Below are 56927 nucleotides of genomic sequence, written 5' to 3' on the forward strand. Positions count from 1 at the left end.
CCTTCTTTTCCAACTGATCGTAGACAGCCTGGGCGATCTGGGTCAGCCGCCCCCGGTCGGCGCCGGTAGACACCACCGCATAAACGACGCCGTCGTCCGCCCAGAACAGGGCGCTCTCCTTGCCTTCCGCCGCGTACCGCATCTGGGTCGCCTCGGCATCCGATTTTGCGGTGTAGATCGTGAAACGTTCGCCTGAGGCGCTCTCATACATCATGAAGGATGCCGGGCCTGCGGAACCCGGCAATAGCCGTCCGCCGACGAGTTTCAATCCGGCCCCCGCCAGTTCCGGCGCGCGGACGACCCAGCCGCAGCGCTTGGTCAGCCATTGCTGCAGATGATGGCGTTCGCTGCCCGGCACCTCGACGGGATGCCGCACTTCCACCACGTAAAGCCGGTGCGCTTCGATCGCATGCACCGTCAGATTTTGGAAAGCCGAGGGTGCAGTCGCCGCGCCGCGCGCGAACCAGCCGATGCCGCCGCCGACGATGAACGCCGCCAGCGTCGCCGCGACCGCGCCGTACACCCATCTGCGCGGCTGTCGCACCAGCCGTTCGATCTCGAGCCGTTTCGGCACCGCCTCGTCGACAACCGAATCGTACCTGGTATGCAGCGCTTCCGCCATCGTGCGCCACGACTGCACCCGCGCGGCATCGTCGGGATGCGAGGCGAGCCACGCTTCGACGTCGCCGCGGCGTTCAGCCGGCAGTTCGTCGTCGACGTAAGCATGCAGCTCGTCTTCGGTGACGGGAATGTTGCGATCGGTCATTGTCGTCTCTGTCTATTCCTGATCTGCTGCGTAACGCGTTTCATGCGCCTTCATTTCACCCGCCTGAGCGCCGCGCGTTCGCCCTCGAGCGAAGCTTTGACATGCGCGCGTGCGCGGGCAAGCCGGGACATTACGGTGCCGATCGGCACGCCCTGGATGTCGGCGACCTCGCGGTAGCTCAGCCCTTCCAGCATCACCAGGAGCAGCACCGAGCGCTGTTCTTCCACCAACGTTGCCAGCGCACGCGCAATGTCGCGGCCTTCCGCCTCGGTGCCGCTGGCGTCCGGGTTGTTGTCGAGCAGCGGCATGAATTGCGGCCGCCGCGCCAGCGACCGTCGCCGGTTCTTGTTCAAATTGGTCAGGATCGTATAGAGCCAGCTCCTGACGTCGCCGCCGAGAAACAGCCGCTCGGAACGCAACGCGCGCACCAGCGTATCCTGCACCAGGTCGTCGGCGATGTCGGCATCGCGCGCGAGTGCACGTGCATAGCGGCGGAGCGCCGGAATCATGGCTTCGACACTTTGACGAAACGCGCTCATCAGCACCAGATTGCAAGAGTTATGAGGCGCGAACGCCTTACCCAACATAACACCCAATTGACCCGTCTATTCCAGCCATTGAGCCGCACCCGAAACAGCGTTAATCCGAACGGCGGATTTGGGCTCGACCGCGCCGGAGTGCTGGTGTACCTCCAAGCCTGGATGGAAGGCCCTGGATGGAAGCGCGATTGGAAAGCAGATGTCGCAAAAATCAGGTCTGATGCAGGGCAAGCGCGGGGTGATCCTCGGCGTTGCCAACAACCGCTCGATTGCCTGGGGCATCGCCAAGGCATGCCACGACGCGGGCGCGGAAATCGCGCTCACCTGGCAGGGCGATGCGCTGAAGAAACGGGTCGAACCTCTGGCCAAGGAGCTGAACGGCCTCCTGCTGGGCCATTGCGACGTCACCGATGCCGCGACGATCGATGCAGTGTTCGATGTGCTCCGCGAAAAGTGGGGCAAGATCGATTTCGTGGTCCACGCCATCGCGTTCGCCGACAAGGACCAACTCGAAGGCCGCTATCTGGAGACGACGCAGGATAATTTCTCCAGGAGCATGCTGATCTCCTGCTATTCGCTGACTGCGATCACGCAGCGCGCCGAGAAGCTGATGACCGACGGTGGCTCGATCCTGACGCTGACCTATTACGGCGCCGAGAAATGGATGCCGCATTACAACGTCATGGGGGTTGCGAAGGCAGCCCTGGAAGCCAGCGTGCGCTATCTCGCCGCCGATCTCGGCGAGAAGAACATCCGCGTCAACGCGATTTCGGCAGGACCGATCAAGACGCTGGCGGCGTCCGGCATCGGCGATTTCCGCTACATTCTGAAGTGGAATGAATACAACGCGCCGCTGCGCCGCACCGTGAGCATCGAGGAAGTCGGCGACAGCGCGCTGTATCTGTTGTCGGACCTGTCGCGCGGCGTCACCGGCGAGGTTCATCACGTCGATTCCGGCTATCACGTCGTCGGCATGAAGCGCCCCGACGCGCCCGACATCTCGCTCTCCAATTCGGTAGCCAAGGAATAGCCGTAAAGTCCGATGCCTGCGCCCGTGATCTACTACATCCGCCATGGCGAGACGTCGTGGAACGCGGAAGGCAGGCTGCAGGGAGCGCAGGATATTCCGCTGAACGATCTCGGCCGCAAGCAGGCGGCCCACGCCGGCAATGTCCTCGCTGAGCTCCTCGCGCGCGATGGCCGCGACACGTCCTCGCTGCCGTTCGTTGCAAGCCCGCTTTCGCGCGCGCGGGCGACGATGGAATTGGTGCGCGGCGCCATGAAACTGCCGCCGGAGAGTTATGCGCTCGACGATCGTCTGCGTGAGATCGGCTATGGCGTCTGGGAGGGCTCGACGCTGGCCGAGATGCAGGCCGCCGACCCCGTGCTCTACGCCAAGCGGCTGACAGCAAAGTGGACGATGGCGCCGGAAGGCGGCGAGACCTATGCCGAGGTGCAGCACCGGATGCGCGACTGGTACGATTCCGTGCGCGCGGATACCGTTGCGGTAGCCCATGGCGGCACAGCGCGGGCGCTGATGGTGGCGCTCGGTATCGAGACGCCGGCCAGCGCCGCCGATCTCGTGATCGAGCAGGGCGCGGTCTACGTGTTCCGCGACGGCGGGCTTAAGAAGTATAGTTAATGGCGGTGCCTACCCGCGCCGTCATTCCGGGGCGGTCCGCAGGACCGAACCCGGAATCTCGAGATTCCGGGTTCGATGCTTCGCATCGCCCCGGAATGACAGTTGCTGGTTTGAGCGCCGCGCGTTACGACACGTCAGTACTGACTTATGGGCCAAGCGCAGCAAATGTCCCACAACACCTTCGGCCACCTGTTCCGGGTCACGACCTTCGGCGAAAGCCATGGGGTCGCGATCGGCTGCGTGGTCGATGGCTGCCCGCCGCTGATCCCGCTGACATCAGAGGACATCCAGCACGATCTCGACCGCCGCCGTCCGGGCCAGTCGCGCTTCACCACCCAGCGCCAGGAGCCGGATGCGGTCAAGATCCTGTCCGGCGTGATGGCGCATCCGGAAACCGGCGTGCAGGTGACGACGGGAACGCCGATCGCGCTGTTGATCGAGAACACCGACCAGCGCTCCAAGGACTATTCCGAGATCAAGGACAAGTTTCGGCCCGGCCACGCCGACTTCACCTATGAGGCCAAATACGGCCTGCGCGATTATCGCGGCGGCGGCCGCTCGTCGGCGCGCGAGACCGCGACGCGGGTCGCGGCCGGCGCCATCGCGCGCAAAATCCTGCCTGACGTGAAGGTCCGCGGCGCGCTAGTGCAGATGGGCCCGCATAGGATCGATCGCGACAAATGGGACTGGGACGAGATCGCGCGCAATCCGTTCTTTTGTCCCGACAAGGACAAGGCCGCCTTCTTCGAGCAGTATCTGGACGGCATCCGCAAGAGCGGCTCCTCGATCGGCGCGGTCATCGAAGTGGTCGCCGAAGGCGTGCCGGCCGGATGGGGCGCGCCGATCTACGCCAAGCTGGACGCCGATCTGGCGGCGGCCATGATGAGCATCAATGCGGTGAAAGGCGTCGAGATCGGCGCGGGCTTTGCTGCTGCCGAATTGTCGGGCGAGGAAAACGCCGACGAGATGCGCACCGGCAATAACGGCACGCGGTTCCTGTCCAACCATGCCGGCGGCGTGCTCGGCGGCATTTCGACCGGCCAGCCGGTGGTGGTGCGTTTTGCGGTGAAGCCGACCTCGTCGATCCTCTCGCCGCGCAAGACGGTGGATCGCGCCGGCGCCGACACCGACATCATGACAAAAGGCCGTCACGACCCCTGCGTCGGCATCCGCGCGGTGCCGGTCGGCGAGGCGATGATGGCCTGCGTGCTGGCGGACCATTTCCTGCGCCATCGCGGGCAGGTGGGCGGGTAGGAATCCCGGCCTCCCTTACTGCATCGCGTCTGCAATCTTCTCCGCCGCCATCAGCACCGGGAAATTGGTGTTGGCGCACGGCACCACCGGGAAGATCGAGGCGTCGACCACGCGCAATCCCTGCACGCCCTTGACGCGGCCTTGGGTGTCTACGACCGCCATCGGATCGTCCGTTCGGCCCATCCGGCACGAGCAGGAGGCATGCCACACGCCGATCGCCGCTTTGCGCACGAACGCTTCGAGCGCCTCGTCGTCGCTCATGACCTGCTCGAAGGTGAAACCTTCGACGATGAAGTTGTCGATCATGTAGTGGCGCAGCGCCGCCGGCCCGTCCATCAACGTCGCGGCAATGGCGGTGAGGACCTTGTTCCTGGTGTTGACCACGCCGATCTTGCGCACGCGGTCGGAATACGAGGCCGGGAACGGCTTGTCGGTGACCGCCTTGAGCGGCGCGCTCATCTGCAGCGCCGCCATCTTGCGAAAGCCGCTCATCAGGCGATCGAGATCGCGCCTGTCGGACAACAGGTTGAACTCGACAATCGGTTCTATCAGCGGGTCGCGCGAGGCGACTTTGACCTGCCCGGTCTCCGAGTAGGTCTTGTTGACGAAGGTGAGCAGCGAGGCGATCTGCTCGCCGACCGAATGCCAGGCCGACTTGCTGAGGACGGCGACGAACATGTCGCCGGCAGGTACGCCCGGAAGCCCGGAGGAGTAGCGCAGCCCCATCTGGATGTGCCGTCGGGTGTGCTCGTTCATGCGCGCGCCAGGACGGACATAGGACGACAACGCGATCGAGGGATGATCCATCAGACCCTGGCCGACGCCCGCGAGGCCCATCAAGACCGGAATGCCCATCTCCTTCAGATGCCCGACCGGTCCGATGCCGGCGCGCAAGAGATGCGCCGGCGAATGGATAGCACCGCACGAGAGGATGACCTCGCGACCGCGGAACTCCTGTTCCCGGCCATCGACCAGCGCCTTCACGCCGACGCATTGCGTGCCCTCGAACAGCAGCTCCTTGACTTGCGTGTTGGTCGATATGGTCAGGTTGGCGCGCTTGCGTGTTTCGCGATCGAGATAGCCCATCGCGGCCGAGACGCGTTGCTCGTCCTGATTGGAGTGTGTCACCGGGAAGTAGCCTTCGACGAACTCGCCGTTCTGGTCGGGCAGGAACGCAAAGCCGGCGAGCTTGCAGGCCTCGCCCACCGCTTGCGAGTGCCGCGTCCAATGCTGGTGCGGAATGCGGCGGACGGGGATACGGCCGTCCTTGCCGTGGAACGGTCCGTCGAAATCGAGGTCGCGCTCCACCTTCTTGAAATAGGGCAGCACGTCCTTCCAGTTCCAGCCCGCGGCGCCGCGGACCTCCCACTCCGCGTAGTCGGTCGGCGCGCCGCGGTTGGCCATCTGGCCGTTGATGGAGGACCCGCCACCCAACACGCGCGCCTGCTCATACTTGCGCAATGGCGGGCGGCTCTCATCCGGGTTGTTGTGACTGACGACCTGGGTGGTGACCTTGAGTTCGGTCCAGTGGAAGCGCGGATCGAAATACGCCAGCCCCGAATAGCTGTCGCGAATTTCGGGCGGCTCGTTGCCGGGCGGCGTGTCCTGGCCGGCTTCGCAGAGCAGGACCTTGTTGGCGCTCCTGGCGGAGAGCCTGTGGGCCATGACCGAGCCCGCTGATCCGCCGCCGACGATGATCAAATCGTACACTTTGACGTTTTCCCTTATTATTGCGCCGTAAAGCTAGCGCAGCTCCGTCGTCGGGTCACGCCGGCTGTCATGGAAGCGCGCTTGACCTTTCACGGAGTTGCGCGGCAAATACCGGCGTGATGAATGCCTCCGAACTGCAGAAGCTGACCGACTGGCTGATCGACGGCGGCAGATCCAGGGCCAGCCCGAAGAGTTTCATGGCGGAGACCTGCGAGCGGATGGTGGCGGCAGGCCTGCCGCTGTGGCGTGTCGGCGTGTTCGTTCGAACGCTGCATCCCGATATCTACGGCCGTAGTTTCATCTGGAGGCCGGGCGCCGAGGTCGAGGTCGGCACGGTCGAATACAAAATTCTGGAATCGCCGGATTTTCATTCGAGCCCGCTGATCATCGTGTTCCAGCAGGGCAGCGAGGTTCGGGCTCGCATCGACGATCCCGCCAGCAAGCGCTTTCCGATCATCGAGGACCTGCGTGCCGAAGGCGTCACCGATTACGTTGCGCTGCCGCTTCCTTTCGTCGACAGCACGGTCAATGCGTCGAGCTGGACCACGAAGCAGCCGGGTGGGTTCACGAACGAACAATTGGCGGCGCTACGGGCAATCGTGCGGCCGCTGGCGCGCGTCGTCGAGATCATCAGTCTGAACCGCATGGCTGCCAGCCTGCTCGATACCTATGTCGGCAACCGCGCCGGCGAGCGGATCATGGGCGGGCAAATTCGCCGCGGCCACACCGAGACGATGAATGCCGCGATCTGGCTGTCCGATCTGCGTGGCTTCACGGCGTTGTCGGACCGGCTGCCGGCCGAGGCCGTCGTGGACATTCTGAACCGCTATTTCGATTGCCAAGTCGCGGCGATCAAGAAGCACGGCGGCGACGTGCTGAAATATATGGGCGACGGGCTGCTCGCGGTGTTTCCGATCGACGAATATGTCGGCGACGAGCAGCAGGTTTGCGGCCACGTGCTCGAAGCCGCGCACGAATCTCGCGCCAGCGTCGCCGACTTGCAGTATCCGATCGGCGACGCCGTCGAACGCTTTCGCTTCGGTGTCGCCCTGCATGTCGGGCGAATTCTCTACGGCAATATCGGCGGCGGCAACCGGCTCGACTTCACCTGCATTGGACCCGCGGTAAATCTGGCGGCGCGGCTGGAAAAGATCGCCAGCCAAACTAGGCGCACCATCGTGGCGTCGGAGGGATTTGCCGGCATCTGCCGGGGAGGGTGGAGCGATCTCGGCGAGTTTCCGGTTGCCGGCTTCGCAAAGGCGGCGCGCGTCTATGGACTGGCCGACGAGACCTCGGCGGCCTAGCCGGCGCGGACGTACGACTGAATCTCCAGGTCAGGACGAGCAGCGTCATCCACAGCCGCAGCGCCGCAAATTCTCGATAGCGCCGATAGTTAAAGCTGAACGTAACCGATGCCCGGGGACACTGCTGCGCGGTTCGCGCAGTCCTATCCCGGAAACGCCGCACGGCCGGCAGCGACTTCGCCGGCAAACCACTGGTGAAACCCGCGCGATATCAGCCACTCCATTCTGTCTCCGCTCCAGAACAGCCGCTTGCGCTCGTGGGTGAGGTGCTTCAATTCCTTCAGGAACGCAGCGGTACGCTGCGCGTCGGCGACGAAGACGGGATGTGTCCGTGTCGCCCGAAACCAATTGCCGACCACGGGAAAGCGCTGGAGGTCGATGGTCAGGCCAAACGTGCGCAACGCGGCGAGATTGGCAAACCAGGCGCATTCGACGACACCAGGCTCGCCGAACGGCCACGGCTTCGGACGCGGCAGCAGCATGCGCTCGAGATGATCGAACAGCTCGTCGATATCTCTTTGGGCCGCCGCCAGCAGGCCGGCCGGTGGCTCGTCGTCGCGTTCCGCCCAGTGCCAGTACGAGCAGTCCACCACGATTGGATCGAAGCGTTGATCGGCCAGGCGCTCGAAGGCGCGTGCGACGACGCGCTCCTCGATCGCAGCGGGATAGAGCGGTCGTTCGGGATAGCGCCAGTCCAGATACTGCAGGATGTCGCTTGAGTTCACGACGACGAGATCGCCGTCGGTCAGCACGGGCACTTCCAGCCTCGGATTGAGCTTTCGCAATTCCTCGCGGCGATCCGGCGTCAACGCGTCAACGAGATCATAAGGCAGCCCTTTCAGCTCAAGACCGATCCCGACCTTGCGGGCAAAGGTGCTGATTGGACTGCCGTAGAGACAGATGGTCATGGATAGTCTCCCCGGGGAGAGAGCTTGCCGAAGTGATCCGTCTATTGCAATTTATTTCCGATAACGGAGATTATTCCGATGTTTGCATTAATCGAGCCAGCATGCCCCCTGTTTTCCCCGATCTGAGTTCGCGACAGCTCCAGGCCGTTCTCGCACTTGCCAAGTATCGAAGTTTTGTCGCCGCGGCCAGCTCGCTGAAAATATCGCAGCCAGCTCTGACGCGAACGATCAAGCTCATCGAGATCGAACTGGGTGTGCCGCTGTTTTCGCGCAGCACCCGCCGGGTCACCGTCACTGACGCAGGACAGGAATTCGCTGCGCTTGCGGAACGCTTGCTCAACGACCTCAGAATCGGCGCCGAAAATGTGCGGGAAATGGCCGCTCATCCACGCGGTCAGATCACCGTCGCGAGTGTGGTTTCGCTCGCGGGCGCCGTGCTTCCAAGCCTGATCGCGGACTACAGCCGGCGATTTCCCGGCATCGAACTTCATCTGCGCGAGGGGTTGCACCATATGGTGATGGACGAGATACGCAATGGAATGGCTGATTTCGGTATCGGCTATGTCGACGATGCGCCGCGATCGTTCGTGACCGAAGGCCTTGGCGTCGAAACGTTCCATCTCGTCATGTGCCGGGACCATGCGTTGGCGCGGCGCACGAGGATCGGGTTGCCGGCGCTGGCGGGCGTTCCGCTTGTCTCATTTCCGGCAGAGTCCCGCACCCGGCACATCGTCGACCGCGCGGCGACCGCCGCGGGCCTTTCGTTCCACTATGTGACGACGACGAACCGTTTGCCGACGCTCCACGAACTCGTCCGTAATGGGGTAGGGCTCGCCGTCGTCCCGAAGAGTGAGCGTCCGTCACCCGACGATCCGGACCTGACTTCATTGCCTCTGGTCGGGCAGGGCCTTTCGTGTCGCGTCGGGATTATGCGTTTGGGGGAGCGCGAATTGACCGCGGCGGCCGCGCAATTTCTGAACGTAGTTCGAAACTGGTGGCGAGCGTCCCGCCATGATTCCGACCGGAAAAATCCGCGCTATTCCTCCGGCTCGGTCGTGAACAATAGCGGATAGCCCTTGGCGCGGCCGGCGTCGGTGGCGCGGGTGGCCTTGGTCTCGGCAACGTCCTTGGTGAACACGGCGACGACGCAGACGCCGCGGCGGTGCGCGGTGATCATGACCTTGTGGGCCTGGTCCTCGGTCATGCGGAATTCGGCCTTCAGCACCGTGACGACGAATTCGCGCGGCGTGAAGTCGTCATTGATCAGGATGACCTTGTGCAGGCGCGGCCGTTCGACCTTGGTTTTGACCTTGGTTTTTGGCGTGACGACGGTATCTGCCATTTGTAGTCCCGAAGCGAAGGAAATCCGACGAGCCCGCCGCGTTCAGTTGGCGCGGCAGTCCGCCAGGCGCTGCGCCATGGTCTGATCGCCGCGGCTGACGGCCGTCTCGATCAGTTTACAGGCTCGGGGCCGGTCCTGAAACCGGGGGTGCCGAGGGTTTCAGCTCGATCAGGGCGACCATCGCGCCAGGCTCGGACACGGCAATCGCAGCGTGGAACCGGCCGCGCAGGCTGCTGTGGACGAAGCCTGATCCTAACCCGAATGTGAAGGACAAATGATTTCAGTGCTTTGCGTCAGCCATTTTGCATGTCACCATCACTGACGTTCGACGGGAGGGCCGCAAATGCGCTGGTATGTCTCGATCGGGGTCGTGCTTGTAGCCGGTATGCTCGCTGGCGGCGACGTGGCAGGTGTTGCCGCGCCGAACCCAACGAACCGGGCGAGCCACCAGGCGAACGCCGCTGCCCGCCAACTGGCTGACAAGGACGCCAATCCGACCGTCGACCTGGAACTCGTCCTTGCCGTCGACGTCTCCTATTCGATGGACATGGATGAACTGGCGCTGCAGCGGGAAGGCTACGCGCAGGCGATCGTCTCCAAGGAGTTTTTGCAGGCGCTCAAGAGCGGGCCGAACGGCAGGATCGCGATCACCTATTTCGAGTGGGCGGCGTCAACCGACCAGAAGATCATCATCCCCTGGCGTGTGATCGACGGACCCGAGACGGCCGATGCCGTCGCCAACGAGATCGTCAAGACCCCGATCCGCCGGGCATCGCGCACTTCGATTTCGGGTGCGATCAATTTCGCCCTGCCGCTGTTCGACGAGAGCCCGCACCGCGGTTTGCGGCGGGTGATCGATATCTCGGGCGATGGCCCGAACAACAACGGCGCGCCGGTCCTCATCGCGCGCGATGCCGCGTTGGAAAAGGGCATCGTCATCAACGGCCTGCCAATCATGGTGAAGGAGCCGTCTTATTCCACCATGGATATCGACAATCTCGATTTCTATTACGAGGACTGCGTCATCGGCGGCCCCGGCTCGTTCGTGGTGACCATCAAGGACCGCGACAAGTTCAAGGAAGCGATCCGCACCAAGCTGCTGCTCGAGATCGCCGGCCGCACGCCCGAACGCCCGGTGGTACCTGCAGCGGGCAGGGAGCCGCGAGTCAATTGCATGATAGGCGAGAAGATCTGGCAGGACCGGTGGGGGCGGTAGAGGCATCTCGCCACTGGAGATCAATTCCGGCAATCGTTGTCACGCGCATTGGCGGATTAGTTCTGTAGGGAACTTCCTGCGTTGGGACGGGCTTCGATGGTGGGAAAAATGCCGGGTGCAGTCAGCATTTCCTTGCCCCGAAGATTGTCGCAGGTCAGTTCGAGATCGGCTAAACTTCTATCGCTGGGACACCAATTCTTGTCTTCCGGGGAAATTTGGTACAGTCCTTTGAGGACGGAAAGGACGCCCTGCTTGTTTTTACTTTCGAGCGTACAAGCTATGGACAGGATGTTCGTCCGCATTTCCCTTCTGAGGCCCGGATTACATTCTGCCGATCCGGCAGATTTGCTGGCTCTTTCCAGCAGTGCTATGGCCTTGTCAAAATTGCGAAAGGATATTTCGGTCGTTGCCCACTGTACAAGAGTGTAGACAGCAGGCTGGCGATCGTTTGTGGAAACCAGATCGATCAGCCTGTTCAGCCTTTCCTCACTGATTTTCTCACTTGATGAAGGGGACCTGCCTTCGAGCGTAAATCGGCGAAGTGCCATCGCAGCCGGCAGTCGCACTGCCAGCGCGACAGTTTCGGAATCCGCGACTTGCCGCCAGTGCTCGGCCGCGAGTTCGACGTGTCCGGCGCCTGCGTAGGTGAAGCCAAGTATACTCAATACCTCAGGAGGTTGGTTGAACTTCTGTTGCTTTCCCTCCTTAAGGGCCGCTTCGATCTGTTGTATCAGCACACTCCGTCGCGCACCTTGAACGCTCCTGGCAGTTTCGGTGCCGGTGGACGCACTCTCATTATTGTAAACTTCCTTGATGAGACCGCTGATCTCCTGCTGCCATTGCGATTGAGTTTGCTGGACATGCTGTTGACGCGTATCTGCATAGTTGAAGAAAGCCCAGCCAGCCCCAGCGGCGCTGGTCAAAATTGAAAGTCCGAGAGAGATGAGCGCGATGTCGATTTTTGATCGCTTCGCAGGCGGACTTCTATTGACGACAATAATCTTCGGGCGATTCCTCATCGCGGCAATCCCCAATTTTCCCATTACGGGCGCAATCAATCTGAGAGTATATTATACTAGTAATGCAACCTTGATTGAAGCGCAATGGCAATCGCCGTTGTGATTCACACGTGCACTATCCGAGGCAGTAGCTGCGTAGATGGGTGGGCAAAGGCGTGTTAGCGCCTTGCCCGTCATCCTTGTGCAAGCAAAACGGTGGGCATGCTTGGTCTGCCCATCCTAAGGTTTCTGGCAGGATGGGTGGGGGAGGTAGGAACATTCAGGCGAGGCTAGAGGCCGACATCTCCCTGATATCATGCTCCAGCGAACGCAGTGTCTGTAGTGCCGCCTCGTGCTGTCCGGATCCGATCAATCGCCAGAGATCGGCGACCCGGCTCGTCAGGCTCTGAATCGTCACGGGAAAACTGGCGGCCGCGGTCAACGCGCTTTTCTCGTTGATGAGATATTGCCCGTTGAGGGCAAACAGAACCTGTCCCAGGCAAGCCAGGGCTCGGTAGGCGCAGCCGGCAATATGCGTGCTGTCGCCGCGCGGCAGGGCGGTCTCGGCATTCTCGATGGTGAACAAAATTTCCCATTGAAAGCGCCGGATCAGGGCATCGCGCATCGCGCGCGGGTAGGGCGACGTGCTCGCCTTCAATGCTGCGATTACTCCATCGGGATCGTGCAGCGGACGGCACTGCGCGACCTCGCCCATCCATATCGCGGAGCAAAAGCCGTGCGGATGGCCGGGCTGGTAATACATGCCGATGTCGCCGCTCCGGCACGCTTCGATCGTCTCCGCGACTTTCTCGATGCTCCGGTAGAGCAGGTCGACCTTGCGTCCGCCGATCACGAGCCACGCGCCGCCCACGATCCATGGCCCCCATTCGCCAACGGGAGTCACGCGTATGGCGTCCGGCTCGTCGACGATGGCTTTCACCACCTCGCGGAGCCGGTCGATATCCAAATCGGCGCTGTCAGCATGGTAGAGGCCGATATCATAGTCGGATGCGTCGTGCGCCGTTCCGCGCGCCCGCGATCCGCCGAGCACGATGGCGGCAATGCCGGGGACATCGGCGAGGAGGGGAGTGATGCGCGTGAGGAGCGGATCGTGTGACATGGACGAACTGCGAGGGACCGGCGCGCAGTATATCGAAGGGTGCTGCGCTCGCGATAGCCATATCGCTGGCCTCAGCGCCTGAACCGCGCCACCAATTCCACATGCGGCGTGTGGCGAAACTGGTCGACCGGTATGACGCCTTCGATTTTATAGCCGCCGTCGATCAAGATCTTCGCATCGCGCGCGAAGGTCGGGACGTTGCATGAGACGGCAACCACCGTCGGCACCTTGCTCGCCGCAAGCTGGGTCACCTGCGCTTGCGCGCCCTGCCGCGGAGGGTCAAACACCACCGTGTCGTAGTCGCGCAACTCCTGCGGCATCAGCGGGCGTCGGAACAGGTCGCGTGCCTCGGCCTTGACCGGCTTCAGCCCTGAGGTGGAGGTCGCGGCCTTCTGCAAGGCTGCTACCGAGCCGGCGTCGCTGTCGAAACCGGTGACACGCGACTTCGCCGCAAGCCGCAGTGCGAAGGGGCCGACGCCGCAGAACAGATCGGCGATATGTTTGGCGCGCTTGCAATGATCCGATACCAGCGCGGCGAGCTGCTCCTCGCCCGCCACCGTGGCCTGCAGGAACGAGCCGGGCGGTAGCGTGACCTGCGCCGCGCCAATCGAGATCACGGGCGGCGTTCGCATCAGCACCAGTTCGCCATGGCGCGTCAGCCGCGCGAGCCGGTGTTGTTCGGCGATGCGCGACAGCCGCGCGATCATGGCTGAAGATACCGGCCCGGAGCCGCGCACATCGAGGTCGAGGCCGCTATTGGTCGCGGTGATCTGGATGTCGAGCGGCTTGCCCATCGCGATCAACGGCTCGGCGATGGCCCAGGCGGCCTCGATCGCGCCACTCAATTGCGGATCGAGGATCGGGCAGCGGTCGATCGGAATGATGTCGTGCGAACCGGCCGCTGCATAGCCGACCTTGAGCACGCCATGCGTTCCGATTCGGCCGTGCAGGGTGATGCGCCGGCGGCCCGCGCCATGGGCATCGACGAGGGCTGCGACGTCGCAATCGATTCCAGCCTGCGAGAGCGTCGTCACCACCAACCCGCGCTTCCAGGCGCGATAGGGCTCGGCTTCCCAGTGCTGGATCGCGCAGCCGCCGCAGACGCCGAAATGCGGGCAGAACGGTGCGACGCGCTCGACGCTCGCTGTCTCGACCTTGAGCAATCGCCGGCGGTCAGGATGGTGGCCGGGAACCGGACCGGCCTCTATCGTTTCGCCGCCGAGTGCGTACGGCACATAGATGTTGCCGCCGCCTGATATGGCGACGCCGTCGCCGTGATGGCCGACATGGTCGATGACGAGGCGTTCGCTCTCAGCCACGGCGCGCGCCCATGAAGAACTCGATATTGCCGTCGCCGCCTTTGATCGACGACGGAAACACCTGGATATCGGTGCAGCCGAGCGAGGCGGCGAACGCCGAGATGTCGTCGCAGATCGCCTGATGCACCATCGCGTTGCGGATGATGCCGTGCTTGGAGTGCTTTCGTTCCGCCTCGAACTGCGGCTTGATCAGCGCGAGCAGATGCATCGGGGCTGCGGCCAGCGACAGCGCCACCGGCAGCACCGCCTTCAAGGAAATGAAGCTAACGTCGATAACGACGACATCGGGCCGGGCGGGCAGGCGCTTGCCCTCGAACTGGCGAATGTCGGTTTCTTCCATCGACACGACTCTGGGATGGCTCTGCAGCGAGGGATGCAACTGGCTGCGCCCGACATCGATGGCGAAGACGAGGCTCGCGCCGTTCGCCAGCAACACCTCGGTGAAGCCGCCGGTGGAGGCGCCGACGTCGAGGCAGACATGGTCCTCGATCTCGATCGGATACTGCTCCAGCGCGCCGGCAAGCTTGACGCCGCCGCGCGAAACGTAAGGGTGCGCGGGCTGGGCGGACAATTCGGCATTGGCGGCGATCGTCTCCGACGCCTTCAGCACGGGCCTGCCGTCGGCCGTCACGCCACCAGCGTCGATCGCGGCGCGTGCGCGGGCGCGGCTTTCGAACAGGCCGCGCTCGACCAGCAGCACGTCCACGCGCTTGCGGGGAGAGGTTTCGCTGTCGCTTTTGTCAGCCAAGTTTAGTCCGATTTGCCGGTGGCGCGATCCGCCGCCAGAGCGACGCAGGCCTCGAACGAGGTGAGATCGTGCCAGATATCTTGCGGCCGCTGCCGCGGCGTCACCAGTCTAGCACCATGCAGATCGAGCGTGTGGATCATCATGAGATTGTCGGGCAGGCCGAAATCTTCCACTGTCAGCCCGTCGCCGTCGATCAGTTGGCCGGTGGCGGATTTGGTCACATCGTAGTTCCGCTTTACGCGCTCAACATAGATTGCGGGGTCGTTGCTATAGGCCAGGCAGAGCTTGCCGCGACCGGCCATGTAGCCGAGTTCATAGACCGTGCCGGCGTCGGCACTGGGGCCGCGAAACGGCGTAAGATTGGCAATGATCGCGTCCGCCGCATCCATCATTGCTTCATTGCCCTTGAAGATCGAAAGCGACGCGTCGGCGGCGGCAAGGTTAACCGCGTTATCGAGTGGATAGAGGCCGGTCAGCCCATACTGGGCGCAGATCGCGGCTTTGCGGCGCCCGATCTCGATGGCGTCCGGCAGGAACACATCGGGACCTGCCAGATAGATCTTCATGGATTTACCTGCGAAAGAGCCAGACCTTCGGTTCTGATCGGGTCAGAACCGAAGGGGCGCTGTGCCTCAGGCGAGCTTGACGGTTTCCGTCTTGTAGTCCTTGCCGAGCGCGTCGAACACCTTGGCGACGATGCCCTTGGCGTCGAGGCCGGCATGGGCATACATCGCGTTCGGCGAATCGTGGTCGATGAACTCGTCGGGCAGGATCATCGCACGCATCCTTAAACCGCCGTCGAGCATGCCGTGTTCGGCCAGCGTCTGCATGACATGCGAGCCGAAGCCGCCGATCGAGCCTTCCTCGATGGTGAGCAGCACCTCGTGGTCGCGCGCCAACTTCAGCACCAGATCTACGTCGAGCGGCTTCATGAAGCGCGCGTCGGCGATGGTGGTGGACAGGCCGTGGGCGGCGAGTTCGTCGGCGGCCTTCTCGCATTCGGCCATTCGCGTACCGAACGAGAGCAGGGCGACCTTGCTGCCCTGGCGGACGATGCGGCCCTTGCCGATTTCGAGCGGAATACCGACTTCCGGCATTTCGACGCCGCGGCCTTCGCCGCGCGGATAACGCACCGCGCTCGGCCGGTCGTTGATCGCGACTTGCGTCGCGACCATGTGCACCAGTTCGGCTTCGTCGGACGCCGCCATGATGACGAAGTTCGGCAGGCAGCCGAGATAGGCATTGTCGAACGAACCGGCATGGGTGGCGCCGTCGGCGCCGACCAGGCCGGCGCGGTCGATCGCGAAGCGGACCGGCAGGCTCTGGATCGCAACGTCATGGACTACCTGGTCATAGCCGCGCTGCAGGAAGGTCGAGTAGATCGCGCAGAACGGCTTGTAGCCTTCGGTGGCAAGCCCGGCCGCAAACGTCACCGCATGCTGCTCGGCAATACCGACGTCGAAGGTGCGCTCCGGAAATGACTTGTTGAAGATGTCGACGCCGGTACCCGACGGCATCGCGGCGGTGATGGCGACGATCTTGTCGTCCTTCTCGGCTTCCTTGACCAAGCTCTGGCCGAACACGTTCTGGTAGGCCGGCGCATTCGGCTTGGCCTTGGCCTGCGCGCCGGTGGCGACGTCGAACTTGACCACGGCGTGATACTTGTCGGCGGAAGCTTCTGCGGGGGCGTAGCCCTTGCCCTTTTGCGTCACGACGTGGACCAGGATCGGGCCGGTTTCCATGTCGCGGACGTTCTTCAAAACAGGCAGCAGATGGTCGAGGTTATGGCCGTCGATCGGGCCGACGTAATAGAAGCCGAGCTCCTCGAACAGCGTGCCGCCGTCCATCATGAAGCCGCGGGAATATTCCTCGACGCGGTTGGCGCGGTTGGCGAGGATCTTGGGCAGACGCTTGTTGATCTGCTTGGCCGCCTCGCGCAGCGAGCGGTAGGTCTTGCCGGAATAGAGCCGCGACAGGTACGCGCTCATCGCGCCGACCGGCGGCGCAATCGACATGTCGTTGTCGTTGAGGATGACGATCAGGCGCGAGTTCATTGCGCCCGCATTGTTCATGGCCTCATAGGCCATGCCGGCCGACATAGCGCCGTCGCCGATCACGGCAATGACGTTATTCTTGCCGCCGGCGAGGTCGCGCGCCACGGCCATGCCGAGGCCGGCGGAGATCGAGGTCGAGGAGTGCGCGGCGCCGAACGGGTCGTAATCGCTCTCGGTGCGCTTGGTGAAGCCGGAGAGGCCGCCGCCGGTGCGCAGCGTGCGGATGCGGTCGCGGCGGCCGGTCAGGATCTTGTGCGGGTAGGCCTGGTGGCCGACGTCCCAGATCAGGCGGTCGCGCGGCGTGTCGAAGATGTAGTGGATCGCGGTGGTCAGTTCGACGACGCCGAGGCCGGCGCCGAAGTGGCCGCCGGTCACCGAAACGGCGTCGATGGTTTCCTGGCGGAGCTCGTCCGCGACCTGCCGCACCTGCTCGATCTTGAGCTTGCGAAGATCCTCGGGCGTGCGGATGGTATCGAGAAGCGGCGTTTTACTATATGTGGTCACAGCGATATTCCAATTTTGCATGTCAGGACGAAGGGCCTGACGCGAGACGGGAAGCGCGTTAACCGCGCCGTGAAAATCCAGACGCCGGGTGCCACCTCGGCAGGCCGGTACCTGATTTGAAAGCCTAGATGCACTCCGGTTTTAGCCCTGTGACATGCATCACGTTGGTCGCCTTTAACCCTTCCCGGCCAGTTTCTCTAGCTATTTGAAGTGCTTACTGCCGTCGGAAATCCGTGACAGGCCCTCTCTTTTTAGCCCATAGAACGGCAAGCTTTACACCAAAGCTACCGCCAAAGCCAACCCGGTGAGCCAGGATGGTTCCTGGGTGAGTCGCCGAAAAGTCGAGATTGTTCAACCGCGGCGGCGAGCGGAAGGTTCCATTTTGCCCAGATCGGAGGAATTTTCGGGCTCGGTCGTGGCCGCTTCGATCCTCTTCCAGGCCCGATCTCGCGCTTCGGAATCGCCGGTGGCGACATCAAGCGCAGCGTCGGGGACGGCCATGCGCGCGCTGAGCGGGACCGGTCCGCAGACGATCATGAAGAAGTCGTAGGCGTTGGGCAGTTCGTTGGCCATCACGAACTGGAAATGCACGCGGAAGAACTGCCAGCGGAATTTCTCGTAGTGCTCGGGCCGGATGATGTCACGGAAGCGAACCGGCACGATCTTCGGGTTGCGCCGGGCGGTCCCGACGTCGATGCCGTGACTGGCAATCGGATCGAACTGGTAGAAATTCATCACGTCCTTGCGGGCCTGACAGTCGATCCAGTCGACCGACGGCTCGACCGCCAGCATCCGCAGATGCTCGCGAAACTCTTTCGATACGGCGTGATAGCCGACGATCGGGAAATTGCCGCCGATCGTCAGCAGCACGATCCGCGGCCCGTGACGGCCGAGCGCGGGATCGAGCTTCAGCGCGCGCGCCAGCATTTCCGTCGACAGGAACGATCCGGAACTATGGCCGACGATGACGATCTCGTCGGCGTCGGTGCTCTTGGCGACATTGACCAGATGCTGCGCAAACCGGTCGATGCGCTGGTCCCATTCCGGGCGCTCGCGGTGCGAGAACTCCCAGGTCCAGATCGTGTCGCACAGGAGATAAAGCACGTAGGTGGAATTCTCGGTGTATTTCAGCACCGTGCCAAGCAGGGCAATGAAGATGGCGGTGGCGGCAGCGATGCTGAATGCGTCGGGAATGCCGATGGCGTTCAGGCCTTTCTCGAACACGAAGGAGACGGCCGCAGCACAAGCGGCTTGCAGCAACAGCACCAGGTGCGGATAGGTGATGAAGGTCGCGAACCGCCAGTTCGCCTTGCCGAAGCGGGCTATGGTGCCGGCGAAGACGAGGCGCCAATAGATCCAGACCGCGCTGAACACCGTGCGCCAGATCGGCGACGCCAGGTCTTGCTGGATGAAGTCCTCGAATCGCAAGAAGTCGTAGGACGTGCGTGTCTGCCAGTCGGAGGCTGTGGTATCGATGGTCCAGGACGCGATTTCGTCGTCGGACGCCACCTTTGGCCGGCTGATGGTGGCCTGGAGCTGATAAAGCCGGCCGAATTTGCGCAGCTCGGTCCGGAACATGCGGTAATATTGCGCCAGCCCGCGCGGATCGTAGCCCTGAATATAGATGATATGGCGGTGCTCGACGCGCACGTACTGTCCCCAAATGTCGGCGGACTATATCAGGCTGTGCGGGGGGCAAAGAACTAATTCGGCTGGTCCGCCTCCCACGGCCGGGAGGGCGGAATTCGCCCGATATTCCCGATTGTTGCGCGAAGCCCGAAAGGCCAGACGGCAGCGTTACTGCACGTCGAGCGGCTCGGTCCCCGTGACCTGGCCGTTCGCATCGGTCGTGATCTTGTCGACGCGGGCCTCCGCCTGCCGCAGCAATTCTTCGCAGCGGCGCTTGAGCGCCTCGCCACGTTCGTAGATCGCGACCGATTCCTCCAGCGGCACCTTGCCGTCCTCGAGCCGTTTCACGATCGATTCAAGCTCCTCGATCGCCCGCTCGAAGGAGAGTTTTTTGACGTCCATCTGGTTATTTTCGGCCATATCGAGTTCCCGAATGCGCCCCGTTCAGGCACGGAATCTATAGCGTTTCAAGCGAAGTGGGTACCGGCTACGCGCGAAGAAAACGCGTCAAAACAAAGGGCTTTGCGGATCTATTGTGGCGGAGATTTACGCGCCCATCAGCGCTGTGACATGCGCCGCCACCGACTCTTTCAGCCCCTGCAGGTCGTAGCCGCCCTCCAGCACCGAGACAACCCGTCCGCCGGCGCTTTGGTCCGCCACATCCATCAGCTTGCGGGTGACCCAGCCGAAATCGTCCGCCTTCAGGTTGAGCGAGGCCAGCGGATCGCGGTAATGCGCGTCGAAGCCGGCGGAGATGATGATCAGTTCCGGCGAGAACTTCTGCAATTGCGGCAGGATCAGGTTTTCGAACGCGGCGCGGAATTTTGCGCTGCCGTCTTCGGAAGCCAGCGGTGCATTGACGATGGTGTCATGCTCGCCGCGCTCGCCGCTGGCGCCGGTGCCCGGAAACAGCGGCATCTGGTGCGTCGAGCAATACATCACGGTCGGATCGTGCCAGAAGATGTCCTGCGTGCCATTGCCGTGATGGACGTCGAAATCGACGATCGCGGCGTGGCCAATGCCGTATTTGCGCTGGGCGTGACGTGCGGCGATGGCGACATTGTCGAAGAAGCAGAAGCCCATCGGCTTCGAGACCTCGGCATGGTGACCGGGCGGGCGCACCGCCACGAAGGCGTTCTGGTGGGTTCCGGACATCACCGCATCCGTCGCCGCCACCGCGCCGCCGACGCCGCGCATCACCGCTTCCCAGGTGCCCGGCGACATCGAGGTGTCGCCGTCGATATAGATCATCCCGCTCTGAGGGGCGATGTGGCGGAGTTCGCCGATATAATGTTCGCCATGGCACAGCGTCACGGAATCCAGATTGCCTTCCGGCGCATCGCCACGCGAGAGCGGTTTGAAACGCTCTTCCCCCAGCACCTCGGCAACCGCGCGCAGCCGGTCGGGGCGCTCGGGGTGCCCCGGAGGCGTGACATGGTCGAGACAGGCGGTATGGGTCAGAAGCAGCGTCATGCAAAAATCCTGGCGTATAAGGAACGCACCGGTAAGGATCGGCTAATCTAGGCTCTTAAGAGCCGCTCGGAAAGGCCTCCGGCCTTTCGGCTCAGTTGATCCTGGTGATGCGATCGGCAGCGGTCGGGCTGACCGGGCTGTTTGCCGCAAAATAGGCGTGTAGCGCGTCGACATCATAGATGCCGACCTGCGGCGCGGTTCCTTGCGTGAGCACGGTGAAACCGTCGCCGCCGACGAAAAGGAAATTGTTGACGGTGACGCGATAGCTCGCGGCCGGATCGACCGGTTGCCCGTTCAGCAACATCCGCTCCGGCAGCACACGCTCGCCGTCAGGCTTGGTCGCGTCCCACGCATAGGTAAATCCCTTCGACACCTGCAGGATCCGCGGGCGCTTCGGATCGAGCCATTGCTGCTCCAGCATGTCCTTGATCTGCTTGCCCGTCAGCGTCAACGTCACCAGTTGATTGCGGAACGGCTGGCTGGCGAACACGTCCCCATAGGTCACCGCGCCATCTTCCTTGCGCGTTACGTCGGCGCGCACGCCGCCGGGATTGGTGAAGGCGATGACCGCGCCGCCTTTCGTCTCGCTGCTGGTCGCGGCCAGTTGCGCATCGGCGATGATGTCGCCGAGCGGGCTTTCGCCGGCAGCATTGGGCACGCGCGACAGCGTTGCCGTCACCGAGCCCGCAGGACGGTTGGCGATCGGCGCGGCCAGCCGGTCATAGGATTCGATCAGCGCGGTCTGTTGCGCATCCTTCGCCAGCGTTGCGGTGCGGACGATGGTGTTGTCGGCCTTGGCGCTGATGACGTCGCGCGTAACAGGGTCGAGCTTGAGATCGATCGCGGTGACCAGCGTGCCGTATTTGTCGCCTGATGTAACGAGCCGTCCATCGATCTCGCAGACATAGGCGCGATGAGTATGGCCGGAGACCACGACATCCACCGCCTTGTCGAATTTTTTCACGATATCGACGATCGGCCCCGAAACGCCAGGGCATTCGTTGTAATCGCCGGTCGGCAATCCGCCTTCGTGGATCAGGACGACGATCGCCTCGGCGCCGCGCGCCTTCAGTTCCGGGATCAGCGCGTTCACCGTATCCGCCTCGTCGCGGAATTCGAGATCGGCAACGCCGACAGGTGCAACGAGGCCAGGGGTGCCCTTCAAGGTCAGGCCGATGAAGGCAACCGGGATGCCGTCGAACGCGCGGATTTCATATGGAGGAAACACGGTCTTGCCGCTGCTCTTCTCGATCGTGCTGGCGGCGAGATAGCGGAATTTCGCGCCAGTAAACGGGTGCGGCCCCTGGCATTTGTCGACCGGATGGCAGCCGCCATTCTGTATGCGCAAGAGTTCGTCCTTGCCCTCGTCGAACTCATGATTGCCGACGGAGGAAAGCGCCAGCCCCATCATCGACAGCGCTTCGATCGTCGGCTCGTCATGGAACATCGCGGACAGGAATGGGCTGGCGCCGATCAAGTCGCCGGCCGCGACGAAGATCGAGTTCTTGTGCCCGCCGCGAAGCTGGCGCACCAGCGTCGCCATATGCTCGGCGCCGCCGGCCTCGACGGTAATCTTCTTCGCCCTGTCTTCGGGATCGGTGATCGTGATCCCGCCCGGCGGCGGACGAAGGTAGCCGTGAAAATCGTTGATCGCGAGAATGCGCAGGTCGACGGGGGCGGGTGTCTGGGCGAGCGATGATGCGGCAAGCGCCAGCATGATCGCGAAGGCAAGGATGGGACGAAGGAGGGGGATCATGACACTGACATTGGTAGGTAGCTTGGTGTTTCCCCGTCATTGCGAGCGTAGCGAAGCAATCCATGGCGCCGCATAAAGAAGAATGGATTGCTTCGCTGCGCTCGCAATGACGGTGTCGGGATTTCGGGCGGCGATGCTGCCGCTGGCCAATTATTCGGCCCCATCCTACATGATCCGGCAGAAGGCCCAACTGTCCCAGGCGATTTTTCGTGACTACAAGGATAACGCAATGCAGCTAGGCGGAATTCATCACCTGACCGCGATCTCGGCGAAGCCGCGGGAGAATTTGGCGTTTTACACCGGCCTGCTCGGCATGCGGCTGGTGAAGAAGACCGTCAACCAGGACGACGTCAGCGCCTATCACCTGTTCTATGCGGACGGCAAAGCCAATCCCGGCACCGACCTCACCTTCTTCGATTTTCCCGCCGCGCCCGAGCGGCGCGGAACCAACTCGATCTCGCGCACCGGGCTGCGCGTCGCCGGCGAGAAGACCCTCGGCTACTGGCGGGATCGCCTCAAGGAGGCGGGCGCGGCGACCCGCGATATCATCGAAGTCGATGGCCGCCTGACGCTGCCGTTCGAGGACGGCGAGGGGCAGCGGCTGGTGCTGGTCGACGATGGCGGTGTGGGGCCGGCCTCGCCTTGGGAGCGCAGCCCGGTGCCATCAGAGCACCAGATCCGCGGCCTCGGTCCGATCGTGCTGACCGTGCACGAGCTGTCGCGCATCGCCTTCGTGCTGACCGAGGTCATGAACATGCGCCGCGTGCGCGAATATGCCGCCCACGGCGCGGAGATTCATGTATTCGAGATGGGCGAGGCAAAGGGAGAGAGTAGCCCCGCCGCGGAGCTGCATGTGCTCGAAGACAAGGCCTCGCCAATCGCCCGCCAGGGCGCCGGCGGTGTGCACCATGTCGCGTTCCGTACCCCCGATGAGACGCAGTACCACGCCTGGACGCAGCGGCTGAACGAGCTCCGCATCCCCAACAGCGGCGAGATCGACCGCTTCTATTTCCGCAGCCTCTATTTCCGCGAGCCCAACGGCATCCTGTTCGAGATCGCCACCGACGGCCCGGGCTTTGCGACGGATGAGCCGATGGAAGCGCTCGGCGAGAAACTGGCGCTGCCGCCATTCCTCGAGCCGCGGCGGGCGGAGATCGAGGCGGGGCTAAAGCCGATTTCGTAATTTCGTAGGATGGGTGGAGCGAAGCGATACCCATCACTGTCATACGCTGTGTTTGATGGGTATCGCTGCGCTCCACCCATTCTGCGGGCTAGCTGCCTGTATGTGTATAATATCCTCGATCCATACACATCCTGTCGAGACTGGTCATGCGCACCATATCGAAATCGACGACGCGTTGATGGCCGAAGCGCAGAAAGCCTCTGGCCAGAAAACCAAGAAGCAGACGGTAGAACAGGCGCTGCGCCTGATGATCAGGCTGCGCGGGCAGCAGGACGTCGGTGCGGCTTTTGGCAAGTACCGCTGGCGCGGCAACCTCGCCCGTAGTCGTAAGGGGCAAGGGGCTGGGTGATCGCTGCCGACGGCAGCGTCTGGATCGACTTCCTCAACGGCCGCAATGCGGCCCATGTCCGGCGATTGCGCGCAAGCTGAGTTCGGTTCAGCGCCGTAGTGATATGTTCCCCGACGCTGCAACAGACGATCCTCGTTTGCTTTATTGGAATACGTGCCTAGACTTTTTCACTGCTTGGCAGTTCTTTCGACTAGGCATTCAGGAGGATGGCACAATACGAGTTCTCGCAGATCAAGAATAAAACCTCACCGTGGAATACGCTTCGTGCGCGGCAAGTCTGTAGATTTATGAAATACGACTTTGGACTTCCGCCGTCGCCCTTTTGCCGGCTTCTCAGCGACTTGCGTGCCCTCCGGTAGCGGAAGCCTGGGAGCAACTGGTGGCAATGCCACTTTCATGACCGCTCCGCTGACAAGATGCTCGTCGTCGAGTTCAGGAACTGCCTCCGACATACCCTCCAAGAGTTTGGCGCGCTCTTCGCCCGTCAGATCCTTTTCAGCTTCCGCCGCCAGCCGCTGTATTTCTCTCAGCAGCGGTCGCGCTGTCTCCAGGGGTACTTTGGCAACTCGCAATTGCTCGACCCTTTCGACGAGTTCTTTCAACTTGCCGGACGCTTTATATCGCTTCTCAACGCGCTTCACCTGACGAGGGTTCGCCTTGGCGATGTCTGGTACAGTCTCCGCCATTGTTTTTAGGAAGCTGACGCTCGACTCGTACGTAGAAATGACCTGCTCTTTGAAGCCCTTCCAGTCGGCCATGTGGCCATAAATCAAATCGAGTGCGAGGATGGCCTGCATCACTCGAACTTTGATCTTCGCCGAGCCGGCGATAATGGTGACTTCGACCGTGACGCCGCCGCCGTAATTCTGCAGCGCCGCCCCGATCGCCATTTCATGAACGTGCTCCCCCAGCCGCTGATACTCGTCTTCCGACGCCTCATACGGGTCCAGACGAACGTACAACTCCGCTAGGCTCGCCATCCCCGCTATCCCCACCCCATTTCATTTGCCCTTCAATCGGCATGGTACAGTATTCAAGAGAAGGATAAGGCGCAGAGTTCCAGTAACTGGAGCCTTCCGCGCCTTCTCGGATCGCGTTTGGCGTCGCGTGAGCCGCTACTTCTGACCTCCACTGCTGAGCTTTTCCGTCGCAGCGACCACCTCGCTCCCGCATTGATTAAATGCGCTGGAGATCATCTGATTTTCGGTCATTCCCTCGATGTACTTCTTCTGCTCAGGCGTATTGGCCGCAATGAGAGCTCTGCGGAGATCGTCAATTCGTTCACCAATGGTGCCATGCTTATCGCCGTGGGCGACCGCGTTCCGCAGATCGTTGCCCGCTTCAACGAGATACCAGAACTTCTGATCGAGCTCCCGTATCAAGAGCTTCTGGGCTACGTCGACTTTGCCGTTGAACGTTCGTCCCCTTATGCGTCGTCGCGCCTTTTTCAGAAGACCATTTAGAAAATCCTCGAAGGCGAGGTGGCCTTTTAGAACGGTGAGCATCCGTTCGTTGTAGCTCGCGACACGGGCGAGCATTTTCTCATGTGCTTCAGCCAAGCGCGGATCATCTGTCCTCATCGGGTGCTCCCGATCATTTGGACCTGCGTCGGTTTAGATGACGGCAGGACGACTTTGCCCTGCTGCACCATGACTGAGTAGATCAGTAGGGCGGCGAAGGCGGCGAATGCCAGGAAGTAGACCGCGCCGACCAAGCAGCTATGGCCGCGGACAAACTTGAAGCGTCGCCCCTCGTTCTCTGCCTCTTCGGTCGTCAGCACACCTTTGAACGTGGACCCGTTTTCTGTAATTGCCCGAAAGTCAGTGAATAGAAGTTGGGCTTCGATGAGCCGGATGGTCCGCTCGCTCAGTCGAATAAGCTGGCGGTTTCGGCAGTCCAGCCCAAAGAAGATGATTGCTAGAATAGCACCGGCACACGAAGCAATCTGGCCCGGCATGAACCCGACCAAGTCCCGCTCTTTGAACAGGTAGAAGCACCCGCCGAACATGAACGGCGCAAGGATGATGAAGAAGTGGAATAGCTGCGTGCGCTGCTTCGCGTGAAAGTCGAAATAGCGCCACGACAGCTCGAAGCGCATCTTCTCAAATTCCATTGTCGCCCGCGCGTCCTCCGGCGGAGTGGCGCGGCCCAGTATCTCAGCCAATTGCATTTTCGACCCCCTACAATTTTTACGATATTGCACGCTTCACGGGGAAAATGAAGTGGGCAGTTCTTTTTTGCTGTCGGCGGTCCCGTGGGCATCCAACGGCACGGGCTCTATCGAGCGCTGCATTGGGCTCGCTCACGAGCTCGGCGGTCACGTAATGACGGCAGAGGAGGCGGGATTTATCTGCAACATCAAGTCACCGAATTACGCGAATTACGGTGACAGTGCACTAAACATTCCGGCCCGATTACGTGCACAGTCACCGCAATTGCGAAATCACGCCCGCGATGCTTAAGGCGGGTGTGGATACGATTTGCGAAATCTGTGGGGTTTGTGGGGCGGACATTGCGCCAGACGTTGCCCGTGACGTATTTCTCGCTATGTGCGCGCAAAAAGACCCAGAGGCGAACTGATCCAACTCCTGAGCGAGCAGCGGCAGGCTCTTGCCGCTTCATGCGAGGGCTATGACAAGGGCAACGAATGGGAGGCGGCCCGACTCGCGACCGCCGTCTTCACCCTGGTTCACGATGGTGGATCGATTGTATCGCTACTGACGCAGTTGGGATTGCGGTCTGGCCTGCGGTTCGTTTCGACCGGAAGATATCCAAGCCCTCCGAATATGGAGGTTGCGTTTTCCTCACCGCCTCTTACGGGTTTCATGGGCGGACTGGGCGGAATGAGATGCGTTCCGCGGTTTGTCGGTGGGAAAGACCCGCCGCCGACCCTCGTCCGATTTGAGACTTGGTGGACAAAGGAAGATGTCGAGCGCAGCCACTCTGCCGGAGCGCCACAGCTAACCCGAAGGCGGCTTGTATTTGCGCTCAGGCACCAAGATGGCGGAAGCCACGTTGGAGAGTTGACAGACTCTGCCTATGTCCGCCTGAAGGCAGGGGCTGGCATGTTTGGGAATTCTGCTGACGGCTCACCAAGGGCTATGATTGAAGCCGCCTCGGCAGCAATGAGGCAGATGGCTTGGGAAGTCACAGAAACGCTTGAACAGCTAGGCGAGATCAAATGACAGCCAAGGCCAAAGAAGAAATCGAATTACACCCCGAATTGCGGCACAAGCGCAAATTCGTGCAGCGGCGTGCGACAAACCGGCCCAACGGGGCAAATCACTTCTGATTTTCAGAAATCGTGTCAAGCCCCGGAAACAAAAATATTCCGCTTTCGTTCTCGCCCAAATCACCGGCATAACTCCGCTTGTCTCACGGCAGATGAGGGGCGCTTCGCGATCGTCACGAACGTGCGGTGAGATGCGGTGGACGCAGCAGCGTTAGGCGCGAGAAGTTGTTCGCAGGGCGGTTATCCGTGAGCGAACACGGCGCGCAGGACGTACGGCGCTGAAGCGTACGGCAAAACCGTGTGGTCCTGACACCCGTGGCTGGTGCCAAGCTGCCGGTGGCGAATTTGATCCAACCGGATCGATTTGGCCATCAAGCCGGCAGTGATGGAGGCAAGAGGAATTCGTCTCCAGGGAGAGCACGGCATAAGCCGTCAAACCATTGCGCAGGGAATGCCGGAGTGCTCCGGCTGTACCTGTATGCTCGTGTGCGCATCTCACTCCATCTCTTGCACACGAGACCGCGGGTGCAGCAAGCACCCGGCATTCCCTGCTCCCTCTGTTCTGAGGGAAAAGGTTCAAGCAAACCTCGGGCGCTAGCCGCGCCGCGAGAAGGTTAAGTCATGTCTCCGAACGTTGACGCAAGCAAGTTCGTTATATCAGGCAAACAACCGCGCCAGCGTGAGGCAGCCCGCGGCGCCTCAGGCTTCGTTTTTCGGAACGTACTTTCCGAGCACGCACTTGTATCGTTGCAATCGCCACTCGCGATACGGGCCCTTGGCGAGCCAGTCGGCAATTCCGATCTGCGCGTTGACCGCGCAGGCGCTCATGGTGATGCCGGACTGGTCACTGGTGGTGACGATTTTTTCGAGACAGAGCTGGCTGTTGCAGAGAACGGCGACGAGAGTAACGAGCATGGGTGACCTTCGTTGCTGAATACCCGGTTCGCTCACGCCATGCAGGGTTCGTGCCAGCAGGCTGCGCGCCCGGCCCATAAGGAAATCGGCCCGTAAAACTACGCACTGCAAAGCCGCGCCGATTTCGGCGCGGGACGATCTAGTCGAACGCTCAAGGGAAACAATTGCGGTGAAAGTAGAATCCGGGCGTGGGCGATTCGCAAAGCGTAGAACTACGGTCTCGGCGGCGGATTAGCCTGACTGTCATTATGCAGCAACACTTATGCATGGCGTCGTTCGGAACGTAGGGACGCTCAGCCGCATGGAAGATTTGGATTGTCCGACTGATTTTGTTCTCGACGACATTTCGGACTCAATCCTGACATCGCGCCATGTTCGCTTCGCGTGCAACGTGTGAAGCGGTTTCGCACGACGAGCAGGATGAGACATTCGTGCAACAACCGGCGTCCTAAATTCCGGAAGGCGAATCGTTGAGCAGCTACGGCCCGCTCGTGGGGATATAATCGCATCGACGAATCCAAGAGGAGTTTTCGATGTCGAAGTTTGCGATTGGCGAGCAAGTCGAAAACGTTGCCAACGATCACGAGTCGGGGACAGTTGTCGCCGTGTTTCCGGGGGCTCCATGACAGGCCGTGCAACCACGCGAGCGATCTCCGCAACCGAACTGACGGACGGCGATAATGATGCTGCGCGCATCAGGCATCAGCTTGATGCCTGGGCCAACGCCTCACCTCGCACCCCCAGATTGGTGGCAACACCGGCGGAAGAGTTCAGCACTGAACCGTCCGGCAAGACGCCCCCAGCAGCAAAGAAACGTGGCCGCTCCGCTTCAGCGGCGGGGCGTGCCAAGGCCGGCAGGGCGACCAAGGCCAAGGCAACGGAAGACAAGGAAACGGAAGACAAGGCAACGGAAGTTAAGGCAACGGAAGTCAAGGTTACTGAGATCAGCAGCGAGCCGGAGGTGCCCAGCGCGCCGCTTGAGCCACCGCCGGTATCCGCCGCGCCTGCTGTGCCTGAGATCGTTTCTCCCGTTCCCGCCCCACCAACGAGCGAGCGCACAAGCCGGACCTTTGCCATTGCCGCGGCTCTCGCGCTGGCAACGGTTGCGGCCTATTTTTCGGTCGCTGGCATGGCCGAAATATTTCCCGGTGATCCGGTTGCCGTGATGGTGCTTGCCGCCACGATGGAGGCCGGCAAGCTGGTGATCGCCGGATGGCTGGCGGCGCATTGGCGCCGGACCAACTGGAAAATGCGTTTCGTCATGGTCGCGCTCGTTGCCGGGCTTGCGCTGATCAACGCCGCCGGCGTATTCGGCAAGCTGGTGGAGGCGCATGTCAGCGTTGCGGCCACGGCGCGCTCCGGCGTCACCGAGCGCATCGAATCGATCGACGCCCGTGTCTCGGCGCAATCGGCTGTCGTTGCCGATTTGGCCAACCGCATCGCGCAAATCGACCGTGCCGTGGATGAATCGACGCGGCGCGGCCGGGTGACGCGGGCCATCAACATCGCAACCCAGGAGCGCGCGACACGGGACGGGCTGGATACGCAGCGCCAGGCGGCCACCGCAACGCTGGTTGGACTGCAGGCGCAACGCGCGGCGCTGGCCGGCGAACGTTCGCGCATCGAGGCATCCGCAGGACCGATCCAGTATCTCGCGATGATGGTCGGTGCCGCACCCGAAGCCGCGGTTCGCTGGCTGATATTGTTGATGGTGCTCTGCTGCGATCCCGCAGCGATCGCCTTGACGGTCGCTGCGGCCAGTTCGCGACGCTAGGGAATACGCGTCAACTTCATTCCGTCCCGCATGTCGCGGAGCCTGTCATCGGGCGCGCATTCGCGCGACCCGTTGGCTCATGCGGGCTACTCGCTTCCCACCAATGGCGGTAAGCGCGTTCGTGGACCGGTTACATGGTCCTGCCTTTGGACAATTTCGCGGTTTTCGCCGGTTTTGCTGCCTTGTGATCGTGCCGCTTGTGATCGTGCCGCGCGGTCACACGGACGCGCTTCTTTGCACTCGCTTGCGCGTCTTGCGTCTTGGTTCCGCCGCGGCGGGAGGCGTACTCCTTGCCGTCGATCGGCCCGACGTGCGGCGGATCCCTGTCGAGGTAGGGCCGCCCGATTCCAAATTCCTTGCCGTGCTCATCGATCCATTTCCAGAACTTTTCCGTGGAGACCCATCGCTGTCCCCGGCTTGCGCCCTTGACGCTGACCAGGTCAGCCGCGAGTCCGCGGCCGTAGCCGCCACGCAAACTCCCGCCATGGTAGGACCGATCGCTTGCCGCCTTCAGGCCGCTGGCGATTGCTTGACGGTAGTCATCGCGAAATGCGCTGGTGATGCCGGGCGAGAGCCCGGCCTGCTCCGCCGCGTGTAGCATATGAAAGAGCTTCAGCTTGAAGCTCTTGTCCATGCCGCCGATCACGTAGTCCATCATGGTCATGCCGGCTCTTTCCGCGGCCTTCGGGTCCTTCCACGTAAAATCCTCGTCGACACGCCTGGTAAAGGTTTTGGTGACAGTGACCGTCTTGCCCTTCCTCTTGACTGTCACTTTCCTCCGCTCATGCACCTTGATGGCGTCGATCTTGGGCGCGCGTTCGTACAGGGCCCACAAATAGCGATCGATGCAGGGCTCCACGACCAGACATTCCTCGTTGATTTCGATGGTGCGCACAGCCTGCGCGGCGTTGTCGGGTGCGGAATCGGGCGTGATCGTCGTTGCAATCTCGGCGGAAGAAACTTCGGGCGGCAGTACCTCCGCCGGATCGGTCAGTGCGGCCACGACAACAGGTTTCGGCTCATCCGAGCCTGCGGTCGTGTCAGGAGCTTTCGTCGTGTCAGGCGCTTTGTCGATCACGGATGCGGCAGGGATCGGCACATCGATGTGATCGATGGCGGCGCTTGCCAGGGCGAGTGCAGGCGGCGTGCGCGTAGGCTCGGCGGTTGCGGTGAGAGATGGCTCTTGACGTTCCACAATTGAAGGCGCGTCGGCACTCTCGATGAAGGCACCGGCATCCTTGATGGAAGCGCTGACAACAAATGCGCTGACGCGTTCGGTGGAAGCCGAATTGAAGCCAGCGAGACAAACGAGAGTCCAACTCACGAGAGCCAGGGCCGCGAGAACGTTGATGCGGCGCTGCGCCGTCGTCGCCAATTGCCAGGGGTCCATGATCCGGCCTCCCAAGGCTCCGCATGAGCCTGATTACACAAGCACGCGACAGGGGTCATTCTTCGGATTGCGAAATGAATCCGCAACGGCCGAAGACTACGGGATTATCTGTTTTTTCAAGGGTGTTGCCTCAAAACAACGAGCGGCACAATGGAACTTGTTGTGTATTTTTGGGATTCTGGTGCGGTACTCCGACAAAGGCTTATCCCAGCAGTGCCGCATCCGCGCCGTTCACGGCATCGGCACTGTCGGTCACCGTCTTTTCCAGCGAGCCCGCCTGCACGGTAATATTCTCGGCAAAGAACCGCGCGACCGTCACGTAGCGCTGCGGATCGCCGGCATCGCCATGGCTCTTCGCGGCCAGCGCTTCGCCGGCCAGCATGCAGCCGCCGAGCGTCGAGCCGAACAGGCGCAGGTAGGGCGTGGCGCCGGCGAGCGCATCGTTCGGCGCAGACGCCACGCGCTCCAGGAGCCACTTGCTGGCGCGCTCGAGCGAGCCGAGCGCTTCGCGCAGCTTTGCGCCGGTCGTACCGAAAGCGGGATCGTTCGAGATTTCGACCTGCTTGACGATGCCGCCGAGTTCGTCGAGCAGCGCCCACACCGATGCGCCGCCATTCGCGGCGAGTTTTCGCGTCACGAGGTCGATCGACTGGATGCCGTTGGTGCCCTCGTAGATGGAGGTGATGCGCGCGTCGCGATAATGCTGCGCGGCGCCGGTTTCCTCGATGAAGCCCATGCCGCCATGAATCTGCACGCCGAGATACGTCACCTCGTTGCCGATGTCGGTGGAGAATGCCTTTGCGATCGGCGTCAGCAGCGCGCCGCGCGAGGCCGCATCGGCGCGCACCTTCGGGTCCTTGGCGCGGGCGGCGATATCGAGCGCCACCGCCGTCGCGTAACAGATCGAGCGCGCCGCGGCCGTCATGCTGCGCATCTGCAACAGCATGCGCTTGACGTCGGGATGCACGATGATCGGATCGAGCCCGTGGCCCTTCTTGCCGATCGCGCGGCCCTGCTTGCGTTCTTGCGCAAAGGCCAGCGCCTGCTGATAGGCGCGGTCGGCAATGCCGACGCCTTCGAGGCCGACGCCGAGGCGGGCCTGGTTCATCATCGTGAACATGCATTGCATGCCCTTGTTTTCCTCACCGATCAGGTAGCCGATGGCGCCGCCATGATCGCCCATCGTCATGGTGCAGGTGGGGGAGGCGTGCATGCCGAGCTTGTGCTCGACGCCGGACGGATAGATGTCGTTGCGATCCCCGAGCGAGCCGTCGGCATTGACGAGGAACTTCGGAATCAAAAACAGCGAGATCCCCTTGGTGCCCGCGGGCGCATCGGGCAGGCGCGCCAGCACGAAATGCACGATGTTGTCGGTCATGTCGTGGTCGCCATAGGTGATGAAGATTTTGCTGCCCTTGATGCGGTAGGTGCCGTCGCCGGCGCGTTCGGCACGGGTGCGCAGTGCGCCGACGTCGGAGCCGGCCTGCGGCTCGGTGAGCTGCATGGTGCCGGTCCATTCGCCGGAGACGAGTTTTTGCAGATAGATCTTTTTCAGCTCCTCGCTGCCATGGGCGTCGAGCGCCTCGATCGCCGAGAGCGTGAGCAGCGGGCAGAGGCCGAAAGCGATGTTCGACGCGCTCCAGATTTCGGTGCAGGCGGCGTTGATGGCAAGCGGCAAGCCCTGGCCGCCAAACGCTTCCGGGCCCGATACCGCGTTCCACCCGGCGGCGGCCCAGCGCTGATAGGCATCGGGCCAGCCCGGCGCGGTCGTCACCTTGTTGTCCGCAAGCTTGATGCCGTGCTCGTCGCCCACCCGGTTCAGCGGCGCCAGCACGTCGCCTGCGAATTTGCCGGCTTCTTCCAGCACGGCGGCGGCGATCTCGGCGTCGAAATCGCCGTAATGGCCGGCCTTCACGGCCGCCTGCAGGCCTGCACCGTGGTTGAGCGCGAGCAGGATGTCGGAGATCGGCGCGCGGTAAGTCATGACGAAAATCTCGCTTTTTGGCTAATGAGCTGCCGCCGTCTTCCCACGAAACCGGGGTTCTCTCAACTCTCCACCGGGCGGTATTCTCCCGGCCCGGGCAGCGGAAACCGGCGGCGGACGGTCCATATATAAAGGCTCACGCCGCCGCGGGGCGGATTCGGGTGAAATTCGAGATTTCAGCCTGTTGAAATGGCTGAAGTCCCTCTATAGACCGTCGTTGTCCGAACCAATTCGCGCGGGGGCATCCCCGGCGCTTTCGGCCTCGGCCTGTTGGGGCGTAGCCAAGCGGTAAGGCAGCGGATTTTGATTCCGCCATTCGGAGGTTCGATCCCTCCCGCCCCAGCCAGCACCCAAGCTGCTGGGTTCGTTATGTAACCAACTCTATTCCCGTTCAGATTTTTTGGGAAATCAGACAACGCGCGCGACTGGCGCCGTCCTGCAGTTCGCCCAGCGGTTAGCCTCCGGGTTCGAGTCACGCTCCCGCCACCAAATCTGCGGTTGTCCGGCGACTCAGGGCACCTTGATCCCGGCACGCTCGATCACACGTGCGTACCCTGCGCGCTCCTTGGCGAGCGCCTCGGCGTAGGCCGCACCGGGCAGTTCAGTCTGGAGTACACCAAACTTTTCGAGTGCGGTGCGGACTTCGGGGATCTTGCCGACCGCGACAAGCTCTTCAATGAGCTTCTTCACGATGTCGGGCGGCATGTTGGCGGGGCCGACCCAGCCGAATGCCGGCATCAGTTCGAAGCCCGGTAGGGTCGCGGCTGTCGGCTCGATCTCCTTGGCAAGCGGATAGGGCCCAAGCGACGTGATCGAGACGGCACGTAGCGAGCCGGCTTTCACCTGCTCGTATGCCACGGCGAAGTTGTCGCAGGCGAGCTTGATCTGACCACCAATCAGATCCTGGATGCTGAGGTTCGATGCGCGGTAGGTGACGGGCGTCATCTTGAGCCCCGCGGCGTCCTCGAGCATCGCGCCGCAGATATGCTGCGTCGTGCCGGCGCCAGATGTCGCATACGGCGTCTCCGGGTTCGCCTTCAGCCAGGCGATCAGCTCTGCCATGGTTTTGGCCGGGACGGACGGATTGACGAGCCAGATGTTCGGCTGCGCTGCCATGCCATAGAGATAGGTGAAGTCTTTCTCGACGTTGTAGGGGATCTTGTCCTTGATCAGTATAGGGTTGATGGCGATTCCACCGGAGGTTGCTACCGCAACGGTGTAACCGTCCGGCGCGGCGCGCGTCATCGCGTGCAGGCCGTTGACCCCGCCCGCACCGGGCCTGTTCTCGACGATGAACTGCTGGCCGAGCCGCTTTGTCAGTTGTTCTGCAAAAATGCGCGCCATGACGTCCGTGTTGCCGCCGGCGGCGAACGGCACGATGACCGTCACGGGCCTCGATGGCCACTTTTCTTGCGCCGTCGCAGCGCCACCAAGCAAGCCGAACGTCACGGCTACCAAGGCGAGTCTTGTGAGAATACGGGACGTCATTTCGTTCTCCGGTCTCTGACGATTGCTTCCTTATTTGGAAACGACTGCCAAGCTGTTTGAAATTGCTAGAGGGCGTCTTTTAGCTTTTTTCCAAATGCACCTTGAAATCGTTGAATAATCAAGCGGATTTTGATTCCGCCATTCGGAGGTTCGATCCCTCCCGCCCCAGCCAGCGCTTAAGCTGCTGAGTTCGTTATGCAAGCAGCTCTATTTCCCGCCAGATTTTGGGGAGCGTTATGAAATGGAGATTCTGAAGCTCGGTCCAGAATCGAACTAAGCGGCGTCGCGCATCACATCGACCATATTGGCTTATCTCCGTGGCTTTCATCCCAACATATACTGCGGAGGCTACTCGGGTAGGCCTATTACGCGCTCATCGTAGAATAGGGTATTACGGCGAACAAATCGGACAACCAGTCGAAAACCGGGCCGACAATTCCGGGTGACGATACAGGCGCGCCGGCGATACCAGTCACCATTTCTCGACCCACGGCCGGAGCACGACTTCGAACGCCCACGTCGACCGATGCTGGCGATGCAGTTGCAGATAGGTTTCGGCGATACGGTCGGGGTCGGCCATGTTGTCGTCGACAGTCGTTCCTGCCAGCCGGTGCGCCCGGGTCCCGTCCTCCTGAGTCCAGCCGATCGCGGCGTCGATCGGCACGTTCGCGACGTGGATACCCTGCGGCATCAGTTCTCTTGCCATACTCTGCGCGAGTCCCGACTTGGCATGGCATGCCATCGCAAAGGCGCCGCTTGATGGGAAGCCTTTGAGCGCTGCGCTGGCGTTCGTGAAGATGATCGTTCCCTTCGCCCCGTTGGCGTCGAGTTTGTTTCCGAGCATGAGCCTGGCTGCCTGTTGCCCTACCAGAAACGCGCTGAACGCCGCATTTCGAAGTGTTTCAAGCGCCATGATCGGGTCGGCTTCGATAACGCTTTTGCGGAAAATGCCGGGGACCCGGCCATCGATGTTATGCACGACAAGCCTTGGTGTCCCAAAGTCCTGCACGACATTCTTGAACAACTGCTCCACGGCCGCCGGTTCGCTCGCATCGCAAGCGAATCGATGCACCCCATGCATCTTTTCGAGTTTCGCGAGGACCGCTTTTTCGGGATTCCTGGCTGCCACAGCAACACGCATACCGTTCTTCGCGAACAGCCTCGCGCAACTCGAGCTGATGCCCGGTCCGCCACCGACAATGAGTGCAACTTCCTGGACGGAAGGTTGGGCTTCGCGCTTGGACTGAGTCATGTCGCTTACTCGCATGCGTGTTGGAGCTGGCAAAGAGCGGACCGTTCTGGCCCCCTCCCAAGAGCAGGAAGGTCGGCAGTGACTTGCCAATGTTGGACAGGCTTGATCATTGCCAACGTCGAAAGATGACGCTGGCGTTGACGCCCCCGAAGCCGAATCCATTCGAAATCGCATGGTCCATCGTCATGCGCCTGGCCTCACGGGACACGAGGTCGACGCCTTCCGCGGCCGGGTCGCCATTTTCGAGATTGAGGGTGGGCGGCGCGATCTGGTCCCGTAGTGCGAGGATCGTGAAGATCGCTTCCGCTCCCCCGGCTGCGCCGAGCAGATGACCAGTCGCCGATTTGGTCGCGCTTACGGCAATTTTTCCGTCGCGGCCGAACACGGATTTGATCGCTTCCAGTTCGGAAAGGTCGCCAACCGGCGTCGAAGTGGAATGGGCGTTGAGATGCTGGATATCTGCGGGCTTAAGGCCGGCCTGCCGCAAGGCGCCTTCCATAGCGCGGCGCGCGCCGTCGCCGTCCTCGGGTCCTGACGTGATGTGGTAGGCATCAGCAGTCGTACCATAGCCGGCGATTTCGGCGATCGGTTGGGCGCCCCGCCGGAGCGCGTGTTCCAATTCTTCAATCACGAGGATACCAGCACCTTCGCCCATGACGAAGCCATCGCGGTCGCGGTCGAAGGGGCGGGACGCGCGCGCTGGCGTGTCATTGAAGCCGGTCGAAAGGGCCCGGGCGGCGGCGAAGCCGCCGAGGCTCACGAGATCGATGCAGGCTTCCGAGCCTCCGCAGATTGCAACGTCCGCTTCTCCGGAGCGGATCAGGCGCGCGGCATCGCCGATTGCCTGCACGCTCGCGGCGCAGGCGGTGACCGGCGTACCGATGGGACCCTTGAAGCCATAGCGGATGGAGATATGACCGGCCGCGAGATTGGCGAGAAAGGACGGTACGGTGAAGGGCGAGAGGCGCTTGACCCCGCGCTGATCGGTGGTGCGAACCGCCTCGACGATCGCCGGAAAGCCTCCGATGCCCGATGCGATCACGGTCGCCGTTCGCTCTAGCGAGTGTGCGTCGGAAGGAGTCCAAGCTGCCTCCGCAATGGCCTCGGCCGTGGCGACAAGTGCGAACAGGATGAAGCGATCCATCCGTCGCTGATCCTTGGGAGGAACAACCAGATCCGGATCGAAGCCTCCATCCGGATCGTCGGCCTTTGTCGGCACGATTCCAGCGACCCGCGCGGGAAGGGCAACCGCCCATTCGGGTAGGGCAGCCAGCCCGGAACGGGCCGCGAGCAGGCGGGACCATGCCAACTCACTGCCGCAACCCAGCGGTGATACCAATCCCAACCCTGTAACGACGACGCGACGCATGATGAGATTACCTTTTTGAGTTATCCCTGACACCTCGTCGTCCGTCGGGCGCAAGGTTGGCTCTTAACAGCAATTGAGGCCTTGCCCGTCGACACGAAGTCGCAAGCGCCGGACCGAACACCGCGCTACAAACGGCGCAAAGGGAACGTCCGGGATCGGCCTGGGCCAGTCCAGTTACGCCGGTAACCCCATCTGCTTGCGAAGGCTCTTGTCAAACATCCGTTCGGGGACAAAACGGCGAAGTACGCTCACCTGACGCGCAATCTTGCCGCAGGTGTATCGCCGACGAGGCGATGCCGTAGTCGCGGCTTCAACGACTCGCTCGGCAACTACCTGGGGATCGTCGGCTGTCTTCATGACCTCGTGCATGAGCGTGCTGGTCCGCGTTCGCGCCGAGACGTAAGCGTCTAAGGTCCGATCCGGAAGCACCATGTTCTGTTCGAACGAAGTGCGGGTATACGCGGGCTCAAGCAAGCAAACTCGAATGCCGAAGGTTCGCACCTCATGGTCGAGAGACTCCGAATAGCCTTCGAGAGCATGCTTCGTGGAGGAGTAGAGGGCCGAGAATGGGGCAGGTATCAAGCCAAGGACCGAGCTTATATTGACGATCCGTCCCGCCTTTTGATTTCGCATGATCGGAAGAACCGCATTGGTCGTGCGGATCACTCCGAAAAGGTTCACGTCGAACAACGCTTGAGCTTGATCAACCGAAGATTCTTCGGCTCCGGCGAGCAGGCCCATCCCCGCGTTGTTCACGAGAACGTCGATCCTGCCCGTCGTATCGAGAACCTTGCCGACGGCTGCCTTCACAGACGCGTCGTCTGTCACATCGCAGGTGACCATCGTAATCCCCTCGAGGGTGCTCGCGACGGCGCGCCGGCTGGTGCCGAACACGCGGAATCCAGCTTGGTGCAGCGCCTTTGCGGAGGCCTGCCCGATTCCTGTAGCAGCCCCGGTCACAATCGCCACTTTTCCGTCTCGTCGCATAAAAGCCTCCTCAATGCGATTGATCAGCTATTGGATTAAGATATAAATATCACATGATAAGAATCATACAACAGGCTATTCGCTTGGAGGATCCGGTATGCGGTATGCCAAAGGGCACAAAGATCACTCCCATGAGCGCATCCTGAAGGCCGCGGCCAAGAGGTTCCGGCGGCAAGGCATCGCCGCCACGGGAATGACCGGGGTTATGGCCGAGGCAGGGCTGACGAATGGTGGATTCTACTCTCACTTCCGCTCAAGGAACGATCTGGTCCGGGAGGGGCTGGAACGTGCACTCAATGAGCAACCGCATCAACTGGCCGAAGCTGATGCCGCCGCTGGCGAGCTCCGTGAGCTGATCCGTTATTACCTGTCCTCGGAGCATCGCGACCGCCCGGAGACTGGATGCGCCTCCGCAGCACTGCTTCCCGAGATCGGCCGTCAGCCGCGCTCCACCCGGAAGGTTTACACTGCTCGGATGCGCGAGTTCTTCGAACAATTAGCTCGGCGGCTACCGCAGAATAGTTCTAGCTATCCTTCTCATGATGCGGCGATCGGAATTTTCGCCGTACTTGTCGGAGCGCTTCAGCTCTCGCGCGCGGTTGAAGACCGCTCGATGTCCGATGCGATACTTGCGGCCGGCATTCGTGCGGCAAACACGCTCGCAGATACGGCAGAAGAGAAACTATAGCGAATCATCCAAGCCAATTGCATCGAATACTAAGTCGCTCTGATCTCAATGTTCTGAAAATCGCAATGAGCTCTAATGTGGGGCATGGGGCATATTGGCCCGGAAGAGACGACTGGTCCGCGGAGTTCATGCGGCTTCTAGCGTCTGCCCAGGAGGGCGGTTCGACCGTTGCCGAATGTTATCTGGTGGCAGGCCGTATCGGGACTGGCGATAACTACGTATGGCACCGTGAATGGACACGGTTAGCTGATGCGAACAACGATCGAGGCGACGCCGCCCTTGCCAAGGGCAATCGCCTGACTGCACGAAGCAACTGGCTACGCGCCATCAACTATCATCTGGCTGCCGCCTTTCCGTTCGAGCCCCCCGACGGAAGGCGGCGAGCGTCCGTCGCTGCAATGCGCGAATGCGCGCGCAAGTGGCTCGATAGCGGGTCTACTGAAACCGTCACTTTCCCTTGGCTGAAGGATTATCCCTTGCAGGGTTATCTGCTGTCGCCCCGCGTGGCAAATGAGCCGCTGGCGACCATCATTTGCATCGGCGAACCCGGTCACTGCAAGGAGGAATATCTCTTCAAGCTTGCCCGCTACGCCAGTGATCGCGGCCTGGCCATGTTAGCGCTGGATTTGTTAGGGCAAGGCAACGGTGATCGGCTGGCGGAGGTGGCTGACCATCCGCTTCTGGAATCGGCGATCTCGCGCGCGGTGGATTATCTTTCGGGACGTGATGATGTCGACATCCAACGGATCGCTGTTCTCGCCGACGGATGGGGATCCTCCTTCGCGGCGCGGGGCGTCGCAGGCGACTCGCGCATTGCGGCAGCCGCCTGCGACGGCGGTATCTGGGATCTCCATGAGCGAGCATTTCTTGCCGGCCGCAAGACGGGACCCAATATCGGCAGTTTGCCTCATCCAAGCGAAAGTCGAATAGCGCGCAATATCGAGTGTCCAATACTTATCACAATAGGCGAACGGGGGTGGCTCGAGGCCGACCGCGTGCGCCAGATGGTGGATCAATTAAGACGCGTCGGTCACGATGCCGTCCTCAAGGTGTTCCCGGAGGAGGAAACGGCAGCAGCCCAAGGACACGCAGATAACCCGACGCTGGCCAACGAGTTTATTTTCGATTGGCTTTCAGCGCGCTTGGGCTCGCAAGCGGCGACGTAGGCGCAAGAAACGAACGAGCGGGCGAGCGTAGCGGTCCGCGGTTCCTTCGACGCGCTATCGACGGCAGGATCTCGTGCGGCCATCTGGCAAGTTCCAAATCAGAATGAGCCCCGGCCCAAACCGGCGATCAGAAGTTTAGCGTTCGAAGATAAGGCGAGGGGAGTTCCAATTCAGATTATATTGACTATATGTCTGCAAGTCAGTGGGCCGCGTGTTGCGGCAAGCTAGTTTGAGCCCGGAATGGCAAAGAAGAAAAGTCTTGATGCGTCTTGTCCTGTAGCGCGAACGCTCGATATTGTGGGCGCGCGCTGGACGTTGCTGATTGTCCGTGACCTTCTCCCAGGCACCATGCGATTTCAGGACCTTCAAGAACGTCTGCCCGGCATGGCGCCCAATGTCCTTTCTGATCGTCTAAAAACACTTGAGGCACACGGCCTTGTACGTCGCGAATTCTACAGCGACCATCCCCCGCGAGCCGCCTATACCCTTACCGACCGTGGCCGTGAGCTCGGCGTTATCGTTCTGGCTCTTGGCCGATGGGGCATGCGGCATCTCGGCGGTAGGTTGAATCGTGGTCTCCAGCACGACGAGGCTTTCCGGCACCTGCAACAAGCAGCCGACGCTATCGCCCGCCGGCCGGTTCAGCGGGCAAAATCCGGTGCCAAAGCCGTTTCCTGAACTGTCGCATGATCATGCGGCCTCCAGCGCTTTGCGAACGCGCGGATTTCGTCCGAGGGCCCATCGGACGACCTTGGGAGCACGCCCAAGTAAGCTTTCAAGCTTATCGTTGACAACATCATAACGTCCACCTGCGACCAGGCGGGTGATGGTTCCCAGGTGGTCTGCAATATGCGGACTGCGAGACGCGATGGCACTATTGATATACGTCTCGATCCAGGCATCCAGGTCTTGGGGCACATACGAGATACGTCGTCCCAGCGCAGCGCCGTAATCCTCGGCAAACCCATGCATGTCCTTCAACTCCGGTCCGGTGAGCTCATACGACCTCGATATATGCGCCGAGGGATCGATCAGGACCTTCGTACAAACCTCCGCAACATCATAAGCGGCGATTGGCGCGATCTTCTGCGTGCCAAAAGGCAGGTGGAGTTCGCCCGCACCAAGCAACTGCTTTAGCGGAAACCAGGAAAGGATCGGATTCTCGACGAACATGGTCGCCCGGATATTGACGACCGGCAGGCCGGACCACTTTAGCGCCTGCTCCGATGCCCAATGGGCTCTCTGTTGCGGTGACCATTCGGCAACAAGTCCCCCAAGCCATTCGAGACGCGCCTCGTAGGCGCCGGTCATTTTATCGAACGTCATGTAGGACTGCTCGAACTCCGAAATGTTCACGAAGACCTCAATGTCCCCTTGCGCGCGCGCAGCGGCGGCCATCAAGATGCTCGCGTCGGTATAGTAGGGGTTCAAACTCATGCTGAAGTAGATCCGGCGACAACCCTTCAGGGCGGCGGCGACATCGGCGACGTTGAGTAGATCTCCGACGAATACTTCGGCTCCGATCTGTCGAAGCGCCTCCGCCCGATCGTCGTCTCGCCTCACGAAGGCACGCACCGGATATCGCTGCTCCAGTAGCATGTTGATCATCGTCTTGCCTACGGAGCCGACTTCGCCGCCGGCTCCAGTGATCAAAATGGGATTCCGTTTCGACATCGAAGCGTCCTTTTCGGCTGGGCGACAGGGTGGGTGTTCGTTGAAGCGAAGCCGGTTCGCGCCATCGAGGTACGGGCGACCGTTCGCTCTCAGAGACCGCTCAGCATTTCAGGAAGCGCAAGACGTGGCTCAGCACTGCATCGGGTTGTTCAAGATGCAGGAAATGACCGACGCCAGGCATCACGACGCGCTCGAATCCCTTCGTGAACGCCGCTTCCATGCTTTCGCTAAGCTGCGCGGACATGCAGCCGTCGTCCTCCCCATGCAGATAGAGCGACGGGACAGCAATCGGACCGCTCGCGCGGGCTTCAAGGGCCAGGGCTGCCGGGTCAGACGGCGGCGTGAACAACTGCCGGTAATAGGCCAGGGTCTGGGTCAGGACTCCGGGTTGGCCAAACGTCTCGTTGAGCGCGGAACGGTCCGCAGGCGGCAGCACGTACCCCGGCGACCATTCTCGCCAGAGCCGGTCGAGGAATGCAAAGTCGTTGAGCTGAACAGCCGTTTCCGCCAGGCGAGTCTGGAAGAAGAACATATACCAGCTTCGCCGCTGTTGATCGCCATCGGCGACGAATGCTGTCGTCAGTCCCTTTCCATAGGGGACTGCCAACCCGACAAGCTTGCGGACGCGGGCCGCATCGAGGCTTGCCGCGGCGTAGACTGCGCGCGCTCCGAAGTCATGGCCGATGAGATCAGCCTGCTCGGCCCCCAGCGCTTCAATGAGTGCTAATACGTCCTGCCCGGTCGCCAAGGCGCGGTAGGATCCGTCGGGTGCGGCGCCGCCGACCCAATATCCTCGCAGCGCCGGCGCGACGGCCCAATACCCTTCCTGCGCGAGACGATCCAGGAAGTGAACCCAGCTCTGTGCATGATCCGGAAAGCCGTGCAAGCATAGCACGAGGGGACCGCTCCCCGCTTCAAGGATCGGGAAATCGAGCCCGTTGGCGCGGACCGTCCGCTTGCGGATATGGTCCAGTAAAGGCGGCGCGGGGCTGTCCAGCATGGTTACACGATCCTCGTTATCCCTACTTGGATGATGATAATCATTCAACTTAGGAGAAAAAGACGGCAATGCCGGATTTGCCAATTCAATCATGAATAAGGGCGGCGCCGAGTTGGCGAGCTGTGCACGCCGTCTTCGTCCTAGGCAAGCAAACGAGGGTCCATATCCCTGGCGGCGCAGTTGCGAACAAGCTTCATCAGATGGAATACGCTACGAGTTCTGACGCCAAGCGGGGAGTTGAAGGATAATTGCGATGGGTGGATTGACGAGCGTCCGACCGTCAGGGCGCTGCCGCAGGCCTCATGAAGATTGCCGTTGCCAGGGAAATCGATCGATCCCTCGCGGTTGCCGCCGAGGTCGGCCTGCCTGAGCAATAGAAGTCCTGCGAGATCGGCGCTGCCGACCCCAAAGCCAAGCAGGGCGGATATGCACGCAGGAAGACCGCAGGCGGGCGGCATGCGCGATTGCTCGCGACTGGATGGGTGCATGGCGATCGGTCCCTGTTCGAATCCACCGCTGAATAACCGTTCTTCAACGTTGTATTTTGCGGCACGATAGTCTCGTGGTGCAATCGCATCCAATCGCGCCGGTCACGTCCAATACAAAGATGAAAGGACGTGTCAGTAACTTTTGGAGCTTCCCGTGCTGGGCTTAATGCAAGAGTGGCCGTTGCTGTGTCAGCGAATCATTGATCACGCCGCGATTTGTCATCCGGACCGAGAGGTGGTGACTCGCTCTGTCGAGGGGCCGATCCATCGGACCAACTATGGCCAGATCAGAAGGCGCGCGCTGAAAGTCGCCCAGCGGCTGGATCGCGACAGCATTGTGCTTGGCGATCGGGTCGCGACCCTGGCGTGGAACACATGGCGACACCTTGAGATCTGGTACGGAATCATGGGTATCGGTGCCGTCTGTCACACCATAAACCCGCGGTTGTTCCCCGAGCAGATCGCGTGGATCATCAACCATGCACGTGACCGCGTTATCTTTGCTGATATCACCTTCGTGCCACTTCTCGAGAAGCTTGCGCCGCAACTCGAAGTCATCGAGCGTTTCGTCATCTTGACGGATCGCAGTAACATGCCCGTCACTTCCTTGCGCGGCGCGATCGCGTACGAAGACTGGATCGATAGCGTAGACGGCGACTTCGCCTGGAAACTCTTCGACGAAAACACCGCCGCCGGACTATGCTACACGTCAGGCACGACGGGGAATCCAAAGGGTGTACTGTACTCGCATCGGTCAAATGTACTCCATTCGCTGATGACCGCGCAGGCAGACGTTCTGGGCCTTAGCTGCAACGACACGGTCCTGCCGGTTGTGCCGCTCTTTCATGCCAACAGCTGGGGGCTCGCGTTTCACGCCCCGATGGTAGGGAGCAAGATTGTTTTCCCTGGCGCGAAGCTCGATGGCGCGTCCGTATACGAGTTGCTCTGGGACGAAAAAGTAACGTTTACGGCCGGTGTGCCGACCGTCTGGCTCATGCTTCAACAGTATATGGAATCAAACAGCTTGCGTTTGCCAGCGCTTCGGGACTTGACCATCGGTGGCGCGGCGCCACCGCCTGCGATGATTGAAGCCTTTGAGCGGATGGGCATCTGTGCACGGCAGGGGTGGGGTATGACAGAGATGGGACCTGTCGGTTCGATCGGAAGCCTGAAGCCGCCGTTCGCAGATTTGACCGGCGCGGAGAAAATTGCCCAGCTTTCCAGCCAAGGTTTTTCGCCTTTCCTCGTTGAAATGAAGATCACCGACGAGTCCGGCGAGAAGCTTCCCCACGACGGAAAGGCGTATGGCAGGCTAAAGGTGCGTGGCCCAAGCGTTGCCAAGGCCTACTACGGGCTGAATGACGAGATCCTGGACAAGGAGGGCTATTTCGATACCGGCGACGTCGCCACGATCGACGAGCACGCCTACATGCGTATCACGGATCGATCCAAGGACGTTATCAAGTCGGGCGGCGAATGGATATCATCCATCGAAGTCGAAAATGCCGCTATCGCTCATCCTTCCGTACAGGAGGCCGCGGCGATCGCGGTTTCACACCCGAAATGGGGCGAAAGGCCGCTTCTCATCGTTCAGCTTAATCCGAACATGGAGACGACCAGGGCGGATATCCTTTCATTTCTTGAAGGCAAGATCGCGAAGTGGTGGATGCCCGATGACGTCGTCATGGATTCAATCCCCCACACGGCGACGGGAAAGATCAGGAAGTCCGAGCTTCGTGAGCGTTACAGGAACCACCTGCTGCCCAGCGCATCGGTTCGTCCAGCAACCGTCAAATGACCAATCATCCTGGCTAGAGCGAGGGAGCTCTTACTGTGACATCCGTGAAATTCGAAAAGCTGCGTAACGTTGGTATCCTAACGCTGGACAATCCTCCGATCAATCTCGTCGATGACGACCTGCTCCTGGAGCTCGGCAAGGCGCTCGATGAAGTGGACAGCTCGGGTGTTCGAGCGGTACTTCTACACGCGACGGGGGACCACTTCGGGCCGGGAGTGAACGTCAAGACCACCTTTTCGGGAGTGAATAGCAAGGGCGCCCGAAAAATGCTGACCAGGGCTATTCCGATTGTGCTGCGACTGGAGCAGTTGGACGTCCCAATCGTGTGCGCGGTTCAAGGGTTTTGCTTCGCGGCATCGCTCGAACTGGCGTTGCGTTGTGATGTAATAATCGCATCTGAAGATGCAAAATTTGCTCAGGTAGAGCGCGATATCGGAGCCGCAACCTATTTGGGCGGAATCTACCTGCTCGCCGAGCGTTGCGGACCGGCGCGGGCTCGAGAGATTTGTCTGACAGGTGAACGCTACGATGCCGCCGTCTTCGAGCGGTGGAATATCGTCAATCGCGTCGTACCGCGGGCATCGCTATGCACCGAAGCGTTGGCGTGGACGCAAAGGTTTGCGGACGGTCCAACAAAAGCGTATGCGGCGAATGAGCGTTTGCTGCGAGGATTTCTCGACTACGGTACTAGAGGAGCCGACGAGCTGCTCCTGGAAATTGGGCCTCCCCTGTTCGAGAGCGAAGATTTCAAAGCCGGGGTTCAGTCGGTGGTGGAACATGGAGCCAAGAATTTCCGGGGCAAAGTAGTCTTCCGGGGATCGTGATCGTCGCGACAGAGTGGCCACGCTAGTCATCGCCGCGATCACCGCTACCGTTTATGGCACCGACAACGTCCACACGACCGAGAGAGCTGAGATCGAGTCACTGCGTGCTGCGCGTCGAAGGAACGCTCGCCAAAAATCGCGAGGCTATCGCCATGACGTTCAAACTCCCTAATGACATCGCCACCCGCCCCATCGCCGTTCTGGGCGCCGGCACGCTTGGCCGCCGCATCGCGCTGATGCTGGCGACGCGCGGCGCTGAAGTGCGCCTGTATGCCCGTAGCGCCGCGACGCGCGATGCGGGCGTCGCCTTTGCAAGAGAGCAATTACCTGCCGTGCTCGCTACGCTTCCAGGCAGCAAGGCAGGCACCATCATGGGGGTCGACGACATGACTGCCGCGCTAAAGAATGCGTGGCTTGTCGTGGAGTCAGTGCCTGAAAATCTTGAACTGAAAAAGGACATCTTCAAGCAGATCGATGCGCTCTCTGAGCCCGACGCCATCCTGGCGAGCAACTCCTCATCCTATTCCTCGAGCGCTTTTGCCGACAGCGTGAAGAACCCGGCGCGCCTCTTGAACACGCACTTCCTGATGCCGCCGGGCATCACGCCGATTGAGTTGATGTCGTGCGGCCAGACCGACCCGGCTGTGATCCAGCTGCTGGTCGACGTGCTGCCCGGCTATGGCCTGACGCCCTACGTGGTGCAGCGCGAGAGCATGGGCTTCATCTTCAACCGCATCTGGGCCGCCATCAAACGCGAGACACTGGCCGTGGTAGCCGAGGGTGTCGCGTCGGCGGAGGTAGTGGATGCTATCTACAGCCAGGCGACCGGTTCACAGCACGGCCCCTTCCGCCTCATGGACGCGGTGGGCCTGGACGTGGTGCTGAGCATCGAAGAGAACTATGCCCAGCACCGGCTCGGCCTGCCTGAAGAGCCGCGGATTTTGCTGAAGAAGATGATCGCCGAGGGCTGCCTTGGCGTAAAAAGCGGTCGAGGATTTTATGACTACTCGTGATGCGACATCTATCGGCCACTTTGAGGGTTTTGAGATACGGGACATGAGCAGCCAAGCATAGGCACCCGAGCCTCAGACCCCCAACATTGCAGACTCTGCTTCGAGGTCCCTGGCTATAACTTTCAGCCACTGGTGCACAGCCTTGATCCTGCCCGATGTTTCATGCAATTTTCGATAGGTAAAATAGAAATCTCGCGAGTCCATCTTGAAGGACGGCCAGAGCGTAAGGACCTTGAGAGCCCCGCTGGTAATCATCGGCGAAACCAAGGGAAACGGCGCAAGAATAACTCCCATGCCGGACCGGGCCATTTGAAGTGCTGTAAGCAGGCTGTCGCCGACTAGTTCCGGTTCGATCGACGGGAGATCAGGGTCGTTTGCCTGAAACCATGCACGCCAGCTATTTGGCACAGTGCTGAACTCGATCAGGGGCAACTTAGAGAGGTCCTTGACCGTGCTGATAGGCCCAAATCTCTCAAGTAGGTTCGGCGCGGCGCAGGGCGCCGCACGGGAGCGAAGAAGCCGATGGAATGTCAGGCCGGGCACCGGTGGCGTTCCCAGTTGCACCGCGGCATCGATACTGTCCATTGCAAAGTCGACCGTTGTGTTGCGTGCTTCCAGTCTGAGATCGAGGTTGGAAGATGCCTTGCGGAACCGTTCCAAGTTGGGCAATGCGGCGAGCATTGCAAACGTTGGAGTCACGCTGACGCGTACAACACGATCGTGCTTTCGGACACCCAAGATGTCGCTCGCGCGAAACAGTTCGTTGAACGCGTTCAGCACGGAGGCGGCGTAGACCGCACCGCTTTCAGTCAGAGCGATGTTGCGTCCCTTGCGCTCCACCAGTTGCATCCCGAAGTGCGCCTCTAGCGATCGAATCTGATGACTGACAGCGGACGGCGTCAGATTGAGGCTCTCGGCGGCAAGCTTGACGCTGCCAAATCTCGCGATCGCTTCGAAGGCGCGCAGACTCGTGAGAGGTGGAAGAGCCGGGCTAGACATATTCTGGCTTGAGCCTGCTTCAACAATCAGCAACCGAATTCAATTGTGCTTTGGATGGCCATCCGTCAGCTTCCTGGAGAGATCGATGGAGCCCAATTGTAGGGCTGGCATGTGGGAAAAGCCAGCGAACCTCCAATTTCGCATCGCGAAACATACAAGAGAAAACGGGAGAATGCGATGAACGCCCCCTCAAAACATGCTCAGCAGGCGCATGCGACGGAGAAGATGACGCACGGGCTACCTCAACCGCCGGTCTTTTCAACATTGGCCGAAGAACGGCAGCATCGCAAAGAGCGCCTTGCAGCCGGCTTCCGGTTGTTCGCCAAGTTCGGGTTCGATGAAGGCGTCGCTGGCCACATCACCGCGCGCGATCCGGAGTTCACCGACACATTCTGGGTGAATGGCTTCGGCATGAGCTTTGGCCTGATCAAGGCGTCTGATCTTATTCGGGTCAACCACAAAGGCGAAGTTGTCGAAGGCAATCATCCGGTCAATGCGGCTGCTTTCGCGATTCACGCGAGCGTTCATGCTGCCCGGCCCGATTCTGTGGGCGCGGCGCATTCGCACTCCACGTACGGCCGGGCCTTCTCGACCTTGGGTCGAAAGTTGGGGGCGATCACGCAAGACGCCTGCGCCTTTTACAACGACCACGCTCTGTACGAGGATTACGGCGGGGTCGCGGTCGAGTTGGATGAGGGTCAGCAAATCGCCCGGGCGTTGGGGCCTCACAAGGCGGCAATTCTGCAAAACCATGGACTTCTCACGGTCGGCCAGACCGTTGATGAAGCTGTGTGGTGGTTCATCACGATGGAGCGGTCGTGCCAAGTGCAGTTGCTCGCTGAGGCGGCTGCTGCGCGAACCGGGCAATCTCTCAAGGTCATCCCTGAAGAGTCAGCGCAGCAGGCTTTCAACATCCTCGGTGCGTCGAGGACAGGCTGGTTTCAATTCCAGACCCTCTATTCGAAGATCGTTAAAGAACAGCCGGATCTGCTCAACTGACATACGGACCAACGATGAAGTGTTTCGGAGGGGAGCGCATGAACATCCAAACCTCACCTGGAAATGTCAGCCACGACGTTCTGGCGGCCGAGGAACGGCTGGTCCGGGAGGATCTCGCCGCGCTGTACCATGTCTTCTTTGATCTAGGCTGGTGCGAGCACATCTACAATCATATCACCGCGCGGGCACCGGGTCCCGACAAGCACTTTCTGATCAATTCATTTGGGCTGGCGTACAACGAAGTCACAGCCTCCAATCTCATCAAGATTGATCTTGATGGGAACAAGGTTGTAGACGTTCCGGGACGCGTCAACGCGCCGGGCTTCACGATCCATTCTTCGGTTCATGCCGCGCGCGATGACGCCCATTTCATCGCCCACACGCACACGACGGCCGGTGTGGCTGTTGCTTGCACGGACGAGGGGCTGTCGCATCATAGCTTCTACGGCGCGATGCTTTATGAGCAAATCGCGTATCACGACTTCGAGGGCATTTCGACGGACCTTGGTGAGCGCGAGCGCCTCGTAAAATCGCTCGGCAACAAGAACTACATGATCCTGAGACATCATGGTCTTCTGACATGCGGGAGGACTGCCGCGGAGGCACTGTTCCGCATGACGATCCTGCAACGCGCGTGCGAAGTGCAACTCGCAGCTGCAACGTTCGGCAAGAGCTGGCGGCCCTTGTCGGAAGAGGTTCTGCGTCGGACGACGCGTCAGATGCAGAGCGAGGTTGCAAAGGGCTTCGACGAAAAAACCTCCTTTGGGCAAGATTCGTTCGAAGCATATCGTCGGGCGCTTGATGCAAAAGGATCGCGCTACAGAGACTAAGCTTGATCGGCGGCGGCTTGTTGGCTGCAGCCGAGGTCCCGCAATTGAGAGGCTAGAAGGAGATGAATCTTGCGGATACTGGTAATCGGCGCCGGAGCGTTGGGCGGATATTTTGGCGCTCGGCTTCTGGCCGCGGGACGTGATGTCACGTTCCTGGTGCGGCCGGCCCGTGCAGAAGCGCTCAGGACGAATGGGCTTGTCATCAGGAGCCCAGCCGGCAATCTCAATCTGCCATCACCGCCGACCGTGACATCCGAACGGCTGAAAGGCTACTACGATCTGATATTGTTGAGCTGCAAGGCCTATGATCTCGACGGTGCCATTCAATCGTTCGCCCCCGCGGTGGGAGACAATACGGTCATCATTCCCTTTTTGAATGGCCTGCGTCATATCGAAGTACTGAACGCCCGCTTCGGGGAGGAGAGGGTGTTTGGCGGTCAATGCGCCATCTCGGCCACGATGTCTGCAAATGGTGAGATTCTCCATCTCGTCGATTTGCATACGCTGGGGTTTGGCGAGCAAAACAAGGCGCGATCGAAGCGCCGCGATGAGATCATCGCTGAATTGTCAGGTGCCAATTTTATTGCCGAGGCCAGCCACAATATCCTGCAGGACATGTGGGAGAAATGGGTATTCATCGCCACCGCCGCGGGCTCGACCTGTCTGATGCGCGCCTCGATCGGGGATATCGTCGCCGCTGGCGCATCCGGCCTTGTGATGAATTTTCTTGACGAGTGCAGCGGGATCGCGGCCGGGGCAGGATTCGAGCCACGTCCGGCCTTTATGGAACGCACGCGATCCATCTTCACAATGCCAGGCTCGCCGCTGATGGCGTCCATGCTGCGCGATATCGAGAAAGGATCGCAGACGGAAGGCGATCATGTTCTGGGCGACCTCTTGGGTCGGGCGAAAGCGGGACAAATTCCTGTCCTTCTCAGCGCGGCCTATGCGCATGTGAAGTCTTTTGAGGCGCGTCGCGCCAGAGAAGCCGGCAAGTAGGGACGGAGCTGGAAGGCGGGAATCAAGCTCGTGCGTTCTTGCCGTGGTCTCGGACCCGAGGGGGATCAAATCCGGCTTTCAGCCGCTTAGAGGCCGGCGGTTGAGCGCGTTGGCCTCTTCACTGGCCGCCTGCGCGTGAATGAGCTGAAAACGTCAGGCGCTGCGCCAAAGACCGGACGGCGATAGGCTATGCTCGCGCCGCCCACCAATCACAATGGGTAGGACTACGGGAGGACACATTGGGTCACTACGGCGACTACCAGACAGAAATCTATGTTGGCGGCCTCAGCGGAAGACTGCCGAAACTTCCGGTAGATTTCCGCGAATTGGAAGCGCGGGCGCACGCTGCGATGTCGCCGAGTCTTGTGTCTTACGTGGCCGGCGGCTGCGGCAACGAGCATACGCAGAATATCAACGTGTCTGCATTTGAGCGGTGGGGTTTGATCCCTCGCATGCTTGTCGGCGCCGCCAAGCGGGATCTGTCGATCGACCTTTTCGGGATGCGGCTTCCAACCCCGCTCTTCATGAGCCCTATCGGCGTCATCGGATTATGCGCGCAGGATTTCCGTGGCGACATCGCGACGGCAAAGGCTGCGCAAAAGATCGGCGTTCCGATGATGGCGTCGACCTTCAGCAGCGATCCGCTCGAGCAGGTGGCTGCCGAATTTGGCGATACGCCAGGCTTCTTCCAGCTCTACACTCCCAACGATCGGGAAGTAGCCGAGAGCCTGATCCGCCGGGCCGAGGCAGCGGGATTTAAGGCCATCGTGGTGACTCTGGATACATGGGGTCACCGGATGGCGGCCACGGGATCTTAACCTGGCCAATTTTCCTCAGCTGCATGGGCATGTTCTCAGTAACTATTTTTCGGATCCGGTGTTTCGCAGCAGGCTGCAAAAGCCACCCGAGGAAGATTTTCAAGCGGCGATCATGCAATGGGCGAAGATTTTCGGAAATCCTTTGACCTGGGACGATCTTCCCTGGTTGCGCTCGCTGACCAAGCTTCCGCTCGTTCTCAAAGGCATTTGCCATCCTGATGACGCGCGGCGCGCGATCGATGCCGGCGTCGACGCCATCTACTGCTCAAATCACGGCGGCCGTCAGGCAAACGGCGGCATTGCTGCGGTGGACCTGCTGCCTGGCGTTGTCAAAGCCTCAGGCAACACGCCCGTTTTGTTCGACTCAGGGATACGATCAGGGACGGACGTCATCAAGGCTTTGGCGCTCGGCGCGACGGCTGTTGGGATTGGCCGGCCGTACGCGTATGGACTCGCACTGGACGGCGTAGAGGGTATCGTTCACGTACTGCGATGCATTCTGGCTGAGGCGGACTTGCTGATGGCCGTCGATGGGTATCCCAGTCTCGCCGATCTTCATCCATCCTCGCTGATGGCGGTTGGTTGAACAAACCGGCTGTCTCGAGACCACTTGCGACGAACGCAAGAGACTTGCGCGAAATTAGCGGCAGATTTGCCCGATGCTGCGCATTGAATCCGAGCGACGCCTTCAGTGCGGCCGTGGACGGCGCGCGGAAGAATTCGAAATCCTTCCCGCACGCCAGACCCGTTTGCCCCATCGCGCGAGGCTCACAATTCGCTGTTTCGCTGAGGCTAAGCGGCCATTCGTAGCAGATCGACGATATCAGCTTCGTTTTTGAAAGGCCGCGGATTGGCCTGTACGAAGCGATGATTGATTGCAATCGTGCTGATCTTGCCAAACTTGTCTTCGCCGATACCGACATCAGCAAGGCGGCCAGGTAATCCAAGGCTTTTGGTAAATTCCGCAAAGGCGTCTGCGGCCTCCATACCTGGTCCGCCAAGAGCCGCCGCTAAACGCTTCTGCGCATCCTCGGTGAATGGCTTATTGTAGCGAAGCAGGCTCGGCATGATAACAGGTGTGCAATAGTAGTGAGGAACGTCGAAGGTCCCTCCAAGCACATGGCCAATGCCGTGACTTGCTCCCATCGGGACGCGTGCCTGAAGACCGAAGGACGCAAGCCAAGAGCCATGTTGAGATAGTCGCCGCGCCTCCAGATCATCAGGTTGCTGCAAGGTCCGGAGCATTCCCTCACGCAGGATGCGGATGCCGGCCAAGACGACCTCGTCGGCCAACGGGGTGCCGGCGGGCGAGCACAACGCTTCGATACCGTGATCCATCGAGCGCGTTCCCGATCCCATCCAAAGGCTCGAAGGCGTATGAAGGGTGAGGGCAGGGTCGAGAATAATCGCCACCGGCGACATCTGGGGGTGGAAGAATATCTGCTTCAACTTGTGACGCTCATCGGTGACGAGCGCTGCGGCATTGTATTCGCCACCATTCAGCGTCGATGGGATCGCGATCTGGCGGACTGCGGGCGAACGGAACGGAGAGACGTTGACGCCCGGGCCCATGGGGAATGGATCGAAACCGGCTTCATCGCGGATATCATGTTCCATCGCCATGATGACTATCTTTGCGAGATCGATGGCAGAACCTCCACCAACAGCCACGATCAGATCGGCTCTTGCGTCTTTAGCGTGATGGGCAACCTCGGCAGCTTGCTTGCGCGTCGTATGCTGCGCAATTCCGTCAAAGGTCGCCGCGTGCTTGTTGCCCAGCGCTCGACGGATCTTCTCGATCTCATCGGTCTTTGTGTTCAGGGTTCGACTGGCGAGAAGGAAGACGCGCTTTGCGTTCAGTCGCTCTGCCTCTTCGTTCAGAGCGTCAGACGCAGCTTTGCCATAGATGACACGATCAATTGCTGGAAAGTTGTGTACACCAGTCTTCCGCATTTTTTGTCCTCCCGTCCTAAAAAAGCAAGTGACTATATTATCAATAGTCACGGCATGCAACAGAGGGGCGGAGCGCTGCGATCTCACGCCGGCTTTGTAAAACGCATTAGACGTCACTCGCGGGTAAAGCGGTGACCGGAAGCGAATAACCGCCGCGCGCCAGGAAAACTGCTTTTGACCCACACAGTGCCATGCCAGCAGGCGCTCGGTGGGATGCTGCTTCATCCATCCGGCGAGCTTGGAAGCACCAATCAGGCAGGACTACATCGAGAGGTCGGCGAAGTCTGAGGTGGTGAGACGATCTGCTCGTGGCAATTTGCCGGAGAGGAGAGACTGCATCAAAGTACGGCTATGACCTTGATCAAGACAGGAGAAATCAGTCGCTACGATAGGTATTGGCGCCGCTGACCGTATGACTCACCCGTGCATTATTCCGAATCTCGCTGACTGGATCGGCTGGCGGGAAGATGCTGTCATAAATCGCACGCGCCTCTCGAATGAGACGATCTCGCTCACGCTCAGACTTTGACACAAATCGAATAACTTCGCCCATATTTGCTCCAAAAAACCTAAGTGCCCCTATCCGCAGTTAGCGAACCGCTTCGCTACGATATGATAACCATCATTCAATCTCGATCTAGGAGCTCTGCACGAACTTTGAAGCTCTGCAGGCGGTAACGAAGATAAATAACTCGTGACTAGTCGTCTTCGAGGAATTAGCGGCGTTCACTGTTGAAGATGACTTTGCAATTGATGGACGTGGTCATCCGGCGAGCCAACCGGCGTTGTTCGGGACTGGATCTGAAGACCTTCAACTTCGCGCTCGAGCTTCGCAACACGCTCTTCCAGCCCAAACATGTACTCGCCGCGCGGATCGTCCATGCCTGGGACCTCAGCCCAGTAATTCAAGCTCTCCAGAAGCGCTTGAACATAGTTGCACACTCCTGTGTTTGATCATTGCGGTCATTCTGTTGCCAATATCACGCGGGCCAGCTCCGACGGATTCTCAACAGCCGAGAAGTGGCCGGTATTTTTGAGCGTCACCATCTGCGAGGCAGGAATCAGCGACCGTGTGCGTTCGCGTTCATTTGGCCGAGACCAATCGCTATCGCCATAAATGAGCGTCACAGGCACGGAGATTTGCCGATAGTAATCGCGTGCCTTGCTCCAGGATCGCCAGCCTGCCAGCACTTTCCGTGCGACCCGCTTGTATCCCGGGCGGTGGGCTACTTCATCGAACTCAGCAAGCAAATCGGCCGGCAGTTTGCGCGGGTCGTGATATCCGCCGCCCATGATCTTGCTGAGGACCATCTTGTTTTCAAGCGACGCATTCATCGCGCCGAGTACCGGAATCTGCAAACTTCCGATGATAAAGTTCGCGAACCAGTTGCCGCGTCGAATACCGTCCCCGTAGCGGGTCTCGTAGTCGTAGGGGTTGATCGCATAGACCCGCTTCACCCGCTGCGGAAGCGCCGCGGCCACGGTGAGGGCCAATGTCCCGCCGATCGACTCGCCAACGATCGTAACGGCCGAGAGGTTTAGCTGCTCGATGAAACGAATGACGGCCTGCCGGAAGTAAGGTTCGTCGAAGCTCGCGCCTGGATCTATTGGTGAGTGTCCGTGGCCTGGGAGGTCAATGGCGTACACCGTGTGCGATCTCGCGAGGAGAGGCGCCAGACTGCGGAAATATTCGAGCTGTGTGCGGATCGTATGTATGAGGAGTAGCGGAGGCCCGCTGCCGATCTCTTGAAAACGCAGGCTAAGCGTATCCGATATTTCGAGCAAACTTGGTTTGCCTTTTGTCACGCTAAGCATTTCGATTTCTCCCGTGCTTTGAGGGGCGCGATTTTTCAAGCGGCGGCGGCTTCTCGGACCTGTTTGACTGCTGCATCCAGAAGGGCCTGAGCCAGATCAGGGTCGTTGACGACGCGCGATAGCGTCACCGCACCGACCATCGTCGTGAGAATGGCCATGGCCTTGCCAATGGGCTCCTCGCCGTCGGTCTCGGCAATCAAGCGGCCGAGCACTTCGAGATGCGCCTTGATCCCCGCTTCGAATGCCGCTTTCACGTCCGGCCCTTGTCTGGCGGCATCTGAGCCGAGCGCCACGATCGGGCAGCCGTCCATCTTTTCTTCGCGATGGTCGGCACTGAGGTAAAACGCGATCACCGCGCCAAGCGGATCATCAGGATTCTCCGCGGCCGCGTCCGACCATCGGCGGGAGGCGCTCTCCAATGCCCGCTTGGACGCCTCTACCGTCAAATCCTCTTTTGACGCGAACTGCTTGTAAAAGCCGCCTTGGGTCAGGCCGGCACCCTTCATCAGATCCTTAAGGCCGATGCCGTCAAAGCCGCGCTCCCGAAATAGGCGACTTGCCGCATTGATTACGGTTTGACGGTTTTCTGCGGCCTGGCTCCGACTCACGCGCATTGTCGACTCCCTTTTTGATTTCGTTCGACATCTATAGCATATAGAAGTCGAATGCAATCTATCAAGAGAGATTAAGAGACGATCCGCGGGGACCCTGATGTTTTCCAGCGAGGCCCGGCTTTGCCGAGGTGATGTCCGGCGCAGGGACCACCGCCCCCGGCGGATCAGAGCCCACACTTCCAGGTGTCAGGAAGCGGACTCATGCCCGCCCGAAAGGAACTTGCCGTCAAACACTGTTTCGTGAACTCTCATTTTTAGATTGCGATCGAAATCTATATGGTCCATATAGAGGTCGATCGAAATCTATCGAGAGGAGATACGAGATGATCCGCAAGACATTGGGCGCATCGCTCCTAGCTGCGCTGTTTCTGGCGACCCCGGCGTTTGCCGAGAAAGCCACCGTCGAACGCCCTATCGAAGGCAGCAGCCTTCACGTGGGACGTCTCGACATGGCGGTCTACTACGTCCCGGTCGATGGCGACCTCTTGGAGGTCACCGCCACCTTCGCGCCGAAGGGCGGGGGCGATCCGCTGCGCGTCGTCATGGGGCTCGCCGACCGCGACTCCGTGACCTTCTCCATGCCGGGCTACCAGGACTCGCTCTACACGTTCTCGAGGTCTGGCGAGGAGGTGACGGTCTCGACCGAGACTGACATGCCTCTGCGAGCCGATGCGCAAATGCGCTGACCCGCCGTGCGAACGCAATCTATTTTGATTTGAGGCGATGAGCATGAAAAAGAGACCCGTTGTTGTCCTGGGCAGCATCCTAACCGCTGTGTTCGGGGTGGGCGCAATCGTCACGCTTTCCATCCACACGCAGGCAGCCTCCGCCGTGAGCGACCCGAGGCAGGAACCACCGATCGTCAGACTGGCGGCGGCAGCGCGGGTGAATGGGTCCGAACGCGGCTTCACCGGCGTCATTGGGGCGAGGGTGCAGAGCAACCTCGGGTTTCGCGTCGCTGGCAAGATCGTGGAACGGCTGGTGAATACCGGTCAGCAGGTCAAAGCCGGTCAGCCGCTGATGCGGATCGACGAAACCGACCTT

Annotated in this window: 55 protein-coding genes and 1 tRNA gene (2 of these 56 cut by a window edge); 23 read left to right on the forward strand and 33 right to left on the reverse strand. The window is 60.8% G+C overall.

Translation table 11 applies throughout. The features are described 5' to 3' along the window. Together V1292_RS16210 and V1292_RS16215 are read right to left on the reverse strand one after the other, a co-directional pair. Nucleotides 1-766 carry the 5' portion of an anti-sigma factor family protein gene (locus V1292_RS16210; RefSeq protein ID WP_334373727.1) on the reverse strand. It extends 5 nt beyond the left edge of the window, so only the first 766 of its 771 coding nucleotides appear in the window; its start codon is at nt 764-766; its stop codon lies off the left edge, out of view. Between the two features lie 50 nt (nt 767-816). Continuing rightward, on the reverse strand, nt 817-1305 hold the full coding sequence (locus tag V1292_RS16215) for an RNA polymerase sigma factor (protein WP_027537716.1): 489 nt from the start codon (nt 1303-1305) through the stop codon (nt 817-819). 199 nt (nt 1306-1504) lie between these two features. On the opposite strand from V1292_RS16215, the gene fabI reads away from it, so the two are divergent. The 3 genes from fabI to aroC all read left to right on the forward strand — a co-directional run bounded on the left by fabI (nt 1505) and on the right by aroC (nt 4201). After that, nucleotides 1505-2335, forward strand: a complete 831-nt coding sequence (gene fabI, locus V1292_RS16220) for an enoyl-ACP reductase FabI (RefSeq protein WP_334373728.1) — start codon at nt 1505-1507, stop codon at nt 2333-2335. A gap of 12 nt (nt 2336-2347) precedes the next feature. After that, a complete protein-coding gene (locus tag V1292_RS16225) occupies nt 2348-2947 on the forward strand; it encodes a histidine phosphatase family protein (protein ID WP_334373729.1) in 600 nt (199 codons plus the stop codon). A gap of 165 nt (nt 2948-3112) precedes the next feature. Next, complete coding sequence (aroC, locus tag V1292_RS16230; protein WP_334373730.1) at nt 3113-4201, forward strand: chorismate synthase; 1089 nt, start codon at nt 3113-3115, stop codon at nt 4199-4201. Between the two features lie 15 nt (nt 4202-4216). Here aroC and V1292_RS16235 read toward each other — a convergent pair whose 3' ends face one another. Continuing rightward, nucleotides 4217-5911: a GMC family oxidoreductase gene (locus V1292_RS16235; RefSeq protein WP_334373731.1), complete on the reverse strand. Its 1695-nt coding sequence runs from the start codon at nt 5909-5911 to the stop codon at nt 4217-4219. 119 nt (nt 5912-6030) lie between these two features. Here V1292_RS16235 and V1292_RS16240 point away from each other — a divergent pair, with 119 nt between their 5' ends. Then, nucleotides 6031-7215 (forward strand): adenylate/guanylate cyclase domain-containing protein, encoded by a 1185-nt coding sequence (locus tag V1292_RS16240; protein WP_334373732.1) that lies wholly within the window; start codon nt 6031-6033, stop codon nt 7213-7215. A gap of 143 nt (nt 7216-7358) precedes the next feature. On the opposite strand, the gene V1292_RS16245 is transcribed toward V1292_RS16240, so the two are convergent. Further along, nucleotides 7359-8123, reverse strand: a complete 765-nt coding sequence (locus V1292_RS16245; protein ID WP_334373733.1) for a glutathione S-transferase family protein — start codon at nt 8121-8123, stop codon at nt 7359-7361. A 32-nt stretch (nt 8124-8155) separates the two neighbouring features. Between V1292_RS16245 and V1292_RS16250 the strand changes: the two genes are divergently transcribed. Then, entirely contained in the window at nt 8156-9196 is a 1041-nt protein-coding gene (locus tag V1292_RS16250) for a LysR family transcriptional regulator (RefSeq protein WP_334373734.1), read from the forward strand. Here V1292_RS16250 and clpS read toward each other — a convergent pair. Beyond that, nucleotides 9160-9465, reverse strand: coding sequence for an ATP-dependent Clp protease adapter ClpS (clpS, locus tag V1292_RS16255; RefSeq protein WP_057843371.1), 306 nt, complete (start codon nt 9463-9465; stop codon nt 9160-9162). The two genes, V1292_RS16250 and clpS, sit on opposite strands and share 37 nt — an antisense overlap. Nucleotides 9466-9808: 343 nt before the next feature. Between clpS and V1292_RS16260 the strand changes: the two genes are divergently transcribed. Further along, entirely contained in the window at nt 9809-10681 is an 873-nt protein-coding gene (locus tag V1292_RS16260) for a DUF1194 domain-containing protein (RefSeq protein WP_334373735.1), read from the forward strand. Between the two features lie 56 nt (nt 10682-10737). Here V1292_RS16260 and V1292_RS16265 read toward each other — a convergent pair whose 3' ends face one another. From V1292_RS16265 to V1292_RS16310, 10 genes are all read right to left on the reverse strand, one after another. Then, on the reverse strand, nt 10738-11700 hold the full coding sequence (locus tag V1292_RS16265) for a hypothetical protein (RefSeq protein WP_334373736.1): 963 nt from the start codon (nt 11698-11700) through the stop codon (nt 10738-10740). A 259-nt stretch (nt 11701-11959) separates the two neighbouring features. Continuing rightward, on the reverse strand, nt 11960-12799 hold the full coding sequence (locus V1292_RS16270) for a nucleotidyltransferase domain-containing protein (RefSeq protein WP_334373738.1): 840 nt from the start codon (nt 12797-12799) through the stop codon (nt 11960-11962). A gap of 71 nt (nt 12800-12870) precedes the next feature. Further along, complete coding sequence (locus V1292_RS16275) at nt 12871-14118, reverse strand: class I SAM-dependent RNA methyltransferase (RefSeq protein ID WP_334373739.1); 1248 nt, start codon at nt 14116-14118, stop codon at nt 12871-12873. Then, complete coding sequence (locus tag V1292_RS16280; protein WP_334373740.1) at nt 14111-14866, reverse strand: TlyA family RNA methyltransferase; 756 nt, start codon at nt 14864-14866, stop codon at nt 14111-14113. Before V1292_RS16280 ends, V1292_RS16275 begins: the two co-directional genes overlap by 8 nt. A 2-nt stretch (nt 14867-14868) precedes the next feature. Further along, a complete protein-coding gene (locus V1292_RS16285; RefSeq protein WP_334373741.1) occupies nt 14869-15432 on the reverse strand; it encodes a nucleoside 2-deoxyribosyltransferase in 564 nt (187 codons plus the stop codon). 66 nt (nt 15433-15498) lie between these two features. Then, nucleotides 15499-17445 (reverse strand): 1-deoxy-D-xylulose-5-phosphate synthase, encoded by a 1947-nt coding sequence (gene dxs, locus V1292_RS16290; RefSeq protein ID WP_334373742.1) that lies wholly within the window; start codon nt 17443-17445, stop codon nt 15499-15501. 330 nt (nt 17446-17775) lie between these two features. Then, nucleotides 17776-19074, reverse strand: a complete 1299-nt coding sequence (locus V1292_RS16295) for a hypothetical protein (RefSeq protein WP_334373743.1) — start codon at nt 19072-19074, stop codon at nt 17776-17778. 147 nt (nt 19075-19221) lie between these two features. Further along, the gene (locus V1292_RS16300; protein ID WP_028346794.1) at nt 19222-19473 is read right to left on the reverse strand and encodes an exodeoxyribonuclease VII small subunit; all 252 of its coding nucleotides are present in this window, start codon (nt 19471-19473) and stop codon (nt 19222-19224) included. 126 nt (nt 19474-19599) lie between these two features. Further along, on the reverse strand, nt 19600-20526 hold the full coding sequence (locus V1292_RS16305; RefSeq protein ID WP_334373744.1) for a histone deacetylase family protein: 927 nt from the start codon (nt 20524-20526) through the stop codon (nt 19600-19602). A 91-nt stretch (nt 20527-20617) separates the two neighbouring features. After that, nucleotides 20618-22282 carry a bifunctional metallophosphatase/5'-nucleotidase gene (locus V1292_RS16310; protein WP_334373745.1) on the reverse strand — a complete coding sequence of 555 codons (1665 nt, stop codon included), beginning with the start codon at nt 22280-22282 and terminating at the stop codon, nt 20618-20620. Between the two features lie 229 nt (nt 22283-22511). On the opposite strand from V1292_RS16310, the gene V1292_RS16315 reads away from it, so the two are divergent. Beyond that, on the forward strand, nt 22512-23465 hold the full coding sequence (locus tag V1292_RS16315; protein WP_334377066.1) for a ring-cleaving dioxygenase: 954 nt from the start codon (nt 22512-22514) through the stop codon (nt 23463-23465). A gap of 163 nt (nt 23466-23628) precedes the next feature. Continuing rightward, a complete protein-coding gene (locus V1292_RS16320) occupies nt 23629-23814 on the forward strand; it encodes a type II toxin-antitoxin system VapB family antitoxin (protein WP_334377067.1) in 186 nt (61 codons plus the stop codon). Between the two features lie 245 nt (nt 23815-24059). Here the strand turns inward: V1292_RS16320 and V1292_RS16325 are convergent, their stop codons facing one another. The 4 genes from V1292_RS16325 to V1292_RS16340 form a co-directional block, all read right to left on the reverse strand. After that, nucleotides 24060-24794: a hypothetical protein gene (locus V1292_RS16325; RefSeq protein WP_334373746.1), complete on the reverse strand. Its 735-nt coding sequence runs from the start codon at nt 24792-24794 to the stop codon at nt 24060-24062. 135 nt (nt 24795-24929) lie between these two features. Further along, the gene (locus V1292_RS16330; RefSeq protein WP_334373747.1) at nt 24930-25394 is read right to left on the reverse strand and encodes a hypothetical protein; all 465 of its coding nucleotides are present in this window, start codon (nt 25392-25394) and stop codon (nt 24930-24932) included. Further along, nucleotides 25391-25984, reverse strand: coding sequence for a RipA family octameric membrane protein (locus V1292_RS16335; RefSeq protein ID WP_334373748.1), 594 nt, complete (start codon nt 25982-25984; stop codon nt 25391-25393). The genes V1292_RS16330 and V1292_RS16335 overlap by 4 nt, the downstream gene beginning before the upstream one ends. A gap of 1761 nt (nt 25985-27745) precedes the next feature. Then, the gene (locus V1292_RS16340) at nt 27746-27961 is read right to left on the reverse strand and encodes a hypothetical protein (RefSeq protein WP_057843360.1); all 216 of its coding nucleotides are present in this window, start codon (nt 27959-27961) and stop codon (nt 27746-27748) included. A gap of 622 nt (nt 27962-28583) precedes the next feature. Between V1292_RS16340 and V1292_RS16345 the strand changes: the two genes are divergently transcribed. Continuing rightward, nucleotides 28584-29735 carry a hypothetical protein gene (locus V1292_RS16345; RefSeq protein ID WP_334373749.1) on the forward strand — a complete coding sequence of 384 codons (1152 nt, stop codon included), beginning with the start codon at nt 28584-28586 and terminating at the stop codon, nt 29733-29735. A gap of 130 nt (nt 29736-29865) precedes the next feature. Here V1292_RS16345 and V1292_RS16350 read toward each other — a convergent pair whose 3' ends face one another. Then, complete coding sequence (locus V1292_RS16350) at nt 29866-31125, reverse strand: hypothetical protein (RefSeq protein ID WP_334373750.1); 1260 nt, start codon at nt 31123-31125, stop codon at nt 29866-29868. 202 nt (nt 31126-31327) lie between these two features. Then, nucleotides 31328-33109, reverse strand: a complete 1782-nt coding sequence (locus V1292_RS16355; RefSeq protein ID WP_334373751.1) for an acyl-CoA dehydrogenase — start codon at nt 33107-33109, stop codon at nt 31328-31330. Between the two features lie 271 nt (nt 33110-33380). Here V1292_RS16355 and V1292_RS16360 point away from each other — a divergent pair. Further along, nucleotides 33381-33455: transfer RNA gene (locus V1292_RS16360), tRNA-Gln, on the forward strand. Nucleotides 33456-33619: 164 nt separating this feature from the next. Here the strand turns inward: V1292_RS16360 and V1292_RS16365 are convergent. The 4 genes from V1292_RS16365 to V1292_RS16380 all read right to left on the reverse strand — a co-directional run bounded on the left by V1292_RS16365 (nt 33620) and on the right by V1292_RS16380 (nt 38205). Beyond that, a complete protein-coding gene (locus V1292_RS16365; RefSeq protein WP_334373752.1) occupies nt 33620-34597 on the reverse strand; it encodes a Bug family tripartite tricarboxylate transporter substrate binding protein in 978 nt (325 codons plus the stop codon). Nucleotides 34598-35069: 472 nt separating this feature from the next. Next, nucleotides 35070-35849, reverse strand: coding sequence for an SDR family oxidoreductase (locus V1292_RS16370; RefSeq protein WP_334373753.1), 780 nt, complete (start codon nt 35847-35849; stop codon nt 35070-35072). A gap of 106 nt (nt 35850-35955) precedes the next feature. After that, nucleotides 35956-37218 carry a beta-ketoacyl-ACP synthase II gene (gene fabF / locus V1292_RS16375; RefSeq protein WP_334373754.1) on the reverse strand — a complete coding sequence of 421 codons (1263 nt, stop codon included), beginning with the start codon at nt 37216-37218 and terminating at the stop codon, nt 35956-35958. A gap of 174 nt (nt 37219-37392) precedes the next feature. Next, complete coding sequence (locus V1292_RS16380; RefSeq protein ID WP_334373755.1) at nt 37393-38205, reverse strand: oxidoreductase; 813 nt, start codon at nt 38203-38205, stop codon at nt 37393-37395. A 97-nt stretch (nt 38206-38302) separates the two neighbouring features. Here V1292_RS16380 and V1292_RS16385 point away from each other — a divergent pair, with 97 nt between their 5' ends. The 3 genes from V1292_RS16385 to V1292_RS16395 all read left to right on the forward strand — a co-directional run bounded on the left by V1292_RS16385 (nt 38303) and on the right by V1292_RS16395 (nt 40737). Continuing rightward, nucleotides 38303-38893, forward strand: a complete 591-nt coding sequence (locus V1292_RS16385; protein WP_334373756.1) for a TetR/AcrR family transcriptional regulator — start codon at nt 38303-38305, stop codon at nt 38891-38893. Nucleotides 38894-39021: 128 nt separating this feature from the next. Beyond that, on the forward strand, nt 39022-40059 hold the full coding sequence (locus V1292_RS16390; RefSeq protein WP_334373757.1) for an alpha/beta hydrolase family protein: 1038 nt from the start codon (nt 39022-39024) through the stop codon (nt 40057-40059). Nucleotides 40060-40299: 240 nt separating this feature from the next. Then, nucleotides 40300-40737 (forward strand): winged helix-turn-helix transcriptional regulator, encoded by a 438-nt coding sequence (locus tag V1292_RS16395; protein WP_334373758.1) that lies wholly within the window; start codon nt 40300-40302, stop codon nt 40735-40737. 12 nt (nt 40738-40749) lie between these two features. Here V1292_RS16395 and V1292_RS16400 read toward each other — a convergent pair whose 3' ends face one another. The 3 genes from V1292_RS16400 to V1292_RS16410 form a co-directional block, all read right to left on the reverse strand. Further along, entirely contained in the window at nt 40750-41733 is a 984-nt protein-coding gene (locus tag V1292_RS16400; RefSeq protein WP_334373759.1) for an NAD(P)H-binding protein, read from the reverse strand. 100 nt (nt 41734-41833) lie between these two features. Continuing rightward, nucleotides 41834-42733, reverse strand: a complete 900-nt coding sequence (locus V1292_RS16405; protein ID WP_334373760.1) for an alpha/beta fold hydrolase — start codon at nt 42731-42733, stop codon at nt 41834-41836. Between the two features lie 140 nt (nt 42734-42873). Continuing rightward, nucleotides 42874-43314: a hypothetical protein gene (locus tag V1292_RS16410; RefSeq protein ID WP_334373761.1), complete on the reverse strand. Its 441-nt coding sequence runs from the start codon at nt 43312-43314 to the stop codon at nt 42874-42876. 61 nt (nt 43315-43375) lie between these two features. Here V1292_RS16410 and V1292_RS16415 point away from each other — a divergent pair, with 61 nt between their 5' ends. The 3 genes from V1292_RS16415 (at nt 43376) to V1292_RS16425 (ending at nt 46856) form a co-directional block, all read left to right on the forward strand. After that, complete coding sequence (locus tag V1292_RS16415) at nt 43376-45019, forward strand: long-chain-fatty-acid--CoA ligase (RefSeq protein WP_334373762.1); 1644 nt, start codon at nt 43376-43378, stop codon at nt 45017-45019. Between the two features lie 44 nt (nt 45020-45063). Further along, nucleotides 45064-45843, forward strand: a complete 780-nt coding sequence (locus V1292_RS16420) for an enoyl-CoA hydratase/isomerase family protein (RefSeq protein WP_334373764.1) — start codon at nt 45064-45066, stop codon at nt 45841-45843. 104 nt (nt 45844-45947) lie between these two features. Next, nucleotides 45948-46856 (forward strand): 3-hydroxyacyl-CoA dehydrogenase family protein, encoded by a 909-nt coding sequence (locus V1292_RS16425; protein ID WP_334373766.1) that lies wholly within the window; start codon nt 45948-45950, stop codon nt 46854-46856. 72 nt (nt 46857-46928) lie between these two features. Here V1292_RS16425 and V1292_RS16430 read toward each other — a convergent pair whose 3' ends face one another. Next, complete coding sequence (locus V1292_RS16430; protein ID WP_334373767.1) at nt 46929-47888, reverse strand: LysR substrate-binding domain-containing protein; 960 nt, start codon at nt 47886-47888, stop codon at nt 46929-46931. Between the two features lie 144 nt (nt 47889-48032). On the opposite strand from V1292_RS16430, the gene V1292_RS16435 reads away from it, so the two are divergent. The 5 genes from V1292_RS16435 to V1292_RS16455 all read left to right on the forward strand — a co-directional run bounded on the left by V1292_RS16435 (nt 48033) and on the right by V1292_RS16455 (nt 52087). Further along, nucleotides 48033-48854 carry a class II aldolase/adducin family protein gene (locus V1292_RS16435; RefSeq protein WP_334373768.1) on the forward strand — a complete coding sequence of 274 codons (822 nt, stop codon included), beginning with the start codon at nt 48033-48035 and terminating at the stop codon, nt 48852-48854. A 38-nt stretch (nt 48855-48892) separates the two neighbouring features. Next, the gene (locus V1292_RS16440; protein ID WP_334373769.1) at nt 48893-49684 is read left to right on the forward strand and encodes a class II aldolase/adducin family protein; all 792 of its coding nucleotides are present in this window, start codon (nt 48893-48895) and stop codon (nt 49682-49684) included. 69 nt (nt 49685-49753) lie between these two features. Next, complete coding sequence (locus V1292_RS16445) at nt 49754-50683, forward strand: ketopantoate reductase family protein (protein WP_334373770.1); 930 nt, start codon at nt 49754-49756, stop codon at nt 50681-50683. Between the two features lie 374 nt (nt 50684-51057). Further along, nucleotides 51058-51501 carry an alpha-hydroxy-acid oxidizing protein gene (locus V1292_RS16450; protein ID WP_334373771.1) on the forward strand — a complete coding sequence of 148 codons (444 nt, stop codon included), beginning with the start codon at nt 51058-51060 and terminating at the stop codon, nt 51499-51501. A 19-nt stretch (nt 51502-51520) separates the two neighbouring features. Then, complete coding sequence (locus V1292_RS16455) at nt 51521-52087, forward strand: alpha-hydroxy-acid oxidizing protein (RefSeq protein WP_334377068.1); 567 nt, start codon at nt 51521-51523, stop codon at nt 52085-52087. A 206-nt stretch (nt 52088-52293) separates the two neighbouring features. Here the strand turns inward: V1292_RS16455 and V1292_RS16460 are convergent, their stop codons facing one another. From V1292_RS16460 to V1292_RS16475, 4 genes are all read right to left on the reverse strand, one after another. Continuing rightward, a complete protein-coding gene (locus V1292_RS16460) occupies nt 52294-53454 on the reverse strand; it encodes an iron-containing alcohol dehydrogenase (protein ID WP_334373772.1) in 1161 nt (386 codons plus the stop codon). Nucleotides 53455-54180: 726 nt separating this feature from the next. Continuing rightward, a complete protein-coding gene (locus V1292_RS16465) occupies nt 54181-54336 on the reverse strand; it encodes a hypothetical protein (RefSeq protein ID WP_334373773.1) in 156 nt (51 codons plus the stop codon). Between the two features lie 81 nt (nt 54337-54417). After that, entirely contained in the window at nt 54418-55269 is an 852-nt protein-coding gene (locus tag V1292_RS16470) for an alpha/beta fold hydrolase (RefSeq protein ID WP_334373774.1), read from the reverse strand. Between the two features lie 35 nt (nt 55270-55304). Further along, nucleotides 55305-55883, reverse strand: coding sequence for a TetR/AcrR family transcriptional regulator (locus tag V1292_RS16475; RefSeq protein WP_334373775.1), 579 nt, complete (start codon nt 55881-55883; stop codon nt 55305-55307). Nucleotides 55884-56206: 323 nt separating this feature from the next. On the opposite strand from V1292_RS16475, the gene V1292_RS16480 reads away from it, so the two are divergent. Further along, nucleotides 56207-56569 carry a hypothetical protein gene (locus tag V1292_RS16480; RefSeq protein ID WP_334373776.1) on the forward strand — a complete coding sequence of 121 codons (363 nt, stop codon included), beginning with the start codon at nt 56207-56209 and terminating at the stop codon, nt 56567-56569. A 43-nt stretch (nt 56570-56612) separates the two neighbouring features. Next, nucleotides 56613-56927 carry the 5' end (the start) of an efflux RND transporter periplasmic adaptor subunit gene (locus V1292_RS16485; protein WP_334373777.1) on the forward strand. It continues 795 nt past the right edge of the window, so only the first 315 of its 1110 coding nucleotides appear in the window; the start codon lies at nt 56613-56615; the stop codon falls past the right edge of the window.

The sequence above is a fragment of the Bradyrhizobium sp. AZCC 1719 genome, assembly GCF_036924525.1.
Taxonomy (GTDB): domain Bacteria; phylum Pseudomonadota; class Alphaproteobacteria; order Rhizobiales; family Xanthobacteraceae; genus Bradyrhizobium.

Excerpts from the sequence above, each read along its gene's own strand:
- V1292_RS16215 (WP_027537716.1), bottom strand. The coding sequence starts at position 1,305 with ATGAGCGCGTTTCGTCAAAGTGTCGAAGCCATGATTCCGGCGCTCCGC.
- fabI (WP_334373728.1), top strand. The coding sequence starts at position 1,505 with ATGTCGCAAAAATCAGGTCTGATGCAGGGCAAGCGCGGGGTGATCCTC.
- V1292_RS16225 (WP_334373729.1), top strand. The coding sequence starts at position 2,348 with ATGCCTGCGCCCGTGATCTACTACATCCGCCATGGCGAGACGTCGTGG.
- aroC (WP_334373730.1), top strand. The coding sequence starts at position 3,113 with ATGTCCCACAACACCTTCGGCCACCTGTTCCGGGTCACGACCTTCGGC.
- V1292_RS16240 (WP_334373732.1), top strand. The coding sequence starts at position 6,031 with ATGAATGCCTCCGAACTGCAGAAGCTGACCGACTGGCTGATCGACGGC.
- V1292_RS16245 (WP_334373733.1), bottom strand. The coding sequence starts at position 8,123 with ATGACCATCTGTCTCTACGGCAGTCCAATCAGCACCTTTGCCCGCAAG.
- clpS (WP_057843371.1), bottom strand. The coding sequence starts at position 9,465 with ATGGCAGATACCGTCGTCACGCCAAAAACCAAGGTCAAAACCAAGGTC.
- V1292_RS16260 (WP_334373735.1), top strand. The coding sequence starts at position 9,809 with ATGCGCTGGTATGTCTCGATCGGGGTCGTGCTTGTAGCCGGTATGCTC.
- V1292_RS16265 (WP_334373736.1), bottom strand. The coding sequence starts at position 11,700 with ATGAGGAATCGCCCGAAGATTATTGTCGTCAATAGAAGTCCGCCTGCG.
- V1292_RS16270 (WP_334373738.1), bottom strand. The coding sequence starts at position 12,799 with ATGTCACACGATCCGCTCCTCACGCGCATCACTCCCCTCCTCGCCGAT.
- V1292_RS16285 (WP_334373741.1), bottom strand. The coding sequence starts at position 15,432 with ATGAAGATCTATCTGGCAGGTCCCGATGTGTTCCTGCCGGACGCCATC.
- dxs (WP_334373742.1), bottom strand. The coding sequence starts at position 17,445 with ATGCAAAATTGGAATATCGCTGTGACCACATATAGTAAAACGCCGCTT.
- V1292_RS16300 (WP_028346794.1), bottom strand. The coding sequence starts at position 19,473 with ATGGCCGAAAATAACCAGATGGACGTCAAAAAACTCTCCTTCGAGCGG.
- V1292_RS16305 (WP_334373744.1), bottom strand. The coding sequence starts at position 20,526 with ATGACGCTGCTTCTGACCCATACCGCCTGTCTCGACCATGTCACGCCT.
- V1292_RS16310 (WP_334373745.1), bottom strand. The coding sequence starts at position 22,282 with ATGATCCCCCTCCTTCGTCCCATCCTTGCCTTCGCGATCATGCTGGCG.
- V1292_RS16315 (WP_334377066.1), top strand. The coding sequence starts at position 22,512 with ATGCAGCTAGGCGGAATTCATCACCTGACCGCGATCTCGGCGAAGCCG.
- V1292_RS16325 (WP_334373746.1), bottom strand. The coding sequence starts at position 24,794 with ATGGCGAGCCTAGCGGAGTTGTACGTTCGTCTGGACCCGTATGAGGCG.
- V1292_RS16330 (WP_334373747.1), bottom strand. The coding sequence starts at position 25,394 with ATGAGGACAGATGATCCGCGCTTGGCTGAAGCACATGAGAAAATGCTC.
- V1292_RS16335 (WP_334373748.1), bottom strand. The coding sequence starts at position 25,984 with ATGCAATTGGCTGAGATACTGGGCCGCGCCACTCCGCCGGAGGACGCG.
- V1292_RS16340 (WP_057843360.1), bottom strand. The coding sequence starts at position 27,961 with ATGCTCGTTACTCTCGTCGCCGTTCTCTGCAACAGCCAGCTCTGTCTC.
- V1292_RS16345 (WP_334373749.1), top strand. The coding sequence starts at position 28,584 with ATGACAGGCCGTGCAACCACGCGAGCGATCTCCGCAACCGAACTGACG.
- V1292_RS16350 (WP_334373750.1), bottom strand. The coding sequence starts at position 31,125 with ATGGACCCCTGGCAATTGGCGACGACGGCGCAGCGCCGCATCAACGTT.
- V1292_RS16355 (WP_334373751.1), bottom strand. The coding sequence starts at position 33,109 with ATGACTTACCGCGCGCCGATCTCCGACATCCTGCTCGCGCTCAACCAC.
- V1292_RS16365 (WP_334373752.1), bottom strand. The coding sequence starts at position 34,597 with ATGACGTCCCGTATTCTCACAAGACTCGCCTTGGTAGCCGTGACGTTC.
- V1292_RS16370 (WP_334373753.1), bottom strand. The coding sequence starts at position 35,849 with ATGACTCAGTCCAAGCGCGAAGCCCAACCTTCCGTCCAGGAAGTTGCA.
- fabF (WP_334373754.1), bottom strand. The coding sequence starts at position 37,218 with ATGCGTCGCGTCGTCGTTACAGGGTTGGGATTGGTATCACCGCTGGGT.
- V1292_RS16380 (WP_334373755.1), bottom strand. The coding sequence starts at position 38,205 with ATGCGACGAGACGGAAAAGTGGCGATTGTGACCGGGGCTGCTACAGGA.
- V1292_RS16385 (WP_334373756.1), top strand. The coding sequence starts at position 38,303 with ATGCGGTATGCCAAAGGGCACAAAGATCACTCCCATGAGCGCATCCTG.
- V1292_RS16390 (WP_334373757.1), top strand. The coding sequence starts at position 39,022 with ATGCGGCTTCTAGCGTCTGCCCAGGAGGGCGGTTCGACCGTTGCCGAA.
- V1292_RS16395 (WP_334373758.1), top strand. The coding sequence starts at position 40,300 with ATGGCAAAGAAGAAAAGTCTTGATGCGTCTTGTCCTGTAGCGCGAACG.
- V1292_RS16400 (WP_334373759.1), bottom strand. The coding sequence starts at position 41,733 with ATGTCGAAACGGAATCCCATTTTGATCACTGGAGCCGGCGGCGAAGTC.
- V1292_RS16405 (WP_334373760.1), bottom strand. The coding sequence starts at position 42,733 with ATGCTGGACAGCCCCGCGCCGCCTTTACTGGACCATATCCGCAAGCGG.
- V1292_RS16435 (WP_334373768.1), top strand. The coding sequence starts at position 48,033 with ATGAACGCCCCCTCAAAACATGCTCAGCAGGCGCATGCGACGGAGAAG.
- V1292_RS16440 (WP_334373769.1), top strand. The coding sequence starts at position 48,893 with ATGAACATCCAAACCTCACCTGGAAATGTCAGCCACGACGTTCTGGCG.
- V1292_RS16460 (WP_334373772.1), bottom strand. The coding sequence starts at position 53,454 with ATGCGGAAGACTGGTGTACACAACTTTCCAGCAATTGATCGTGTCATC.
- V1292_RS16465 (WP_334373773.1), bottom strand. The coding sequence starts at position 54,336 with ATGGACGATCCGCGCGGCGAGTACATGTTTGGGCTGGAAGAGCGTGTT.
- V1292_RS16470 (WP_334373774.1), bottom strand. The coding sequence starts at position 55,269 with ATGCTTAGCGTGACAAAAGGCAAACCAAGTTTGCTCGAAATATCGGAT.
- V1292_RS16475 (WP_334373775.1), bottom strand. The coding sequence starts at position 55,883 with ATGCGCGTGAGTCGGAGCCAGGCCGCAGAAAACCGTCAAACCGTAATC.
- V1292_RS16480 (WP_334373776.1), top strand. The coding sequence starts at position 56,207 with ATGATCCGCAAGACATTGGGCGCATCGCTCCTAGCTGCGCTGTTTCTG.